Below are 57,671 nucleotides of genomic sequence, written 5' to 3' on the forward strand. Positions count from 1 at the left end.
TCTCCTCAGATGGCAAAAATCTGGCATATCTTACTGAACAGGCCGCTTCTTCACGATAAATCGCCCAACAGAATGTCATTTTTGCAGCATAGTTCACGCCGCAAGGATGTACGCACAAAGCGTTACAGAGTCATCTGGCTGTCTGCACCCTGATGAAATGTTATGATGTGAGGTATTCGTGTGTGAAACCTCCTGTTTCACCCCACAACGTTGAAGGTAACAACATGATTATCGTAACTGGCGGCGCAGGAATGATTGGCAGCAACATCGTCAAAGCGCTGAACGATCGCGGTCACACCGACATTCTGGTGGTGGATAATCTGAAGGATGGCACCAAGTTTGCCAATTTAGTCGACCTGGATATCGTCGATTACATGGACAAAGAAGAGTTCCTGATGAGCGTGATGGCGGGCGATGATTTAGGCCCGATCGAAGCGGTGTTCCATCAGGGCGCCTGCTCCTCCACCACCGAGTGGGATGGCAAGTACATGATGGAGAACAACTATCAGTACTCCAAAGAGCTGCTGCACTTCTGTCTTGAGCGCGAGATCCCGTTCCTCTACGCCTCTTCCGCAGCGACCTACGGCGGACGCAACGAGAATTTCATTGAAGAGCGTCAGTATGAGCAGCCGCTTAATGTTTATGGCTACTCTAAGATGCTGTTCGACCATTACGTCCGTCAGATGCTGCCGGAAGCGAACTCGCCGGTATGCGGCTTCCGCTATTTCAACGTCTATGGACCGCGTGAAGGCCACAAGGGCAGCATGGCAAGCGTGGCCTTCCATCTGAACACGCAGATCAGCAACGATGAAAATCCAAAACTGTTTGAAGGCAGCGACGGCTTTAAACGTGATTTCATCCACGTTGATGATGTTGCGGAAGTGAACCTGTGGTGCTGGGAAAATGGCGTCTCCGGGATTTACAACTGTGGCACAGGCCGCGCCGAGTCCTTCCAGGAAGTGGCTGACGCAGTACTGAAGTTCCACCAGAAAGGTCAGATCGAGTACATCCCGTTCCCGGAAAAACTCAAAGGACGGTACCAGGCCTATACTCAGGCCGATCTCACTAAGCTGCGTGCCGCCGGCTACGACAAGCCATTTAAAACGGTGGCGCAGGGCGTCGCTGACTATATGGTCTGGCTGAACCGTAACGCATAAAGGAAGCTGCTCCGGCGATGAAAATTCTGGTAATCGGCCCGTCGTGGGTCGGCGATATGATGATGTCGCAAAGTCTCTATCGCACCCTCAAGGCCGAACATCCCGATGCGGTGATTGACGTGATGGCACCTGCATGGTGCCGTCCGTTGTTGTCACGCATGCCGGAGGTGAATCAGGCGCTGGCGATGCCACTTGGGCATGGCGCGCTGGAAATCGGTGAGCGTCGCCGGTTGGGCAAAGTGCTGCGCGCCAGTCACTACGACCGTGCTTATGTGCTGCCTAACTCCTTCAAGTCGGCGCTGGTCCCCTTCTTTGCCGGAATAAAACGCCGCGTCGGCTGGCGCGGTGAAATGCGCTATGGCCTGCTGAATGATTTGCGCGTGCTGGATAAAGCCGCGTTTCCGCTGATGGTTGAGCGCTACGTTGCGCTGGGCTACGACACACCTGTTGCGTCGGCGGCGCAGCTGCCACAGCCGCTGTTGTGGCCAAAACTGCAGGTTGAAGAGCAGGAAAAAATTGAAACGGCCGCACAGTTTCAGCTCGCCGCGACCCGTCCGGTCATCGGTTTTTGTCCGGGTGCTGAATTTGGTCCGGCCAAACGCTGGCCGCACTATCACTACGCCACGCTGGCCCGCCAGTTGATTGCTGAAGGCTTTCAGATCGTGCTGTTTGGCTCCGCCAAAGATCGCCCGACCGGCGAAGAGATTATCGCGGCGCTGCCCGAAGAGGCTCGCGGCCACTGCCGTAATCTGGCGGGTGAAACTCAGCTGGAACAGGCGGTGATTTTGCTGGCGCAATGCCGTGCCGTGGTCAGCAACGACTCCGGCCTGATGCATATCGCCGCGGCGCTGGATCGTCCACTGGTGGCGCTCTATGGACCAAGCAGCCCTGACTTTACGCCGCCGCTGGCAAAGCAGGCGCGAATTATTCGCCTGATTACCGGCTATCACAAAGTGCGCAAAGGCGATGCCGAACAGGGCTATCACCAGAGCCTGATCGATATTCAGCCTGAACGTGTACATCAGACGCTGAGCGAACTGCTCGCGCCACAGGAGGTGCCATGCACGTCCTGATTGTTAAAACCTCATCAATGGGCGATGTGCTGCATTCGCTCCCGGCACTGACCGATGCAATGCATGCCATTCCCGGCATCCGTTTCGACTGGGTAGTGGAAGAGAATTTCGCACAGATCCCTGGCTGGCATCCCGCAGTAGATAAGGTGTTACCGGTTGCGATTCGCCGCTGGCGCAAACACTGGTTTGGCAGTCAGCAGCGTGAAGAGCGCGTGCTGTTTAAGCGCGCGTTACAGTCACGTGAGTACGATATCGTGATTGATGCACAGGGCCTGATTAAAAGTGCCGCGCTGGTCACCCGCTTATCGAAAGGGGTGAAACATGGGCAGGACAGCCGCAGCGCGCGTGAGCCGTTCGCCAGCTGGTGGTATGACATCCGCCATGAGGTCAGTAAGCGACAGCACGCGGTTGAGCGGACGCGCGAACTGTTCGCCAAAAGCCTGGGCTATGAAAAACCGCAAAGTCAGGGTGACTACGCGATTGCCGGACACTTTCTGCATCATCTGCCCGCTGACGCACATCATTACCTGGTCTTTCTGCATGCCACAACGCGTGACAACAAGCACTGGCCGGAATCACACTGGCGACAGCTGATTGAGCAGATGCAGCCCAGCGGGTTGCGGGTGAAATTGCCCTGGGGTGCTGAACATGAGCATCAGCGTGCGCAGCGCCTTGCAGAAGGATTTGAGCATGTCGATGTACTGCCTAAGCTGACGCTGGAAGCGATAGCACAACAGCTGGCGGGCGCACGGGCGGTGGTCTCAGTGGATACCGGATTGAGCCATCTGACGGCGGCACTGGATCGCCCCAACCTCACGCTGTATGGTCCGACCGATCCTGGACTGATTGGCGGTTACGGGCAGAACCAACAGGCACTGAGCGCCCCGAATCATAATCTGGCAGAGCTGACTGCTGACACGGTGGCAGAGAAACTGCGAGCCGTTATTACGGAAAACATGCCATGAACTATGTGCTGATCTACCTGCTTCTGCTGCCTTTCCGGGCCATAATGCGGCTGTTTTACCGTCCAACCGGACGCAGCCTGATCATCCAGACGGCAAAGATTGGTGATTTTATTAATATCACCCCGATGCTGCGCGCACTGGGTCAGTCTGAGTTGCTGATCAGCAAAGCGGTGGAGCCGCTGGCGCGTCACGATGACACGGTCAGCCGCTATTTCCTGATTGAAGAGGCGAAGCGCAGCTTTTTTGCCAAACTGAAGCTCGCGTTCACGCTGATGAACCGCTATGACAACGTCTATCTGGTGCAGCCAAACAGCGTGAACCTGTTTTTCGCTGCGCTCTGCAACGCACCGAACAAGCAGTTTCTGCGCACCTATGTGCGTAAGTCCTACCATAAGACCTTCTATCGCAGCGCCAGCGGTATTGTCGACCACACCAAAACGGATTTAACGCTCGACAGCTACCTGAAGCTGATTAATCGTGACTACCGCTACACCGATTTCCCTAAGCATGCGACCTCACCGCTCTGGCAGCCGCCTGCGCCGCCCGCCGCGCTGGTTAATCCGCGCAGCGGTATTAAAATTGGCATCAGTATTTCTGCCGGTAACCGGGCTAAAACCATTCCGGCCAGCATCTGGCAGCAGCTGATGGCGTCGCTGGCTGACCTGCCCTGCACCTTTTATGTGTTTGGCCCACCGGCTGAGCAGCCGTGGCTGGATGAGTTACTGAGCCTGACCGGCCCGAAAGACAATATCGTCAGTCTGATTGGTGAGCTAAAACTGGAAGAGGTTCCGTGGGCCATTGCACAGATGGATTTCTACATCTCCTCTGACTCTGGCAATGCCTATATTGCGGATGCGCAGCAGATACCGGTGATCATGCTTTATGGCCCGTGTGAAGTCCGGGAACAGCGTCCGGTCAATAACGTTTTGTTTATCGGACCGGATAATATTGCTGCGTCGACGTTCGTTTTTGCCACCCGTTTTCAGTTTGATCAGCCTGCTGAAAAATTATTCGGGCTGGATCACGATAAACTGACTAGAATACAAGCATTTATTACTCATAATCTGGAATAGTGAAGCGTAATGGCAATAACCCCTCTTGCTGAGGCCGTTCAGCAAAGTCAGCTGCTGGTTAACACGCTTGCTGACACGGATGAGAATCCGGTTCATGTTGCGTTTGGCATCAACTACGCCTACGCGCGTGGCCTGGGCATTACGTTGTTTTCACTTCTCAGCCATCATCCTGATACCGCTTTCCACGCCCATGTTTTTTCAGACTCGCTTTGCGAAGAGGATGTGGAAAAACTGCGTTCACTGGCCACGGGCCATCGTCTGGCGATCACGCTGCATATCTTTAACCGTGCCTGGGTTGATCAGCTGCCTGCGGTCGGACGCTATCCCAAAAGTATCCACTACCGTTTCCTGATCCCGGAAACCGTGGCGAGCTACAGCGATCGGGTGATCTATATTGATGCTGACACCCTGGTGGTGGGCGACTACTCTCCCCTGTTCACGCTGGATATCACTGATTACACGCTGGCGGCCTGTAATGACACACCGCGAGCGCGACATAACCAGTGCGCAAGGCTGGGGCTGAAGCACCACCACTATTTCAACTCCGGCTTTATGCTGATTAATATTCCACGCTGGCTCGAAAGGCAGACCACCGCGCGCATTACCGACGTGCTGGTAACGCGGGGCGCAGAGTTTGGTTTTCCCGATCAGGATGCGCTGAATATCGTGCTGGAGGATGAGGTCCTGATCCTGCCAGACCGCTATAACCACATTTACGACATCATCGCCAATAAAGTCTGGGATCACTCGGGCGTGCCTGAAGAGACGGTAATGATTCACTACACCGGTAAATGCAAACCCTGGCATGCATGGGCTGGCAGCGATCTTTCCCAGCGCTACTATAGCTATTACCAGCGCTCACCCTGGGCTTCACAACCGCTTGATACGCCAAAGCATTATAAAGAAATGAAGCGATTCGCCCGCGTAAAATGGCATCAGAAACAGTATGCTGAAAGCCTGAGCTGGATGATGAAGTATGTCAGTCTCAAGTTTTTTAAGCAGAGTGAGCAATAGCACACTCAGGTTTATCAGATTGATGCGGGCGCTGTTATTTCAGCGCCTGACTTTCCCGTCACTTATCCCGCCGGCTGTTTGCCACGACCTCTGTAATAACGACGCTGACAGCAAGCCAGCATAATAATCTGTTTACCTGCGCGACCACATTGCGTAAAAAAAGCGCATATAGCGCATTATTATTGTCGGGCGTGGTTTTTAGTAAAGCAGGGATGCAACATCGTTTTATAATTGTGAACTCCCTGATTTCACTCTGCTGATTTGGAAATGATTTATGACGAGGCAACGCCTTTTCGCAGTGAATACAATGCTGGTGCAGATATTGTCATGAGTACTTCTCCTCTGCTGAGTATCATTACCCCGATGTACAATGCGGGCAGCATGTTTGATGAGTTCATGCAGTCACTGCTGGCGCAGACGCTGACTCTGCTTGAGATCATTATCGTCGATGACGGTTCAACCGATGGCTCAGGCGAGCGCGCCGATCAGTATGCACAGCAGCATTCTCACATTCGTGTGATACATCAGGAAAATGGCGGCGTCTCGCGCGCCCGCAACGCCGGACTGGCGATTGCCCGCGGGAAATATGTCACCTTCCCTGATGCGGATGACACCATGCAACCCGATATGTATCAGACGCTGGTGACACTGGCGGAGGCAGATAATCTGGATGCGGCACAGTGCAACGCCGAGTGGTTTTTCAAACACAGCCAGCGGGTAAAGCCGCTGATTCCGCTGGATCGCCTGCGCAGCACGCCGGTACTGAGCGGTGCCGACTGGCTGAATACCGCGCTAAAAACCCATCGTTATATGCATGTGGTCTGGCTGGGCATCTATCGCCGGGAACTGATTGAGCAGCATCAGTTGCAGTTTGAACCCGGCCTGCATCATCAGGATATTCCCTGGACTACCGAGTTTATGCTGCTGGCAAAACGCGTGCGTTATACCGAGGCGGTACTCTATCGCTACTATATGCACGACGCCTCAATCAGCAATCGCAAACGTACCGGCGAGCGCAACGTAGAGTATCAGCGTCACTACATGAAGATTGCGCGACTGCTGGAAGAGCTCAATGACCGCTATCGTGACCGCGTGAAGATCTACCCGTCGTTTCACTATCAGGTGACCCATGAAGCGCTCAGTGTTTGCCACAGTGTAAGACGTGAGCCTGACGCCCGCGCACGCCAGGCAATCATTGCCGAGCTGTTCGCCACCCGGACACACCTGCGCATGTTACGCAACGCCCGGGGAATTAAGCAGTGGTATCAGTTGCTGTTGTGGCTGGCCCGGCTCTATCGCTGGCGTGATAAATAACCTTTGAGGCTGGCTTTATCCTAAAAAGGGTTTGCCCTACAATCGGTTCACTGAATTCTGAGAACTCTTGTTTATGGCCAGCCTGACTCCAGCAAACATCTCTCCAAAAAATATATTACTGATTAAGCTGCGCCATCATGGTGACATGCTGCTCACAACACCCGCCATCAATGCGCTTCATGAGCGTTATCCGCAGGCCAGCATCGACGTGTTGCTCTATCAGGAGACGCGTCCGATGCTGGAAGCGCATCCGGCTATCCGCCATTTGCACGTCATCGATCGTAAATGGAAGCAGGAGGGCACCTGGCGCAAGCTGGGCCATGAGCGTGCATTAATTCGCGCCATACGTGACGCACATTATGATCTGGTGATTAATCTGGCCGATCAGTGGCGGGCTGCCCTGATTACGCGTCTCTCCGCGGCGCCAGTACGTATCGGTTTCGCTTTTAAAAAACGTGATAACGTCCTGTGGCGATGGTGTCACAACCAGCTGGTCTCCACACACAATCACAGCAAGCTGCATACCGTTGAGCAGAATATGTCGGCGCTGGCACCCCTCGGCATCAGCAGCGACGGCGCACGGGTCTCAATGCACTACAGCGACGCTGACCAGCAAATTGTGCTGACCCGACTGGCAGAACACCAGGTCACCGCGCCCTATATTGTGGTGCAGCCGACCTCACGCTGGGGCTTTAAATGCTGGGAAGAGGAGAGTGTTGCCGCCACGCTCGATCAGCTGGCGCAGCCGGGCCGCAAAGTGGTGCTGACCGCCGGGCCGGACAAACAGGAGCTGGCAATGATCAACCGCATTCGGGCACTGTGTGCATCGCCGGATGTGGTTTCGCTGGCCGGTCAGTTTACTCTGCCGCAGCTGGCGGCGCTTATCGATCATGCCCGGCTGTTTATTGGTGTCGACTCTGCACCAATGCACATGGCCGCCGCACTTGAAACGCCCTGTATTGCGCTGTTTGGCCCGACCAAGCTGCAGCACTGGCGGCCATGGGGCGACAATAATCATGTCATCTGGGCGGGGGATTATGGCCCGCTGCCCTCACCCGATTCCATCGACACCAAAACAGACCAGCGTTATCTGTCGGCCATTCCGGTGAAGGATGTGGTCGCGGCAGCGAGGAGCTATCTGAATGAGTAAGTTACGGCTGGCGATTGTCCGGCAGAAATATCGTCCGGATGGCGGTGCCGAGCGTTTTATCTCACGCGCGCTGGAAGCGCTGGGCAGCGAGCAGCTCGATCTCAACATCATTACCCGCAGCTGGCAGGGCACACCCAATCCTGACTGGCATCTGCATATCTGTAATCCTGCAAAGCTGGGCCGGGTATCCCGTGAGCGCGGTTTTGCCCGTGCAGCACGCGCCTGCTGGGAGCGCGAAAAGTTCGATATTGTGCAAAGCCACGAGCGCATCGCGGGCTGTGATATTTTTCGCGCGGGTGATGGTGTTCATCGCGTCTGGCTGGAACAGCGCGCCCGCATCGTCTCATCGTGGCAACGACTGAGTGCTGTGCTCAGCCCTTATCATCGCTATGTCCTGCAGGCGGAAGCGGAGATGTTTAACTCTCCGACGCTGAAAGCGGTGATCTGTAATTCTGAGATGGTAAAGCGCGATATCCTGCGCTGTTTCTCGCTCGACGCCGGAAAAATCCACGTTATTCATAATGCTATCGACGCCAGCCGTTTCCAGCCCGCCACGGAAGCAGCACGTCGCGCCACCCGTCAGCAGCTGGCGCTGCCCGATGCGGCCACCGTACTGATTTATGTCGGCTCCGGCTTCGAACGCAAGGGCTTGAAAGCGGCGATACAGGCGCTGGCTGCCAGCGACCGTTATCTGATTGTGGTGGGTCAGGATAAGCAACTGCAGCGGTATCAGCAGCTGGCAAATCAGCTTAACTGTCTGGACCGCCTGCGCTTTGTCGGCGTACAGCAGGATGTGCAGCCGTTCTATCACGCGGCTGATGGCCTGCTGCTGCCCACCCTCTACGATCCTTTTCCTAATGTGGTACTGGAGGCGATGGCCTGCGGCTTACCGGTGATTACCAGCACTGGCTGCGGTGGCGCAGAATTTATTACCGCTGGTCAGGAAGGCTTCGTCTGTGATGCGTTGGATATCAACGGGTTAAATCAGGCTGTTAATGCATTACCGGCGCTTTCCGTCGATTCACGAATGGGTGACGCGGCGCGGCGCAAAATTGAACCTTATGGTCCACAACGGCTGGCGCAGGCGCTGACTTCGCTTTATCAGCAGGTCCTGAGCAGCAACTGACAATGTGGGATGAGTGCATGCGGGGTTTCTGATAACATGCCGCCATCTGATTTTAATCTGCTTTTAGACGCGAATTTGCTGTAACGGTAACTATGACGACCTTTTACACCGCATTGCTCTACTTAATTCAGCCACTGATTTGGCTGCGCCTGTGGCTGCGCGGTCGTAAAGCGCCTGCCTATCGCAAACGCTGGGCAGAACGCTATGGCTATTGTGTCGGCAAAGTTAAGCCCGACGGCATTGTGCTGCACTCGGTCTCTGTGGGTGAAACCCTGGCCGCGATCCCGCTGGTGCGTGCTCTGCGTCATCGTTACCCGACCCTGCCGATTACCGTCACCACCATGACGCCTACCGGCTCTGAACGCGCGCAATCTGCATTTGGCAAAGATGTGCATCACGTCTATCTGCCTTATGATCTGCCGGGTTCGATTAATCGTTTTCTGGATACGGTCAACCCACGCCTGGTGATCATCATGGAAACCGAGCTGTGGCCGAATATTATCCGCATTCTGCACCAGCGTAATATTCCGCTGGTGATCGCCAATGCCCGCCTCTCGGCCCGATCGGCCAAAGGCTACCGCAAGCTGGGTAAATTCATGCGCCGGCTGTTGCAGAGCATCACGCTTATCGCGGCGCAGAATGCGGAAGATGGCGACCGTTTCCTGAGCCTGGGCCTGAAACGTTCTCAACTAACGATTACCGGCAGCCTGAAGTTTGATATTTCCGTGACGCCAGAACTGGCCGCCAGAGCGGTGACGCTGCGTCGTCAGTGGGCGCCGCGCCGTCCGGTGTGGATCGCCACCAGCACGCACGAAGGTGAAGAGGCCATTGTGCTGGATGCCCATCGCCGCCTGCTGCAGACCTTCCCGGATCTGCTGCTGATTCTGGTGCCCCGCCATCCCGAGCGTTTTAACGATGCCCGTGAACTGACGCAGGAACGCGGCTTCAGTTTTATCCTGCGCAGCAGCGGCGAGATCCCGTCTGGCTCAACGCAGGTGGTCATCGGAGACTCAATGGGCGAACTTATGCTGCTATACGGCATTGCCGATCTGGCCTTTGTCGGCGGCAGCCTGGTTGAACGGGGTGGACACAACCCGCTGGAGCCTGCTGCCCATGCGCTTCCGGTTCTGATGGGACCCCATATCTGGAACTTCAAAGATATCTGCAGCAAGTTGCAGGAAGGCCAGGGGCTGATCACCGTCACCGACGTGATTTCGCTGGAAAAAGAGGTCACCAACCTGTTACAGGATGATGATTACCGCCGTTATTACGGACGTCATGCGGTAGACGTGCTGCACCAGAATCAGGGTGCGCTACAGCGTCTGCTACAGTTACTCGAACCGCATCTGCCACCACGGGCCCACTAATGTCAGCACGCCAACGTCTTTCCGTGGTGATGATCGCCAAAAACGAAGCGGAACTGCTGCCTGACTGCCTGGCCTCGGTCAGCTGGGCCGATGAAATTATCGTGCTGGACTCAGGCAGCCATGACAACAGTGTCGAGATCGCCTCACAGGCTGGGGCGAAGGTCTACCACAATGGTGACTGGCAGGGCTATGGTATCCAGCGCCAGCGCGCGCAGCACTATGCCACCGGCGACATGATTCTGATGATCGATGCGGATGAACGCGTGACACCTGAACTGCGCGCCGCGATTGAGCAGGTGCTGGTCGCGCCACCCAGCCGTACGGTTTATAGCCTGGGCCGCAGTAATCTGTTTCTCGGCCGCTTTATGCGCCATAGCGGCTGGTATCCTGACCGCGTCATGCGACTCTACCCACGCACCTTCCGCTACAATGACAATCTGGTGCATGAATCACTGCAAAGTGACGGCGCGCCGGTGGTGGCATTACCCGGCGATCTGCAGCATCTGACCTGCCGCGATTTAATCGCCTTTCAGCGCAAGCAGCTGGCTTATGCCGAAGCCTGGGCTACGGAACGCCATCGGTGCGGTAAGCGTTGCAGCCTGTTTTCTCTGTTCAGCCATACGCTGGGCGCGTTTATGAAAACCCTGCTGCTGCGTGCCGGTTTTCTCGACGGAAAGCAGGGCTGGATTCTGGCGGTGGTCAATGCGCAATATACCTTCAATAAATATTCAGCCCTCTGGGCGCTGAATCATGCTTCGGCAAAAGGGCGAGTATGATCACGAAAGCCATCTATCCCGGAACGTTCGATCCTGTGACGCTCGGCCATCTCGACATCGTGACGCGGGCAGCGCAGATGTTTGATCAGGTCATTCTGGCCGTTGCCGCCAGCCCCAGTAAAAAACCGATGTTTAGTCTGGATGAGCGCGTGGCGCTGGCTGGTGAAGTGATAGCCCATCTGCCCAACGTTGAGGTGGTCGGATTCAGCGACCTGATGGCGAATTTTGCCCGTGACCAGCAGGCGAATGTGCTGGTTCGTGGCTTGCGTGCGGTGTCAGACTTTGAATATGAAATGCAGCTGGCGCAGATGAATCGTCACCTGCTGCCAACGCTGGAGAGTGTTTTCCTGATGCCGTCCGAAGGCTTCTCGTTTATCTCATCTTCGCTGGTCAAAGAGGTGGCGCGTCACGGCGGCGATGTGACCGCCTTCCTGCCCGCGCCGGTGCATCAGGCATTGCTGGCTAAACTGGCTTAATGCTGGCAGTTCGGGCACCAGTAGGTGCTGCGCTGCCCGTGTCTGCCGCTGACAATCGGCGTACCGCATGCCCGGCAGGGTTCGCCTGCCCGCCCATAAACCTGTAACTGCTGTGCAAAATAGCCGGGTTTACCGTCGGTCTGTAAGAAGTCACGCAGTGTGGTTCCGCCCTGCTCAATGGAGCGTAACAGCACCGCTTTGATGGTATTGACCAGCAGTTCCGCTTCGGCCTGCGACAGACTGCCGGCAGCACGATCGGGAATGATCCCGGCGGTAAACAGTGACTCGCTGGCGTAAATGTTGCCCACGCCCACCACCACTTTGTTATCCATAAGCCACTGCTTGATGAGCGTCCGCTTGCCGCGTGACTTCTCAAACAGGTAAGTGCCGTCAAACTCCTCGCTAAGCGGCTCCGGCCCGAGATGTGCCAGCACGCTGCTGCCCGCCAGATCGCTGCTCCAGAGCCAGGCGCCAAAGCGGCGCGGGTCGGTGTAGCGCAGCACTTTGCCGTTGCTCATGACCAGATCAACATGGTCATGCTTCGCCGCTGGCAGCTCTTCTGACAGCACGCGCAGGCTACCGGACATGCCAAGGTGGATAATGATCCAGCCATGCGGCAGCTCCAGCAGCAGATATTTCGCCCGGCGCTGCACACTGAGCACCGGCTGATCGCTCAGCGCCAGGATCTCCTGCGAAACAGGCCAGCGCAAACGTGAATTACGCACCACGGCGTGAAGGATGGTTTCACCGACCAAATGCGGTTCGATACCGCGACGGCTGGTTTCAACCTCTGGCAACTCTGGCATACCCTCTCCTCAGCGTTTTACACAAACAAAAAACCCGGCCGGAGCCGGGTTTTTAGCAGAACACTAAAATTACTTAATTTTAGCTTCTTTGTAGAGCACATGCTGACGTAAAACCGGATCGAACTTTTTCAGTTCCAGCTTCTCTGGTTTAGTACGTTTGTTCTTCGTGGTGGTATAGAAGTGACCTGTACCAGCAGAGGAAACCAGCTTGATCTTCTCACGAATACCTTTAGCCATGATTCAGTTCCTTAGTACCTTAGTACTTCTCACCACGGGCACGCATATCGGCTAACACCGTATCAATGCCCTTTTTATCAATAATACGCATACCTTTAACAGATACACGCAGAGTAACGAAGCGCTTCTCGCTCTCAACCCAAAAACGGTGTGAGTGCAGGTTCGGAAGGAAACGGCGTTTCGTCGCGTTCATTGCGTGGGAACGGTTGTTACCCGTCACCGGACGCTTTCCAGTTACCTGGCAGACTCGTGACATGTCAATATCTCCAAAAATCAAATCAGCTCGAGCTTTAAAAATTAGGTTTGGGCCGCCTCGTCAGGCTTGCAGCCCGCCAGGCGAATTCCATGGAACCCGCTAAGCTGGCCTAACCGCCAAACCCGAGATTCTCAAAGGTGGCGTAGTATACGCCGCTCAGCCCAAGTGCTCAAGTCCCGAACAGATAAAGATCCCGAATGATCGGGCAAAAAGCCGCCACCTGGCGTGAAATTCCCCCCTGTCAGAGCCATCCCCGCTCGGCAAAGGAGACATATTCGCCATGCCCAATCACCAGATGATCGAGCAGACGGATGTCGAGTAGCTGGCAGGCTTCGCTGACTTTATGGGTCACTTCACGGTCTGCACGGCTCGGCTCCGCCATGCCCGACGGGTGATTATGCGCCAGTATCAGAGCGGCAGCATTGAGCTTCAGCGCTTCCCGGACGATCTCGCGGGGGTGAACTTCCACGCTGTTAATGGAACCAGAGAACATATTTTGTGCCCGCAGCACCCGATGCTGATTATCCAGAAACAGTGCCATAAAGATCTCACGCTCCTGATGGGCTAACAGACTTTGCAGATACTGGCGCGTGATTTGTGGATTTTCCATTGCGCTTTCGCGGGCCAGCTTACTGGCGAAAAAACGCTTCGCCAGTTCGGCAATCGCATGAAGTTGTGCCAGCTTGGCATCGCCGACCCCTTTGATTTCACCGAATGCCGCTTTGTCTGACGTCATGAGCTGATAAAGCGAGCCAAAACCGTCCAGCATCTGTCCGGCCAGCTCCAGGACGTTCTGTCCAGGCGATCCGGTACGGAGAAAAATGGCCAGTAGTTCGGTATCGCTGAGGGCATGCGCACCCAGCTTCCGGAGTTTTTCCCGTGGTCCCTTTATTTTCATATCCGCTCTCCCTGAGATGAGCCTTAGCATGGCCCATCATGAAGAGTGCAGCTATCAGTGAAGCTGCAATCTACGAGACGGCTCGCAAACGCAGTCAGTGAAAAGGCGCATCCACGCTTTTGTGATAAAGTCCGTGCATTCGCCGCCGCGAGCGGCAGAGAGCTTAGTGAGGCCAACATCATGATGGGATTAGCCGGCAAAAAAATTCTTCTTGGCGTGAGCGGCGGTATTGCTGCTTATAAAGCACCTGAGCTGGTGCGCCGCCTGCGCGATCGCGGTGCTGATGTCCGCGTGATGATGACAGAGGGTGCGAAAGCATTTATTACTCCGCTCAGCCTGCAGGCTGTCTCCGGCTATCCGGTATTTGACGATCTGCTTGATCCGGCAGCGGAGGCGGCGATGGGTCATATTGAACTGGCAAAATGGGCCGACCTTATTGTGCTGGCACCGGCCACTGCTGACCTGATTGCCCGTATTACTGCCGGTATGGCAAACGATCTGGTGACGACCGCCGTGTTAGCGACGGCCTCACCCGTGGCAGTGGTGCCCGCTATGAATCAGCAGATGTATCGTGCGGCGGTGACCCAGCATAATCTGCAGAGCCTGCAGGCGCGTGGCGTGCTGATTTGGGGACCGGACAGCGGCAGCCAGGCCTGCGGCGATGTCGGGCCGGGCCGGATGCTCGACCCGCTGGTGATTGTTGACCATGCGGTGCAGTGGGCTACGCCCGTCAACGATCTGCAACATCTCAACATTATGATTACCGCCGGCCCTACCCGTGAGGCGCTGGACCCGGTGCGCTACATCACTAACCACAGCTCCGGCAAAATGGGCTTTGCTATTGCCGACGCCGCCGCCAGACGCGGTGCACAGGTCACGCTGGTCAGCGGCCCGGTCACCCTGTCTGCGCCAGCGGGTGTGCGGCGAATTGATGTGACCAGCGCACTGGAGATGCAGGCCGCCGTCATGAGTGAGATAGATAAACAACATATTTTCATTGCAAGCGCAGCCGTGGCAGACTACCGGGCAGCCGATATTGCGGCCGATAAAATCAAGAAACAGGGCGGCGATGATAACGTCACGCTGAACCTGGTAAAGAATCCCGATATTGTTGCCGGCGTCGCTGCACTTCAGGAAAACCGGCCGTTCGTCGTTGGATTTGCTGCTGAAACACAGAATGTGGAAGAATACGCCCGGCAAAAACGGGTGCGCAAGAATCTGGATCTGATCTGCGCTAACGACGTCGCTAAAGCCGGACAGGGGTTTAATAGCGACACCAATGCTCTTCACCTTTTTTGGCAGGATGGAGAAAAACGCTTACCGCTCAGCGATAAGTCTCTCCTTGGCCAACAATTAATAGACGAGATTGTCAGCCGTTATGATGAAAAAAATAGACGTTAAAATTCTGGATCCGCGCGTCGGCAAAGAGTTTCCACTGCCGACCTACGCGACTTCAGGTTCCGCTGGGTTAGATTTACGCGCCTGCATTGATGATGTTCTCGACATCGCACCAGGCACCACAACGCTGGTTCCGACCGGCCTGGCGATTCATATTGCCGACCCCGACCTGGCCGCTGTGATCCTGCCGCGCTCAGGCCTTGGCCATAAACATGGCATCGTGCTGGGCAACCTGGTGGGGCTGATTGACTCCGACTATCAGGGACAGCTGATGGTCTCGGTCTGGAATCGCGGCCAGGAAAGCTTCTCGCTGCAACCCGGCGATCGCATGGCACAACTGGTCTTTGTACCGGTGGTGCAGGCGGAATTTAACCTGGTCGAAGATTTCGACGCCAGCCTGCGCGGCGAAGGCGGCTTCGGCCACTCCGGTCGCCAGTAACCCGCATTACCGACTTTCACTTACGCCCGTTATTTTTTCCTCATCGCCACAGGACGCGTTCCTGTGGCAGATGCGTAGGTGTTGCCTGTTTTTAGGTGAATTTCAGGGGTCTTTAAGGTCATGGCAGAAAAAAAAGTCGCGAAGCGGAATCGTCGCGAAGAGATTTTGCAGGCGCTGGCGCAGATGCTGGAGTCGGGTGATGGCAGTCAGCGCATTACCACAGCCAAACTGGCAGCCACGGTGGGCGTTTCCGAAGCGGCGCTGTATCGTCACTTCCCGAGTAAAACACGAATGTTCGATAGCCTGATTGAGTTTATCGAAGACAGTCTGATTACCCGCATCAATCTGATCCTCAAGGATGAAAAAGAGACCATGACGCGTCTGCGTCTGATCGTGCAACTGATTCTGGGATTTGGTGAGCGTAATCCGGGACTGACGCGCATTCTGACCGGCCATGCATTGATGTTTGAGCAGGACCGACTGCAGGGACGCATCAATCAGCTGTTTGAGCGGATTGAAGTGCAGCTGCGACAGGTGATGCGGGAACGGAAAATGCGCGAGGGCGAAGCCTTTCAGGCTGATGAGGCGCTGCTGGCAAGTCAGTTGCTGGCATTCTGTGAGGGTTTACTGTCACGGTATGTCCGTTCTGAGTTTCGTTTCAGTCCTACCGCAGACTTTGAGGCTCGCTGGCCGCTGATTGCCGCGCAGCTGGCGTAAAGCGTAAAAGAAGGCGGGCATTGCGCCCGCCTCTGTTAAATCCCGTACGCTTTCTGATAGGCACGTACCTGAGCCAGATGATCGGCCATCTCAGGCTTCTCTTCCAGCCAGGCAATCAGGTCTGCCAGCGTAATAATTGCGGTCACTTTGCAGCCGTAATCACGTTCCACTTCCTGAATCGCCGACATTTCTCCGCGTCCACGCTCCTGACGATCAAGCGAGACCAGCACGCCTGCCAGAGTGGCGTTGTGCGCACCGATAATATCCATCGACTCACGAATCGCGGTGCCTGCGGTGATCACATCGTCCACCAGCATCACTTTGCCCTGCAGCGGACTGCCAACCAGCAGGCCACCTTCGCCGTGATCTTTCGCTTCTTTACGGTTAAAGCAGTAAGGCACATCGCGGTCATGATGATCCGCCAGCGCCACCGCCGTGGTGGTGGCAATCGGAATGCCTTTATAGGCCGGGCCGAACAGCAGATCAAAATCAACAGCGCCATCCACCAGCGCCTGCGCGTAGAAGCGTCCCAGCAGCGCTAAATCCCGTCCGCTGTTAAACAGACCAGCATTAAAGAAATAGGGGCTTTTACGCCCGGACTTCAAAGTGAACTCACCGAACTTCAGCACCTGCTTGTTCAGGGCAAATTCAATAAACTGACGCTGCCAGGCTTTCATTTCTCACTCCTCAAATAAAGAAAAGGCGACTCTGAGGTCGCCTGTTACATCAATTTTCCAGCGCTGCTTTCTGCGCCTGAATTAATTCCTCAATTCCGCCGCGTGCCAGCGCCAGTAGCGTCAGCAACTCTTCATGGCTGAACGGTTCGCCTTCGGCAGTGCCCTGCACCTCGATCATGCGGCCATCTTCCAGCATCACGACGTTCATGTCGGTTTCTGCGGCTGAGTCTTCAACATACTCCAGATCGCACAGCGCTTCGCCTTTGACGATGCCCACTGAAATCGCCGCGACCATGCCCTTCATCGGGTTCGCTTTCAGTTTGCCGCTCGCCACCAGCTTGTTCAGCGCATCAGCCAGCGCCACACAGGCTCCGGTGATTGATGCGGTGCGAGTGCCGCCATCAGCCTGAATTACGTCACAGTCGAGCGTAATGGTAAATTCACCCAGCGCTTTAAGATCAACCGCGGCGCGCAGTGAACGGGCGATCAGACGCTGAATCTCCAGCGTACGTCCGCCCTGCTTGCCTTTTGCAGCTTCACGCGCCATACGGCTGTGGGTCGAACGCGGCAGCATGCCATATTCGGCCGTTACCCAACCCTGGCCCTGGCCTTTGAGGAAACGCGGAACCCCTTCGTCTACCGAGGCAGTGCAAAGCACTTTCGTTTCGCCGAATTCCACCAGAACGGAACCCTCTGCGTGTTTGGTGTAATTGCGGGTCAATGTGACTGGACGCACCTGTTGTGCGCTACGGCCTGCTGGACGCATGGGTATTCTCCGGCTTGCTAATGATTGGCTGCGCATTATACGGACTTCCTTGCCCGCTGTCTCTTGCGCTGGTCTGACGCAGGCATCAGATGAAATTCCCCGCCAGCTGTGGCTAAATGCGCGTTCCTTTCTCTCTGATAAAAAAGACATATGGCCGCCATTCTTCATTTCCTGCTGGCGCTGGTGGTGATTTTTGCCCTTGCGCTGCTGGTCAGTCATGACCGTAAACAGATTCGTCTGCGCTTTATTGTTCAACTGATTGTGGTGGAAGCCGCGCTGGGTTGGTTCTTCCTTCACTCTGCCGGGGGTCTGGCGCTGGTCGGTTCGTTCGCCGGTTTCTTTGAAACGCTGCTGGGTTTTGCCGCACAGGGCACGGAGTTCGTGTTTGGCGGAATGAGCAAACAGGGGCTGGCATTTATCTTCCTTGGCGTGCTCTGCCCGATTGTCTTTATTTCGGCACTGATCGGCATATTGCAGCACTGGCGCATCCTGCCGCTGCTGATCCGTATTTTCGGGACGCTGCTGTCGAAGATTAACGGCATGGGCAAGCTGGAGTCGTTCAACGCCGTCAGCACGCTGATTCTTGGGCAGTCGGAAAACTTCATCGCTTATAAAGGGATTCTGGGTGATATCCCGCCACGCCGGCTCTACACCATGGCGGCGACCGCGATGTCTACCGTTTCGCTGTCGATTGTCGGTGCTTATATGTCGATGATCGAACCGAAGTATGTGGTTGCGGCACTGCTGCTTAACATGTTCAGCACCTTTATTATCCTGTCGATCATCAACCCGATGAAAAGCCAGGATGAGCAGCCTATCGCGCTGGATAAACTGCATGAAGAGCAGAGCTTCTTTGAGATGCTGGGCGAATACATCCTGGCAGGCTTCAAAGTCGCGATGATTATTCTGGCCATGCTGATTGGCTTTATTGCGCTGATTGCTGCCGTCAACGCGCTGTTTGCGGCGGTGTTCGGCTACAGCTTCCAGCAACTGCTCGGCTACCTGTTCTATCCTCTGGCCTGGCTGATTGGCATTCCCAAAGCCGATGCCCTGCAGGCGGCCAGCATCATGGCAACCAAACTGGTGGCGAATGAGTTTGTGGCGATGATTGAACTGCAGAAAGTCGCGGCAGGCATGAGTGCGCGTGGACTGGGTATTCTGTCGGTGTTCCTGGTCTCGTTCGCTAACTTTGCCTCTATCGGCATTGTGGCGGGCGCAATAAAAGGCCTGAATGAGAAACAGGGAAATGTGGTTTCCCGTTTTGGCTGGAAGCTGGTCTATGGCTCCACGCTGGTCAGTCTGCTCTCCGCAGCCTTTGCCGGTCTGTTTATCTGATTATTCAACGGGCGGCAATTCTGCCGCCCGCTTTCGCCTTAGAATCCGACGCAGACGGGTGCATCCACCCGCATAACCGACTCCTGACCAAACCGTTTTTTATAGAGGCTGCGTAACGCCTCAATATCAACGTTGGTGGCGGGGTCGATCCCGTGGATCAGCATCAACGCCTTACTGTTCTCCCGTGCCAGCTGACCGTTCTCGCCCAGCCATTGCCCTTTGGCATCATAGACCGACAGGCCCGCTTTAAACCGTGGCGTGACCTCATTATCCACGAAGTTCATCCAGTCGAGTGAACTCACCCTGCCGCCATCAGGCTTGCTCAGTCCAAACCACAACGTGGTCTGCATCATCATGTCGCCACCCGCACAGATGGGTTGCGGTTTAGTGGGCGGCGAGTGGCGTGCCTGGCAACCTGCCAGCAGCAGAGCCATCACAACAGGAAGGGCAATAACGCGAGACATAGATCAGTCATCCTCACAAAGGGTCAATGGTCATCATAAGTGGCTGTCGCTGAAAGCGGAAATGGTTCGTTATTTTCCTGTGCGACGCTTATGCCTGTTATGCCGTGGCTCGCCTCGCTATACTTCACCCATCTTTCCGCAAATGAGTACCGCTTATGATCCGCAGTATGACCGCTTATGCCCGCAGCGAAGCCAAAGGCGAATGGGGCAGCGCCGCCTGGGAGCTGCGTTCCGTGAACCAGCGTTATCTGGAAACCTACATCCGCCTGCCGGAACAGTTTCGTGGGCTGGAGCCGGTTATCCGCGAGCGCATTCGCCAGCGTCTGACGCGCGGTAAAATTGAGTGCAACCTCCGTTTTGATGCCGATCCCAGCGCACAGGGCGAACTGATGCTCAACGAAACGCTGGCGAAACAGCTGGTGCAGGCTGCCAACTGGGTAAAAATGCAGAGCGACGAAGGCGCGATTAATCCGCTGGATATTCTGCGCTGGCCGGGTGTGATGTCTGCGCAGGAACAGGATCTGGATGCCATCAACACCCAGTTGTTGCAGGCACTGGATGGTGCGCTTGATGACTTTATTGCGGCACGTGAAAGCGAAGGTACCGCCCTGAAAGCGATGATTGAGCAGCGTCTGGAAGGCGTCTCGCAGGAAGTCAGCAAAGTGCGCGCGCAGATGCCTGAGGTGATCAAATGGCAGCGTGAGCGGCTGGTCGCCAAACTGGAAGATGCTGAAGTCCAGCTGGAAAACAATCGCCTTGAGCAGGAACTGGTGATGATGGCGCAGCGTGTTGATGTTTCTGAAGAGCTGGATCGTCTGGATGCGCACGTTAAAGAGACTTACAACATCCTGAAAAAGAAAGAAGCAGTTGGCCGCCGTCTCGACTTTATGATGCAGGAGTTCAATCGTGAGTCGAACACGCTGGCTTCGAAGTCGATCAACGCCGAAATCACGACTTCAGCTATTGAACTGAAGGTGCTGATTGAGCAGATGCGCGAGCAGATTCAGAATATCGAGTAATTTCCACCCACTTTAATGAAATGCCATAAAACCCGTAAGTTACGGGTTTTATTATCTCATCAGGAATCATCCCTTCTCGCAAAACCTCCTGCTATTACAATACCACCTAATGTCCCAATTACCCCTTTGACCATTATTGTTTTGGTACAAGCAGGCAGAAAGGGAAAGCTATCAGATACACAGATTTAAGCCTAGTTAGAGTCTCAGGAACGCTTTGACTGACGCTCTAACGGAAACGGATTGTACCTTTATTACTGGAAAGAGTTTTCAATACCTAAATGGTGCTTTCGCTATAGTTACGGAGGAAAAAGGCGCGTGACTGGATATGAATGCTGAGCCGGTGCTCTCGGAGATTAGTATTTATCGTCCCGCGCTGACTGGTGTGGATATGCATTTGTATAACAGCCCGGCGACCATCCAGCAGCTGATGCAGGAGCGTAAGGAAAAGCATCAAGGAAAACAGCAGAAGGAGAACCGGTCATGATGTACTGCCCGTACTGCAAAAGCCCGGCGCATGTTAAATCGAGCCGCTATATGTCCGAACAGGTTAAGGAACGTTATCATCAGTGCACCAGCCTAGACTGTTCCTGCGCGTTCAAGACCAACGAGAGTACTACGAAAGTGATAACCGTACCGTCGCAGCCGGAAATCTGCAAGATGCCGCCCCCGCCGCCGCCTCAGCGCCAGTCGCAGACCTTAGGTCGCTACGGAGGCGCCTTCAGGCACTAACAGAAAACCTCACACTCTCCCTGCCAACCGGCGGGGATTTTTGTGCGCAAAGCTAAAGATTTCCTGCACGGTGACGAGTATAAATATATAAATAGTGATGCATGCAAAAGATACGGGTCAGAAGCACAAACGGGGCCAGTACTAGCGCGGCCTGAGCCTTTAGATGCAGGTGCATGAAAAGCAACGCATAAAGCGGGCAGGCGTGGCGGGGATAGCATTGTGCGTGAAGAGGATTTATGGATTTCCCACAAATGTTGTACCCAAGAAGATATGGTGGGGTAGATCAAATACTACTTTTCAGATATGGAGTGACTATTGAAATGGAAGTAAAAAGTGTTGAAATAATCACAGAGCAAGATGATAGTCCTGAGGTTGTTATTGGTTTAGTTGGAGCAATTGGCACAAACCTTGATCAAATAAAAGTCACTATCAAGGAGATGTTCGCCACATATTCATATGATGTTATGGATATAAGAATATCATCAGAGATAATAAAAAAATTTAAACCAATGGATAGATCGGAAGAGAACTATGTAAATATAAACAATCTTATGACAGCAGGGAACGAACTCAGAGAAAAGAGTAAAAATAATGCAATTCTTTCTATGGCTGCCTCAGCATTAATAAGTAGTCATAGAGACTTGGAAGTCTCAGGCCTACCTAAACCTAAAAGTAAAAAAGCATATATAATACACTCTCTGAAGCATCCAGCAGAGGTAAACCTTCTCAGAGATATATATACTAATGGGTTTTACTTAATTGGAGTCTATTCTGATGAGGATAGAAGGAAAAGTTACCTAGTAAATCATAAATCAGTTTCTGAGAAAGAAGCAGCAGAATTAATAAAAAGAGATGCACATGAAGGAGATAAGTGGGGGCAACACACTCGGGACACATATGAACTTGCTGACTTTTTTGTAAGCTCTGAAAATAATTATGATAGAGTAACAAATCATCTTTGGCGTTTTTTTGACTTAATTTTTGGAAAGCCAAACATTAGCCCAACTTTCGATGAGTATGCTATGTCTATGGCATATTCTGCATCTTTAAGATCAGCTGACCTGTCTAGACAGGTTGGAGCAGTTTTAACTAAAAATAAAATGATATTAACTACTGGGGCGAACGATATTCCTACCTTTGGCGGTGGTTTATATTGGCCTGAAATGATAGACGATAAGATACAAGACATCGAAGGTGGTAGGGATTATACAATAGGATATGATTCTAACACAGATGAAAAACAGAACATTATAAACGACATCATTGATAAATTTAAAACCGAAATCGATGATACTGATGATAAAACAATCAGAAAAAACAAAAATAAGTTATCAGAATTGATTTTTAGGGCTTTAAACAATAGTAAAATAAAGGATATTACCGAATATGGCAGGGTTGTGCATGCTGAAATGGAAGCTATCCTCTCTTGTGCAAGAAGTGAAATAAATACTCATAAAGCAACACTTTACTGCACAACATTCCCATGCCACAACTGTGCTAAGCATATAGTTGCAAGCGGTATTGAAAAAGTCTTTTACATAGAACCCTACCCTAAAAGTAAAGCATTTTTATTCCATAAGGATTCCATCGAGTCTTCAGAAATAAGCAAGAGTGCTCAAGAAGTCAAAAAGGTTATATTTGAACCTTTTGTCGGTGTTGGTCCAAGATGTTTCTTCAACCTCTTTTCAATAAACTTAGGCACTGGTTACAAAGTAGTACGGAAATATGATGATGGAACGGCCGTAAAATGGGAAAGAAAAAATGGTAGACTTCGTGTACAGATGCTACCCTCGTCCTATATAGAAAAAGAACTTAAAGCGGCAGACAGCCTAAACAAAATAGTTAAGGAGAATTTAAATGTCACACGATAACCACCAAGATTTGTTTGAGTTTCTTACAGAAGCCAGCAAAACCGTTTCTGACTGGCCAGCTTGGAAACAATCGGGTTCAGATGCTACACAGTTCCAGGACTCGAAACAACGCAAAAACCATTACGAGAGTAACTGTTTCGCATTAAAACGAGCCACCTCTTCTTAGAGAATATCTAAACGTGCTACTTTTGTACCACGGATTGTACCAATGCAATAAAAGCTTAAAAATCTTTAAAAAACAAAAGATTATCTAAAAATAAAAAAGCAGATTCAGAATATCGAGTAATTTCCACTCAACAAAGCGCTCGCAGTGGCGCTTTGTTCCCCTCTCAGGCGCTGTCAGCACTTAAAGAGTTAGCTCCTTCCGTCAATTGATCGCTTTTTCAGCGCGGCCAGCATCAGAATCAGGTAAAGATAAATAAATAATCATTTCCAGACTGTTCCTGAAACGGCCTCGCTTACAATTAAAGCTTCTTTCAGGCTTAGATTAATTATTTGAAAAATAATGATTTTATCAGGTTAATGTACTTTTATAGCCGGTATTAACGCTTCTCCATGAAACAGGTCAATCCTGTAGATGCCGGAGTTTCCCTTTCTTTGAAGGCACTTTTTGATAAAATGTTGGTCGAAATCAGTACAGCTGTACCGCCTTAAGACTCATGGAAGTGCTCTTTGTGCGATGCATCCCTCTATCCCATGAAGGTTGTTAATGAAAAACACCGGAAAATTTAGCAGTTCGCTGCTGCATCCGCGTTATTGGTTTACCTGGTTTGGCCTTGGCGTACTCTGGCTGCTGGTCCAGCTCCCCTATCCTGTTCTTATGCGTCTCGGTGCCGGTGCCGGCAAAATCTCTCGCCATTTCCTGCAGCGCCGCGAGCGTATTACCCGTCGTAACATCGAACTCTGCTTTCCGGGCATCAGCGAAGAAAAAACAGAACATATGATTGCTGGCAATTTCGCGTCGCTTGGGATGGCGCTGGCTGAAACCGGTATTGCCTGGTTCTGGTCTGACCGTGCGGTAAGACGTCTGTTTAAAGTGTCGGGAATGGAAAACCTGCATGCCGCGCAGAAAGAAAAGCGAGGCGTGATGCTGATTGGTGTGCATTTCATGTCACTGGAGTTGGGCGGCCGCATCAGCGGACTCTGTCAGCCAATGATGGCGATGTATCGCCCACACAATAACCAGGCGATGGAGTATGTGCAGACCAAAGGGCGGATGCGCTCAAATAAAGCGATGATCGACCGTCGTGATCTACGCGGTATGGTTAATGCCCTGAAACAGGGTGAATCGGTCTGGTTTGCGCCTGACCAGGATTACGGCCCTAAAGGCAGCACCTTTGCGCCGCTGTTTGCGGTGGAAAAAGCCGCCACGACTAACGGGACTTTTGTTCTGTCGCGTCTGGCGAAGCCAGCGATGGTGCCGATTATGCTGATTCGTAATCCAGGAAATGATGGCTACCATTTGATCATCGAACCGATGCTGGAAAATTATCCTCATACGGACGAGGCTGCTGCTGCAGCTTATATGAACAAAGTAATCGAAAATCAGATCCTTCGCGCACCCGAACAGTACCTTTGGCTGCATCGTCGCTTCAAAACCCGGCCACCGGGTGAAAAGTCGCTCTACGTCTGAGTTAACTGATAAAGCAGGCCTCGTGCCTGCTTTGTTGTTTTAATCTTCTGAACGACATCTGCTTTACGTCCACTCTCTCATCCTCGTTTGCTGTGCTCTCATACTGCCTCTGCCGTTATAGCTACCTCTACAGTTTCTGCTGTTCAGCACACCTGTCTGCGTCCGGCAGGCTGGTATCAAAGAGATAATTAAGGAATGATGAATCCTCTTACCTCGTCAATGCCGGACAATCTTATGGATATCAACGATACACAGCAGTGGCAGCGTCCGCTGATTGATGATCGCCTTACGCCCTATATTGAAGTGGATGCAGAGCGCATGGAGCAGAACCTGCAGCATATGCAGCGCAAAGCCAGTGCGGCAGGCGTCGCGTTGCGACCCCATATCAAAACGCATAAAAGCGTCTGGATTGCGCAGCGTCAGATCGCGTCCGGTGCTCAGGGTGTTACCGTCTCTAAGCCCAGCGAAGGCATCAGCTTTATTCAGGGCGGTGTTCGTGATCTGCTATTAGCCTATCCGATTGTGCAACCGCAAAGCGTAGCTGAATTGCTGCGCCACGCCGTGCTTCATCAGGCAAAGCTCACCCTGATTGCGGACAGGCTGCAGGGCGTGGCGGCTATTGCTGATGCCTGCCAGCAGCAACCGGAATGCGACCTGGCGGTAGCGATTAAGGTTGATGTTGGATTACATCGGATAGGTGTCAATCCTGATACAGATGAAGCGGTGCTGATTGCTCAGGCGCTGCAGGACAAAGGGTTACGCTTTGCCGGATTAGTGTCACATGCTGGCCACGCTTATGGTGCCGGTAATGCCGCGGCCATTGCGGATGTCGCCCGGCAGGAAACGGCATTGATGCAGCGAGTACAGGCAAAACTGCAGGCGGCTGGTTTTACCGACTGCCCTCTCTCTGTAGGTTCAACGCCTACGGCGCTGGCAGCAGAGATTGCACCCTGCATTAATGAAATCCGGCCCGGAAACTATGCACTACTGGACCTAACCGCCTGCCGTCTCGGATTAACTCACGTCGATCAGCTGGCAATGAGCGTCATTACCCGTGTCGTGGCGGTGAACGATCATTTCGCGATTGTGGATGCCGGGTCAAAAATGCTGAGTTCGGATAAAGGGCCACACGGCACCAATGCCAGCGGCTTTGGTGTGGCAGCCGACGAAGCGGGTCAGACTTATGAAGTGACAAAATTATCTGAGGAGCACGGTTTTCTGCTTTATCAGGATCGCCGCCCTGAAGTCGGCACGCTGCTGCGTATCTTCCCTAATCACAGTTGTGCCGTGATGGCGCAGTCGGACGGCTTTGTTCTGCGGCACGCTAACGGCCATAGCGAAGATCATGTGGTTTCTGCGCGCGGCAATTTCATCTGAGTCAGTGGCAGACAGCATCATCCGTTGTCTGCCATTTGTACGAAACCCTTTCAACACCACACTTCTGCTGTTACAACGTTTTAACAAGCCTGGCCCCATGCTTTAATGCTTTTTTAGCTTATTCACCGGAGGTTACATGCTCTCCTCTCGCACTCTGAGCCTGACGATTCCACGTCACTGGTTAGATCTTTATGAAACCATCTGGAAACCGGAGTTTTTCCCAAAGTGGGCTTCCGGGCTGACGCACAGCGCGTTAGAACCCGATGGCAATCGCTGGCGTGCTAAAGGCCCCCAGGGCAATGTGAAGATCCGGTTCTCGCCACATAATCCGTTTGGGGTAATGGATCACTGGATTGATAGCGGCTCGGGAAAGGAGATCTACGTACCGATGCGCGTGATAGCAAACGAACAGGGCGCCGAGGTGATGGTAACGGTTTATCGCCAGCCATTTACTTCAGATGAGAAATTTAAGCAGGATATTGAATGGGTTAGCAACGATCTTGAGAAACTCAACCAGCTTCTTACACAATAAATCAATGACTTAGCGCGCCTTTTTCTCTGCATTTATCACTGGCCGTTAATGAAAAAAAATAGAAAAACTTTCGACGATAAAGCATAAAGCGCTTATCTGATTACTCATCATCCTTACGCATTTATCACCAACCCTGCTTAAGCATCACTGCCAGGAAAAATCCTGGCAAAATCCTCTGAAAGGCAGGCGACCCCCTCTGATTTCGGGCCTCCTGGTTTGCCGCACAAACAATTTCTGACTGACCCATACATTAATCATTAACAATCGTTTATTAGCAATCTGCTGGGGATTTAATATTTATCATGCATAAAGTGAAACCATTTATTTCTGTAGTCACGTAATCAGACTTTTCTTATGGTGTTAAATTAAATAAAACAATGTATAAATCATTCCACACACAGCAATACCCATAATGATAAAACAGGAAAAAAGTCATGGACCGCTCAACGTATCCTTTGTTATCAGAAAAAGAATGCGTTGAGATTGCCGCAAGGATGCTGGCAGGAGAATATAAAACTACAACAGGATTTATTCGTGATCTGGCGGAATTCTTATTCGCTGAAGGGAATTCCGCCATGACACGAAACAGCGATTTTACCAGGGATATCTTTTTTATCCAGGCATCATTTGATTGAACCCATAATAACATGGCAAGCCTGTAAAGCGTTTTCAGGACTTCGGCCGGAAAAATTGCACTAACTAACGGTGTTACAGCAACCTCTCCTTGCCGTTACACAACTATTTAATTCTCACAGAGTCGATGGACTCTAACGAGTATATTATGGCAATACGTGAAAGCAGTCTGAATGGCGCAAAATGGTCTCTGCTCTCTTCAATCAAAATTATTGGCATCGGCGTATTACAACTCTCGTTGCTGGCGCAGATTCTGCAGGCGAATGAGCTCAATCTGCTGGCGATCGCCGTGATAGCTTTACTGGCTATCGATACTCTGGCCGATCGGGGCTTCTCAAATACGCTGATCCGCCGCTCGATTCTCTCTATCAATGACCTCTCCACGATCTACTGGGGTAATATGTTGATGGGGGTCGCGGTGTTTGGTCTGTTATTTACTGGCAGCCACCTGCTGACCAGCCTTTTTGATCAACCTGAACTGGCATTAATGCTGCAGATGGTCTCAGTGGTGTTTATTATCATCCCACAGGGTCAGCATTACCGTGCGATATTACAGCGCGAAAAACAATATACCCGTATCGCTTTTGCTGAATCCTCCTCGGTATTAGCCGGACTTGCCGTCACCTTATTTACCGTCTGGCTGACCCCTTCAGTGTTGTGTGCGATCTGGGGTTATCTGGCGATGGCATCCATTCGTATGCTGATTTACTGCTACTATGGTCGTTCATGGTTCCAGCCGGAATACCGTTTTAGCCTGAATGCATTTTCTAAAATTCGTGCAAGAAACAAATAATAAAATAAGTCTGTATGGTGGGCTCTGAGCATCCGAAACGATGCGTTGGCGTGCTGTTAACCAGCACGCCTTTTCTTTTTATTTAGTCTGTCACAATATTTACCTGATCGATTCTTTTCCCGCAGCATCCAGCCCTTTTTTATCTCCTGTATAAACTGGTTTTCGACCAGCGGCTATCTGGCGATCGTCGTCAGTTTACCGCCCGCCCTGGGTCGGAAAACCCCGCGCCGGAACGCGCAAACCCTCTGTACGTTGTTTCCTCTCAACTTTTTCAATCACCTGCCGCAGTCCCTTCGCAAAAAAGTCTTTCTATGATGACGCCAGCGCTGGCTGGTATAAACTGCGCTCATCCCGGACGCCGATCGCCAGAAAATCTTCGGCGCCGTCTCTCAAGCAATGCCGTAGTCTTGCCGCCGTCTTACTGGAGTCTGCTATGTTACTGACCGTTCTCTACATTATTGGTATTACTGCTGAAGCCATGACGGGTGCGCTGGCGGCGGGGCGTCGCAAAATGGATCTGTTCGGTGTCATCATTATCGCGTCCGTGACCGCCATTGGTGGCGGTTCGGTGCGCGACATCCTGCTGGGTCACTATCCGCTGGGCTGGGTGAAACATCCCGAATACATCATGATTGTTGCAGCGGCGGCGGTAGTGACCACTTTCCTGGCACCCCTGATGACGCATCTGCGCAAAGTGTTTCTGGTGCTCGATGCGTTAGGACTGGTGGTCTTTTCTATTATCGGCGCGCAGGTTGCGCTCGATTCAGGACACGCCATGATTATTGCCGCGATAAGTGCGGTCATTACCGGCGTCTTTGGCGGCGTACTGCGTGACATGTTCTGTAATCGCATTCCGCTGGTGTTTCAGAAGGAACTCTACGCCGGTATCGCTTTCGCCTCTGGCTGGATGTATATCCTGCTGCTGAAAACCACACTGGCGCATGAAGCGGTGATTATCATTACCCTGTTGTTCGGATTCTTCGCCCGTTTACTGGCGCTGCGCTTCCGTCTTGGTTTGCCGATTTTCAACTATCCCCATCCCGAGCATTGAGGATGCGGGAATTCCCTGCTGTCTCAGAAAAGCGATCAGCGTCTGCAGGCGGGCATCATGGAACTGCGTAACCAGGCGCTTTGCCAGCGCCGCCCCGACACCCGGTAAAGCTTGCCAGTCCCTGACATCCCGCTGCGTTAAGCTCTCCCACTGCTGATCGGGCAGCGCATTGAGGGCCTTCCGCGGCAGTGAAACACCTAAGGCATCCACCCAGCGACGAAGCGGCTGCTGACGGGTGAGATTAAAACGGTGCCAGAGCTGACCCGCCCGCTCCCGAGAGAGGCCCGTTGCGGCGGCGATCTGTTCCGGTGTTAACGTCAGCCAGCCGAACAGGTGCGTCATACTGCCGGTTTCCAGTAAGTGCAGCCAGGTGCTGCGCTCAACGCCAGGAATATTCAGTACCGTTTTCTGACTGAGCCAGCGTAATTTTGCCAGTAGCTGCTTCTGGCATTCAGCGCTGAAGGTGTAACAACTCAGCGGCGTGTAGCGCGACGCGTCGGGAGGCTGAGGATAGTGCCGCTCTGCCACGCGCCAGATCACCCGCTCCAGCCGGGGAATGCCCTGGCCTGCCAGACTCAGTGTGATGACATCTCCCGCCACGATATCGCTCTCCTGCCAGCGACGCAACGATCCAACATTGACCCGCCTGACCGTCTTATCATCCAGCTGTACCGGCTGCAGATTAAGTACCGCGGCTATCTTCCCGGTTCGGCCGACTGGAAAATCGACGGAGAGCACTTCAGCGCTGACTTCCGGAGGCTGATATTTCCAGGCAACGGCCCATGTTCCCTCTCCAGGCAGCCAGTTTTTGCCCGCAGGTCGCAGGCTCTGATGAACGACGACACCGTCAGTGACAAAGGGCAGCTCAGCATGAAACCAGCGCTCCCGCCACGCTGCAACCTCCTCTTCGTCTTTAACGCTGTGGCTCCATTTTGCGGCAACGCCCAGTCCCCAGCGGCTGAGTTGCTGAAGGCGTTCCGTCATCGTGGCGGGGCCATCTGGCCAGGCCCAGATAAAAATATCGAGCGAATCCAGCAGAGGAACCCGCTGCTTGCTCATCATGGCACCAGCGACCTGTGAGCGCGCATTCCTGCCGCCATCAACCGCCTGCTGATGACCGGTCATCGACAGAAACAGCTCACCCTGCAGCACAATCTCTTCAAGTCCGGTCTCGATCTGCAGCGGAATCGCAGGGATCCAGGCGGCTTTAGCCAGCCACTCTTCACCGCGTAATCCATCACCACGACTCAACAGTGAAACCAGTTTGCCGTGGCGATAAACCAGGGAAACGGCAATGCCATCCACTTTCGGCTGCACCCAGAGATCGTGCCGCCCCTGCATCCAGTAAGCCAGGGCCAGCTTGTCGCGCATCTTTTTTACGCCCGTGTGGGCGACCGGATGCAGGTGCTCACCCTCACCCGGCAGTTGCGGTGCGTAAGCGGGCTGCAGAAGGTTAAAGCAGTGCTGCCAGTGATTCAGTCGCTGCTGCAGACTGTCATAATCGGCATCAGCCACCGGACTCTGCCCCTGACGATAGTAAGCATCATCCCAGTGCTGCAGCTGCTGTTGCAGACGACGGATCTCTTCTGACGCCCGGGTGGGTGTCCAGACGGGACAAAGGGCGCTATGCGCAGGCCATAGGACGATCCACAGAGCAGCCGCAAACAGCGGCCAGCCGAATCCTTTCATGATCTCTCTCCTGACGTTTTGCAGCATTCAATACCGGTGCTTCAGCGTCAGCCAGAGGTGATGTTCAGCTATGGAAGGAATGCCGTCGCAATCAGGGGATAATTACAGTCGTCCGACAGAGATTTGCGCGAAGATGCGCAAAAGTTGGGTGTTGCCGCTGCGCAAACGCTGCGTGGCGGCGGGAAGCTGTGTATACTGTGCAGGAAATCGACTCCGCTTTTAATCAATTCAAGAAAACCATGGCTCAAGGCACGCTCTATATTGTTTCTGCTCCCAGCGGCGCAGGTAAATCCAGCCTGATTCAGGCGCTGTTAAAGACCCAGCCGTTGTATGATACGCAGGTCTCTGTTTCGCACACGACGCGCGGTATGCGTCCGGGTGAAACCCATGGCGAACATTACTTTTTTGTTGAGAAGCATGAATTTGAGCAGATGATCGCGGAAGAGGCTTTCCTCGAACATGCCAAAGTTTTCGACAACTATTACGGTACCTCGCGCCATGCTATTGAGCAGGTGCTGGCAACCGGCGTTGACGTGTTTCTCGACATCGACTGGCAGGGTGCGCAGCAAATTCGCACCAAAATGCCTGGCGCACGCAGCATCTTTGTTTTGCCGCCTTCGAAAGAAGAGCTCGATCGCCGTCTGCGCGGTCGTGGCCAGGACAGCGAAGAGGTGATCACGCGTCGCATGGCTCAGGCGGTAGCGGAAATGAGCCACTACGCCGAGTATGACTATTTAATTGTGAATGATGATTTCGATCTGGCGCTGTCCGATCTGAAAACCATTATTCGCGCAGAACGTCTGCGTATGGCGCGTCAGAAGGCGCGTCACGATGCTTTAATCAGCAAACTGTTGGCAGTCTGAATACAGTTTCAGTATGATGCGCAGTCATTTCTTCATCTGTGGAGTAGCACACCTATGGCACGCGTAACCGTTCAGGACGCAGTAGAAAAAGTTGGTAATCGTTTTGACCTGGTGTTGGTCGCTGCACGTCGTGCACGTCAGATGCAGGTAGGCGGCAAAGATCCACTGGTTCCGGAAGAGAACGATAAACCTACCGTTATCGCCCTGCGCGAAATCGAAGAAGGTTTGGTCACCAATCAGATTTTAGATGTGCGTGATCGTCAGGAACAGCAAGAGCAGGAAGCCGCTGAGTTACAGGCCGTTACCGCTATCGCTGAAGGTCGTCGTTAACAGCCACCTGCAGGTCGCCCTTGTATCTGTTTGAAAGTCTCAATCAACTGATTGAAAAATACTTGCCAGAGGAGCAGATCAAGCGCCTCCAGCAAGCCTACCTTGTCGCACGTGATGCCCACGAGGGACAGACACGCTCCAGCGGTGAGCCTTATATCACCCACCCGGTTGCCGTGGCCTGTATTCTGGCGGAAATGAAGCTCGACCATGAAACTCTCATGGCCGCGCTGCTGCATGACGTGATCGAAGATACGCCTGCCACTTACCAGGACATGGAACAACTGTTCGGTAAAAGCGTGGCGGAACTGGTCGAAGGCGTTTCCAAGCTGGATAAGCTGAAATTCCGCGACAAGAAAGAAGCGCAGGCAGAGAACTTCCGCAAGATGATTATGGCGATGGTGCAGGATATCCGCGTCATTCTCATCAAGCTGGCTGACCGCACCCACAATATGCGCACTCTCGGCGCATTACGCCCGGACAAACGTCGCCGTATCGCGCTGGAAACGTTAGAAATTTACAGTCCGCTGGCGCACCGCCTGGGTATTCATCATCTTAAAACAGAGCTGGAAGAGCTCGGTTTTGAGGCCCTCTATCCGAACCGTTATCGGGTCATTAAAGAGGTGGTGAAAGCCGCGCGCGGTAATCGTAAAGAGATGATCCAGAAGATTCTTTCTGAGATCGACGGCCGTTTGCAGGAAGCGGGCATTCCCTGCCGCGTCAGCGGGCGTGAAAAGCATCTTTACTCGATTTACCGCAAAATGACGCTGAAAGAGCAGCGTTTTCACTCGATCATGGATATCTATGCCTTTCGCGTCATCGTGAAAGATCTGGATACCTGCTATCGCGTTCTGGGCCAGATGCACAGTTTGTATAAACCGCGTCCGGGCCGCGTCAAAGATTATATCGCCATCCCCAAAGCGAACGGCTATCAATCGCTCCATACCTCAATGATTGGTCCGCACGGCGTGCCGGTCGAAGTACAGATTCGCACCGAGGATATGGATCAGATGGCGGAAATGGGGGTCGCTGCGCACTGGGCTTATAAACAGGCGGGCGAAAGTGGCACCACCGCACAGATTCGCGCTCAGCGCTGGCTGCAAAGCCTGCTGGAGCTGCAACAGAGTGCGGGCAGTTCGTTTGAATTTATTGAAAGCGTGAAGTCCGATCTCTTTCCCGATGAGATCTACGTCTTTACACCTGAAGGCCGCATTGTTGAGCTGCCAACCGGTGCGACGCCGGTGGATTTCGCTTATGCGGTCCACACCGATATCGGCCATGCCTGCGTTGGCGCACGCGTTGACCGCCAGCCTTATCCGCTGTCGCAAACCCTGACCAGCGGTCAGACGATTGAAATCATCACCGCGCCAGGCGCCCGTCCTAACGCCGCCTGGCTCAACTTTGTCGTCAGCTCCAAAGCCCGCGCAAAAATTCGTCAGCTGCTGAAAAACCTCAAGCGCGAAGACTCCGTCAATCTGGGTCGCCGCCTGCTCAGCCATGCGCTGGGCGGCAGCCGTAAACTGGCTGAGATTCCGCCTGAGAATATCAGGCAGGAGCTGGATCGTATGAAGCTGACCTCGCTTGACGATCTGCTGGCAGAAATCGGTCTGGGCAATGCGATGAGCGTGGTGGTGGCGAAGAACCTGTTGCAGGCTGACAGCAACGCCATCAGCAGCAACAGCAAGCGCGGTAAACTGCCGATCAAAGGTGCAGATGGCGTGTTGATTACCTTCGCCAAATGCTGCCGTCCGATTCCCGGTGACCCGATTGTTGCCCATGTCAGTCCCGGCAAAGGGCTGGTGGTGCATCATGAATCCTGTCGGAATATTCGCGGCTACCAGAAAGAGCCTGAAAAATTCATGCCGGTCGAGTGGGATAAAGTCACCGAGCAGGAGTTCGTGGCGGAAATCAAAGTCGACATGTTTAACCATCAGGGCGCACTGGCTAACCTGACGGCGGCAATCAACACGGCCGGTTCCAATATTCAGAGCCTGAATACCGAAGAGCGTGATGGCCGCGTTTACAGCGCCTTTATCCGCCTGACCGCACGTGATCGCGTCCATCTGGCGAATATCATGCGTAAAATTCGCGTGATGCCGGATGTGATCAAAGTCCATCGTAACCGTAATTAGGCATGAACGATCAACGATTTGCCCGGATTCAGGCGATGCTGGCACTGCGCCAGCACGATCTCACGGTCTGTATGGAGCAGGTGCATAAACCGCACAATGTTTCCGCAGTGATCCGCACGGCGGACGCCGTCGGCATCCACGAAGTGCATGCCGTCTGGCCGAGCCAGCGGATGCGCACTCAGGCTTCCGCATCTGCCGGAAGCAACAGTTGGGTTAAAGTGGTCACCCATCCCACCATCGGCGATGCTGTAAAAAAGCTCAAACAACAGAAGATGCAGGTTTTAGCGACCCATCTCTCTGCCGATGCCGTGGATTTCCGTGAGATCGATTATACCCTTCCGACCTGCATCCTGATGGGCCAGGAAAAAACCGGCATCACCGAAGAAGCGCTGGCGCTGGCCGATCGGCAGATTGTGATTCCGATGGTGGGTATGGTGCAGTCGCTGAATGTCTCGGTCGCCTGCGCGCTGATCCTGTATGAAGCACAGCGGCAGCGGCAGAACGCGGGTCTGTACCTGCGCGACTACAGCCTGCTGGACGAAGATGAGCAGCAACGTCTGTTGTTCGAAGGCGGATTCCCGGTACTGGCGCGGGTCGCAAAACAGAAAGGTTTACCCTATCCGCGCATCAATGCGCAGGGCGAAGTCGACGCCGATCCCAGCTGGTGGGCAACCATGCAATCGACCGGTAAAAGAAGATGAAAGGCCGTCTGCTGGATGCCATACCGCTCAGTACCCTGACCGGCGTCGGTGCCAGCCAGGCGGCAAAGCTGGCCAAAATTGACCTGCATACCATTCAGGATCTCCTGCTTCATCTCCCGCTACGCTACGAAGATCGTACCCAACTTTATGCCATTGATGATCTGCTGCCCGGTATCTGGGCCACAGTAGAAGGCGAAGTGCTGCACACAGATATCACCTTTGGTCGCCGCCGGATGATGGTGTGCCAGATTAGCGATGGCAGCGGTGTACTGACGATGCGCTTCTTTAATTTCAATGCCGGAATGAAGAACAACTTGTCGCCGGGCCGGCGCGTCACCGCGTATGGTGAAATTAAACGCGGTCAGCGTGGCGCTGAGATTATCCATCCCGAATACCGGATCCAGGGCGAACAGAGCAATGTGACGCTGGAAGAGACCTTAACGCCGGTTTATCCCACCACCGAAGGTATTCGGCAGGCCACGCTGCGTAATCTCACCGATCAGGCACTGACGCTGCTGGAGAGCTGCCCGATTGCCGAACTGCTGCCGCAGGAACTGAGCGGCGGTTTAATCAGCCTGCCAGATGCGCTCCGCACGCTGCATCGTCCCCCACCCGATCTAAAACTCAGCGAGCTGGAGAGTGGTCGTCATCCGGCACAACGCAGATTGATTCTGGAAGAGCTGCTGGCACACAACCTCAGCATGCTGGCGGTACGCGCCGGTGCTCAGCGCTATTACGCTTTACCGATGCTTCCCCGGCACAACCTTAGCGACCAGCTGCTGGCTGCGCTGCCCTTTTCACCGACCAATGCGCAGAAACGCGTGGTGGCGGAGATAGAGAAAGATCTGGCAAATGACTTTCCGATGATGCGGCTGGTGCAGGGTGACGTCGGCTCGGGTAAAACACTGGTCGCCGCCCTCTCTGCGCTGAACGTTATCGCACATGGTAAGCAGGTTGCCCTGATGGCGCCGACCGAACTGCTGGCTGAACAGCACGCCAGTAACTTCCGCCAGTGGTTTGCGCCGCTGGGCATTGAAGTGGGCTGGCTGGCCGGAAAACAGAAAGGCAAAGCCCGCCAGGCACAGCAGGAAGCGATAGCCAGCGGTCAGGTGGCGATGGTGGTGGGCACACATGCCCTGTTTCAGGAGCAGGTGCAGTTCAACGGTCTGGCACTGGTCATTATTGATGAGCAGCACCGGTTCGGCGTCCACCAGCGACTGGCGCTGTGGGAGAAAGGTGAGGAGCAGGGCTTCCACCCGCATCAGCTGATCATGACCGCCACACCGATTCCGCGCACCCTGGCGATGACCGCTTATGCCGATCTCGATACCTCAACCATCGATGAGCTGCCGCCGGGACGTACACCGGTGACCACCGTGGCTATCCCCGATACCCGACGCGATGAGATTGTGGCGCGGGTTGAGCATGCCTGCCGCGAAGGGCGTCAGGCCTACTGGGTCTGCACCCTGATTGAAGAGTCAGAATTGCTGGAAGCACAGGCGGCAGAAGCCAGCTGGGAATCCCTGAAAACGGCGCTGCCCGACTTAAACATCGGGCTGGTGCATGGCCGCATGAAACCCGCAGAAAAACAGGCGGTGATGCAGGCGTTTAAAGCGAATGAACTGCAGCTGCTGGTGGCGACGACCGTGATTGAGGTTGGTGTGGACGTGCCGAATGCCAGCCTGATGATCATCGAAAACCCGGAACGGTTAGGGCTGGCGCAGCTGCATCAGCTGCGGGGCCGTGTGGGTCGTGGTGCCGTGGCATCACACTGTGTACTGCTCTACAAAGCGCCGCTGAGCAAGACAGCGCAGAAGCGTTTACAGGTGCTGCGCGACAGCAATGACGGCTTCGTCATTGCCCAGTTTGATCTGGAGATTCGCGGGCCGGGTGAACTGCTGGGCACGCGTCAGACCGGCAATGCCGAATTTAAAGTGGCCGACCTGCTGCGCGATGCGGCGATGGTGCCCGAAGTTCAGCGTGTGGCGCGCCACATCCACCAGCACTATCCCGAGCAGGCCAGCGCATTAATTGAACGCTGGCTGCCAGAGAACACCCGTTATACCAACGTCTGAACGCCCCCCTCTGATTCGGCTTTTTTATCCCTGCCGGGCAAACGATTGCTTTTAGCCTGCGGATGATTACAATCGCCACATTATTTTTTGGGAAGAACAGAAGATGTCCACTAATCCGCAGCCAGAACAGCCTTCCGCCACGCAAAGCGAACTGATTTATCGTCTTGAAGATCGTCCTCCTCTGCCGCAAACGCTGTTTGCCGCCGGTCAGCATCTGCTGGCGATGTTTGTCGCGGTCATTACCCCCGCGATTCTGATTTGTCAGGCGTTAGGGCTGCCCGCAGAGGATACCCGGCACGTGATCAGCATGTCGCTGTTTGCATCGGGTGTGGCATCACTGCTGCAAATCAAAACATGGGGGCCGGTGGGTTCGGGCCTGCTGTCGATTCAGGGCACCAGCTTCAACTTCGTTACGCCCTTGATTATGGGCGGCATGGCGCTAAAAAATGGCGGCGCTGACGTGCCCACCATGATGGCGGCGCTGTTTGGTACGCTGATGGTCGCCTCCTGTACCGAAATGGTGCTGTCACGCGTATTGCACCTGGCGCGCCGGATCATTACGCCGCTGGTTTCCGGTATCGTGGTGATGATTATCGGCCTGTCGCTGATTCAGGTAGGGCTGACCTCCATTGGCGGCGGTTTCAGCGCGATTAACGATCATACTTTTGGTGCGCCGAAAAATCTGATGCTGGCAGGGGCTGTGCTGCTGGTGATCGTGCTACTTAACCGGCAGAAGAACCCCTACCTGCGCGTTGCCTCCCTGGTCATTGCCATGGCGGTAGGCTATCTGCTGGCCTGGGCGATGGGCATGCTGCCTGCCGCCGGCATCCCCACCGATCAGCCGCTAATCGTGGTGCCGACCCCGCTCTATTACGGGCTGGGCTTCGACTGGAATCTGCTCATCCCGCTGATGCTGGTGTTTATGGTGACCTCTCTGGAGACCATCGGCGATATCACCGCCACCTCGGATGTGTCAGAGCAGCCGGTCAGCGGACCCCTCTATATGAAACGCCTGAAAGGCGGCGTGCTGGCGAATGGCCTCAACTCCTTTGTCTCCGCGCTGTTTAATACTTTCCCGAACTCCTGCTTCGGTCAGAACAATGGCGTGATCCAGTTGACCGGTGTTGCCAGCCGCTACGTCGGCTTTGTTGTCGCGCTGATGCTGATTGTGCTGGGGCTGTTCCCGGCGGTCAGCGGACTGGTGCAGATGATCCCTGAACCGGTACTCGGCGGCGCCACCATTGTGATGTTCGGCACCATCGCCGCTTCGGGTGTCCGCATTGTGTCACGCGAGCCGCTTAACCGCCGCGCCATCATGATTATTGCGCTGTCGCTGGCGGTGGGCCTGGGCGTTTCCCAGCAGCCGCTGATCCTGCAGTTTGCGCCTGACTGGCTCAAAACCCTGCTCTCTTCCGGTATTGCGGCGGGCGGCATTACCGCTATCGTACTCAACCTGATTTTTCCGCCAGAGAAGTAAGGCCAGGGGCAGGCTTCGGCCTGCCTGCTAATTATTCGGATTTACATCCAGGCTGTTGAGCTGTAACGGTAATTCAGGCATAACAACCTCTCACCGGATTTAACTCGGGAAGGATGCTATGAAATTTATTGGAAAGTTTTTCCTCACCTTACTTTTGCTGCTGCTTTTCACCCTGGTCGTGATCTATGTTCTGTTGCAGACACAGTGGGGTGCAGGCTGGTTTAGCCGTTGGGTGAGTGACAAAACCGAATGGCATCTCTCCCTGAGTAAAATTGAACACAATTTCTCCTCTCCCTCTCACATCATTCTGGATGACTTCAGCTTTGGTCACGATGGACAGCCTGCAGTTCTGGTGGCGAAACGGGTCGATCTCGGTCTGGCACTGATTCAGTTCAGCGATCCGCTGCATTTCAGCAGCCTTGAGCTGCGCGACGGAGAAGTGAATCTGGCCAATCTGGCGCCAGGCAGCGCGCTACCGATTCAGGCCGATCGCCTGCAACTCAACAATATGCGTATCGACAGCCCCAACAGCGCGTTACCGCTGTTTGCTCAGCAGGTTAATGGCGGCATTCTGCCGTGGAAACCCACTGCCCTTGATATGCTGGGCCGCGATGCCCGCTTCCAGATGAGCGCAGGCAGCATGACGCTGAATAATGTGCCGGGTGAAAACGTACTGATCCAGGGCAGTGTCTCCCAGGGTCGGATGCGCTTTGACAATATTGGTGCCGACCTGGCGCGTGGCTCTATGACCGGCAACGGTGAGCGCGATGCCCAGGGCAACTGGAAAATTAATCAGCTGCGCCTGAACGACATCCGTCTGCAGACCACCAGCAGCCTGAAAGATTTCCTGCATAGCCTGCAGGTTGTCCCCTCCATTGCCATTACGCGACTCGACATGACCGATGCCCGCCTGCAGGGGCCTGACTGGGCGGTAACGGATCTGGATCTGACGCTGAGAAACGTTAACTGGCAGGGTGATGACTGGCAGAGTAACGATGGTTCGCTGGCGCTGAATGCCAGCAATTTTATCAACGGTGGATTCGAACTAAATGACCCCATCGTTAACCTGGACTTCTCACCGCAGGGCGTGGCGCTGACGCAGTTCAGTTCACGCTGGGCGAATGGGGTGATTCGGGCTGACGGTGACTGGTCGCGTAGCGATAAACGCCTGACACTGAAAAACCTGGCGGTGGCCGGACTGGAATATACCCTGCCGCAGGACTGGCGCGACCGCTGGCAGGCGACACTGCCCGCGTGGCTGGATAGCGTAGCGGTGACGCGCTTCACCTCTAATCGCAACCTGATAATCGACATCAATCCGGCTTTTCCCTTCCAGCTGACCTCACTGGATGGATCCGGTGAAAACCTGCTGCTGGCGCAGCAGCACCAGTGGGGGATCTGGTCGGGTAAGCTCAGCCTGAACGCGGCAGAATCAACCTTTAATCGCACCGACCTGCGTCATCCGTCGATTGCGCTGAGCGCTGACCAGCAGCAGATTCAGGTTACGGAGCTGAGTGCGTTCAGTAATAAGGGTCTGCTCGAAGGAACGGCCACCGTAGGCCAGCAGCCAGCCCGTCCGCTGACGCTGCAACTGACAGGTCGTGCTGTGCCGGTGAATGTGTTGCAGAACTGGGGATGGCCCGCGTTGCCGTTAACCGGTGACAGTAATATGCAGCTGCAGCTGAACGGTGCATTAACAGCAAATCAGCCGCTGCGCCCGACGGTTAATGGCAGTTTGTCGGTGACAACCGACAGTCAGCAACTGCAGCAGACCATGCAGGCTGGCGAGGTACGTTAACAACAGATCAGGGCCGCTGAAGCGGCCCTGATGATTAGTTGATACGCGCGCCGGAACCCCCTTCTTCCAGCGGCCCGTCAGGATCGGCGGGCAGGACGATATAGACCCCTTCAAACACAGCGCCACACTCATCATTGCCAAACAGCTCAACTTCGAGCTGCACACGCGCTTTACGTCCGCGAGCCAGGCGGTCGAGATCGCCGCTTAATGAGCCCAGGTCGGCAATCGCGCCAGGCCGTCCGCTGATGGGGTGGCTGTAGCGAATGTGCGCATCCGCCAGAATAATGGTGCCACCCAGATGACGCTCGCGCAGCAGCAACCAAATCAACCCCCAGCCGGTCAGCGTTGCCAGCGAAAACAGGCTGCCAGCGAACAGCGTCTGGTGTGGATTCTGGTTGCCCGCTTCCGGCATGGTGGTGATAAATTTTTGCCCGGTAAACTGCAGAATACGGACGCCCATCTTTTCGCTGAGCGGGATATGATCATACCAGGCCTGTTGCAGCTGACCGCACCAGTCGGCGCGATGCAGGATATCGTCAAGCGTGACGACCGGTTTGATCATCAGAAAGTGACGAACCGGCGTCGTCTGCGGCGCGGTAATCTCGCCCTGATTGATGTAGCCGAGTTTAGCGAAGAAAGCGACAGCATCTTCGCGGGCGCTGCAGGTTACCCGCTTTGCCCCTTCCTGACGCGCCACGGATTCCAGCGTCATCGCCACCAGAGTACCCAGTCCCTTGCCCTGAACCGAAGGATGAACGGCCATGAAGCGGATAGCAGCCTCATTGTCGGCATTAATATAGAGACGGCCGATGGCGACCGGATTGCCCTGCTCATCAACCACCATCTGATGATGCGCCAGTGCATCCCAGGCGTCACGTTCCGACCCCTGCGGCTGACGCAGAGGTTTACGCAACATCTCCCAGCGGAACTGATAATAGATATCCAGCTCTTCCGCCGTCTGTGGCACGCGAAGGTGATACATGTAATGTTTCTCCCGCTCGGATGTGTGGCCAGTTCCCTGCCGCTCAGCTGACGTTCTCACACCTGTAACCAGAACGTCACAGGACCATCATTCACCAGCGAGACCTGCATATCCGCAGCAAAACGGCCATTAGCCGTGGTGATGCCCTGCTTGCGACAGCAGTCGCTGAAATATTCATACAGCCGCTCGGCTTCAGCGGGCTCGGCGCCACCCGAAAAGGAAGGACGCATCCCTTTTTGGGTATCTGCGGCCAGCGTAAACTGTGACACCACCAGCACGCTTCCGCCCGCCTGGCGAACACTCAGGTTCATTTTGCCCTGCTCATCACTAAAGATGCGATAGCCCAATACGCGTTCTGCGAGACGTTCCGCACGCGCGTTGTCATCGCCCTTTTCCACGCCCAGCAAAACCAGTAAACCGGCATCGATTTCACCGACCACTTCCTGATTGACGCTGACGCTGGCGCACTGTACGCGTTGAATCAATGCAATCATGTTTCCTCGCGTTGCTCCTCTTTGTGTTGCTGCTTTAACTGCCGATAGTCGGCTAACGCAACGGTGATTTCAGCGCCTAACAACACAATACACCAGGTCCAGTAGACCCAGAGAAACAGAATGGGGATCACGGCCAGTACGCCGTAGATCAGCTGATAAGAGGGGAACATAGTAACATAGAGCGCAAAGCCCTTTTTGCCCAGCTCAAACAGCGCACCGGCAACCAGCGCGCCAATCAGCGCATCGCGCGGCGGCACTCGCTGGGTAGGAACGATGCTGTAGAGCAACCAGAAGGCGAGCCACGACAGCAGGAGCGGGAAAATACGCAGCATCTGATCGACCAGGCTGGTGACGCCTGTCGCGTTAATCCAGCGCAGCGACAGCAGATAGGAGCTGATCGCCAGACTGGCACCGGCCAGTAACGGGCCTAGTGTCAGGATCATCCAGTAGACCGCAAAGGAATAGACCATCGGCCGCTTCTTGTTGCTGCGCCAGATGGTGTTTAACGCGGTATCGACGGAATGCATCAGCAGTAAGGCGGTAACGATCAGGCCGACCGCTCCGACCGCCGTCATCCGGTTTACGTTAGCCACAAACTGCTCAAGATAGCGTTGCAGCGTGTTACCTGCAGCCGGCATCAGATTGGTAAAGACAAAGTGCTTCAACTGCACGCTGATATCTGAAAAGACCGGAAACGCCGCAAACAGGGCAAACACCACCGCAATCAGCGGCACCAGCGCCAGCAATGAGACATAAGCCAGATTACCGGCCTGGGTCGTCATGCCATCCTCATCAATGCGTTTCCACAACAGTTTGAGCCACAACCAGAATGCATGCAGCCCGGGACGAAATTTACGTGACATCATGAATTACTGTTGACCTGCAAACCAGTTGGGTACCGTTTTACTGTCAGTAACCAGTACACTTTCAATACCCAGGGCGCGGGCCGCCTCAATGTTTTGTGTATTATCGTCAAAAAATACCGCCTGATCGGCAGCCACACCTTCTGCGTCCAGCACATGCTGGTATATCCGGGCTTCCGGTTTACGCATGCCCAGCTCCTGGGAGAGATAGAGCTTGTCGGCTGCCTGCTGCACGTCCGGATACTGTGTTGGCCAGAATTCGCAATGCAGTTTGTTGGTGTTAGAGAGGATCACCACCCGATGACCTTCCAGCCGCAGCCGGTTCATCAGCGCCAGGATTTCCGGACGTACGTCAACGAATACCGCCTGCCAGCCAGCGGCAAACTGTTCATAGCTCAGCGCGATTTCCAGCTTTTCACACAGCGCCAGCGCGAAATCTTCATCGCTGATCTCGCCACGTTCGTGTTGTTCAAACGCCTCATCCATCTGGAAATGGCTTTGCAGCGAGGCCAGCGGCACACGACTAAGGTCACTCCAGACACCCAGCACGCGGTTAAAGTCGATATCGATAATCACATTGCCTAAATCAAAGATATACAGCATGGTGTGTCTCCTTCTGTTCCCTGGAGTATTCACTCTAGCGGCAAAAGGGCAGGCTGAACAGGCACTCGCGGAGAGAAAAGCGTAAACGGCAGCGGGCAGGTAAAAAGCGCGACATATCCCACAAATATTCGCTGGCCCGGCTGAAGAGGCAGGAATTTCAGGCAAAAAAAAAGCCCCGCAGGCGGGGCTCTTTATCAGTTAAAGGCGCAATTATGCGTCTTTAGGACCACGTGATGCACGTTTACGGTCGTTTTCAGTCAGGTGACGTTTACGGATACGCACTGACTGTGGTGTAACTTCTACCAGTTCGTCATCATCGATGAACTCGATCGCCTGCTCAAGGGTCATCTTGATTGGCGGAACCAGCGTCGTGGCTTCATCAGTACCTGAAGCACGCATGTTGGTCAGTTTCTTACCGGTCAGGCAGTTAACTGTCAGGTCGTTAGAACGGCTGTGAATACCGATGATCTGGCCTTCATAGACTTCTGCACCGTGACCCAGGAACAGCTTACCGCGGTCCTGCAGGCTGAACAGTGCAAACGCAACTGCTTTACCCTGACCGTTGGAGATCAGTACGCCGTTCTGACGCTGGCCCACTTCGCCCGCACGAATGTCATCGTAGTGGCTGAAGGTAGAGTAGAGCAGACCGGTACCGGAAGTCATAGTCATGAATTCGTTACGGAAGCCGATCAGGCCACGGCTTGGGATCACGTAGTCGAGACGTACGCGGCCTTTGCCATCCGGATCCATGTTTTTCAGATCGCCCTTACGCTCACCCATGGCTTGCATGACTGAACCCTGGTTGTTCTCTTCGATATCCAGCGTAACGTTCTCGAATGGCTCCTGTTTACGGCCATCGATTTCGCGGAAGATAACTTTCGGACGGGATACTGCCAGTTCGAAACCTTCACGACGCATGTTTTCGATCAGAACTGACAGGTGAAGCTCACCACGACCTGATACGCGGAACGCGTCAGCATCTTCGGTTTCTTCAACGCGCAGTGCCACGTTGTGAACCAGTTCTTTGTTCAGACGCTCAAGGATCTGACGTGACGTCACGTACTTACCTTCTTTACCGCAGAACGGTGAGGTGTTGACGTTAAAGAACATGGTTACGGTTGGCTCATCAACGCTCAGTGCTGGCAGCGCCTGCACGTTCTGTGGATCACAGATGGTGTCAGAGATGTTCAGCTCGCCCAGACCGGTGATAGCAATGATATCGCCCGCTTCTGCCAGGTCGCTGTCGATACGCTCAAGACCCAGGTGAGTCAGGACTTTACCGACTTTACCGTTACGGGTTTTGCCTTCGCTATCGATGATAGTGACTTGCTGGTTAGGCTTAACTTTACCGCGCTTGATACGGCCGATGCCGATCACGCCCAGGTAGTTGTTGTAGTCCAGCTGAGAGATTTGCATCTGCAGTGGGGCGTCAGCCTCAACCTGCGGAGGCGCAACGTGGTCGACGATCGCCTGATACAGCGGGGTCATATCGTCAGCCATGTCGGTGTGCTCAAGACCAGCAATACCATTCAGCGCAGAGGCGAAAATGATAGGGAAGTCGAGCTGCTCATCAGTAGCATCCAGGTTAACGAACAGGTCAAAGACCTGATCAACAACCCAATCCGGACGCGCACCAGGGCGGTCTACTTTGTTGATAACCACAATCGGCTTCAGACCATGCGCGAACGCTTTTTTGGTCACGAAGCGGGTTTGCGGCATAGGGCCATCCATCGCATCTACAACCAGCAGCACCGAGTCCACCATGGACATGACGCGCTCAACTTCACCACCGAAGTCGGCGTGTCCTGGGGTATCAACAATGTTGATACGGTAGTCATTCCACTTAATGGCGGTGTTTTTTGCGAGGATGGTAATCCCACGCTCTTTCTCCAAATCATTGGAGTCCATCACGCGCTCTGTTGCTTCGGTACGGGCATCAAAAGTACCGGATTGTTGCAGCAGTTTGTCAACCAGGGTGGTCTTTCCATGGTCAACGTGCGCGATGATGGCGATGTTACGCAAATTTTCGATCACAGCTTTGCCTCAGGCATTAGAAATAGCGCGTTATTGTACACTGATTAAGCGGAAGACTGAACACGATCACACTTTTCACTGAAAGTTTATTGCATGGAGGCCAATTTGCCCTGTTACCGGTGCAGAAAATGCACTAAGTTGGTCTGATGCACCAAAATAGTGCCATCAGACGACCGTTAAGCACCACACTGGTGCGATAAAACGATCGTGGTGCAGCCGCTTTATGACAAAAAGGTGCACCACAAGGCGATTTAAGCAACATCAAAAAAGTTGGCACAGAATTCGCTTTATCTAAATCAAGCGTAAACGCCAGACAGATGTCGGTTGAAGAGCGTGCCGGAAGAGGTTGGTCAGGGAGTTGTTTTCCCGCAACGTATTCCGGAAACGACGTTTCCTCGCCATGTAGATAATGAAAGACCATTTCCAGGAGAGTTGAGTATGTCCGCTGAACACGTTCTCTCGATGATGAACGAGCATGAAGTTAAGTTTGTTGACCTGCGTTTTACCGATACCAAAGGTAAAGAACAGCACGTTACGATCCCTGCTCACCAGGTTAACGCTGACTTCTTCGAAGAAGGCAAAATGTTCGATGGTTCGTCTATCGGCGGCTGGAAAGGCATTAACGAATCAGACATGGTGCTGATGCCTGACGCCACCACGGCGGTCATGGATCCTTTCTTCGAAGATTCTACGCTGATCATCCGTTGTGACATCCTCGAGCCAGGCACCATGCAGGGCTACGACCGCGATCCACGCTCTATCGCTAAGCGCGCTGAAGATTTCCTGCGCTCTTCCGGCATCGCTGATACCGTACTGTTTGGACCAGAACCAGAATTCTTCCTGTTCGATGACATCCGTTTCGGCTCATCGACGTCCGGTTCACACGTTGCTATCGACGATATCGAAGCGGCATGGAACACCGGTAAAGAGTACGAAGGCGGTAACAAAGGTCACCGTCCAGGTCTGAAAGGCGGCTACTTCCCGGTTCCACCGGTTGACTCATCACAGGACATCCGTTCTGCCATGTGTCTGACCATGGAGCAGATGGGCCTGGTTGTTGAAGCGCATCACCACGAAGTGGCGACCGCGGGTCAGAACGAAGTGGCAACCCGCTTCAATACCATGACCAAAAAAGCGGACGAAATTCAGATTTACAAATATGTGGTTCACAACGTTGCGCACGCTTACGGCAAAACCGCGACCTTTATGCCGAAGCCTATGTTTGGCGACAACGGTTCAGGCATGCACTGCCATATGTCACTCTCCAAAGGTGGCCAGAACCTGTTTGCCGGCGATAAGTACGGCGGCCTGTCTGAAATGGCGCTGTTCTACATCGGCGGTATCATCAAGCACGCTAAAGCGATCAACGCCCTGGCGAACCCGACCACCAACTCTTACAAGCGTCTGGTCCCGGGTTACGAAGCACCGGTTATGCTGGCTTACTCTGCCCGTAACCGTTCAGCCTCAATCCGTATCCCGGTTGTTGCCAGCCCGAAAGCGCGTCGTATCGAAGCGCGCTTCCCGGATCCAGCGGCTAACCCATACCTGGCGTTCACCGCACTGCTGATGGCTGGCCTGGATGGCATCATCAACAAAATCCATCCTGGCGATGCGATGGACAAAAACCTGTATGACCTGCCACCGGAAGAAGAAGCTGAGATTCCAAAAGTTGCAGGCTCTCTGGAAGAAGCGCTGAATGCACTGAACGAAGACCGCGAGTTCCTGACCCGCGGCGGTGTATTCACTGACGAATCGATCGATGCTTACATCGAACTGCGTAAAGCAGAGATGGATCGCGTTCGCATGACGCCACACCCGGTTGAGTTCGAGCTCTACTACAGCGTTTAACTGGTCAGACGTTTTTTGTTGCCGTGGAAACTTTTAGCCCATCTTCGGATGGGCTTTTTTCTCCGCGAATTCACCGTTCATTCGCCCTCTTTTCGGCTTAAAGACTAAAATGCACCTCTTTAGTGCAGAGGAACGTTGTATGGCAACTGGCTCTCTGCCCGATGCAGGGCAGATTCTCAACGCGTTAATCAACAGTATTTTGTTGGTGGATAACGATCTGGTTATTCATTACGCCAACCCGGCGGCGCAGCAATTACTGGCGCAAAGCTCACGCAAATTGTTCGGCACGCCGTTACCGGAATTAACCGGCTACTTTTCGCTGAATATCGAGGTGATGCGCGAGAGTCTTGAGGCTGGCCAGGGATTTACTGACAGTGAGGTCACGCTGGTGGTAGATGGTCGCGCGCACATTATGTCGCTGACCGCCCAGCGGTTACCCGATGGCTTAATCCTGATGGAAATGGCGCCGATGGATAATCAGCGTCGTCTCAGTCAGGAGCAGTTACAGCACGCCCAGCAGGTGGCCGCTCGCGATCTGGTTCGCGGCCTGGCCCATGAGATTAAAAATCCGCTGGGAGGATTGCGCGGCGCGGCACAGCTTTTATCCCGCGCCCTGCCCGATCCCTCGCTGAATGAATATACCAAAGTGATTATTGAACAGGCCGACCGGTTGCGGAATCTGGTTGATCGTCTGCTGGGGCCGCAGCAGCCGGGCATGCACATCACGCAGAGCATTCATCAGGTGGCCGAACGGGTGGTTAATCTGGTGTCGATGGAGCTGCCGGAGAATGTCTCGCTGGTACGGGATTATGATCCCAGCCTGCCGGAACTGCCGCACGATCCCGATCAGATTGAACAGGTGCTGCTTAACGTGGTGCGCAATGCGCTTCAGGCGCTGGGCGACGATGGCGGCACCATTATTATCCGCACCCGCACGGCTTTCCAGCTGACGCTGCACGGCACGCGTTATCGGCTGGTGGCACGTATTGATATTGAAGATGATGGCCCCGGCATTCCGGCCCAGCTGCAGGATACGCTGTTTTATCCGATGGTCAGCGGACGCGAAGGCGGTACCGGTTTAGGCCTCTCCATCGCCCGTAGCCTGATTGATCAACATTCAGGAAAAATAGAATTTAACAGTTGGCCGGGACACACCGAATTCTCGGTTTACCTGCCTATTCGCCAGTGAGGTTTCTATGCAACGAGGGATAGTCTGGATCGTCGATGACGATAGCTCCATCCGCTGGGTGCTTGAACGCGCGCTCACTGGAGCCGGTTTGAGCTGTGCGACTTTTGACAGCGCAAGCGAGGTGCTGGATGCCCTCTCAACCAAGACCCCGGACGTTTTACTGTCAGACATTCGCATGCCCGGTATGGATGGCCTGGCGCTGCTGAAACAGATTAAGCAGCGTCATCCGATGCTTCCGGTCATCATAATGACGGCGCATTCTGATCTGGACGCTGCCGTCAGCGCCTATCAGCAGGGTGCCTTTGATTACCTGCCTAAGCCGTTCGATATCGATGAAGCGGTTGCGCTGGTCGAGCGTGCTATCAGCCACTATCAGGAGCAGCAGCAGCCACGTAATCAGCCGGTCAGCGGACCCACCACCGATATCATCGGTGAAGCGCCCGCGATGCAGGATGTGTTCCGCATCATCGGACGATTATCGCGCTCGTCGATCAGTGTGCTGATCAACGGCGAGTCCGGTACCGGTAAAGAGCTGGTGGCCCATGCGCTGCATCGCCACAGCCCGCGCACCAAAGCGCCCTTTATCGCGCTCAACATGGCGGCGATCCCCAAAGATTTAATTGAATCAGAACTGTTTGGTCACGAAAAAGGCGCCTTTACCGGGGCGAACCAGATCCGTCAGGGCCGTTTTGAGCAGGCGGATGGCGGCACGCTGTTTCTGGATGAGATCGGTGATATGCCACTGGATGTGCAGACCCGTCTGCTGCGCGTGCTGGCCGATGGCCAGTTCTATCGCGTTGGTGGCTATGCGCCGGTCAAAGTGGATGTGCGTATTATCGCGGCGACCCACCAGAATCTGGAATTACGCGTACAGGAAGGCAAGTTCCGTGAGGATCTGTTTCACCGCCTGAACGTGATTCGTGTGCATCTGCCACCGCTGCGTGAGCGTCGTGAGGATATCCCGCGTCTGGCGCGTTATTTCCTGCAGGTGGCGGCGCGTGAGCTGGGTGTGGAAGCGAAGATTCTGCATCCGGAAACCGAGACAGCGTTAACCCGACTGCACTGGTCAGGTAACGTGCGTCAGCTGGAGAACACCTGTCGCTGGCTGACCGTGATGGCTGCGGGTCAGGAAGTCCTGATTCAGGACCTGCCCGGAGAACTGTTTGAATCCAGTACGCCGGAGAATCCGGTGCAGTCGCTGCCTGACAGCTGGGCAACGCTGCTGGCACAGTGGGCCGATCGCGCTCTGCGTTCCGGTCATCAGAATCTGCTGTCAGAAGCCCAGCCGGAGATGGAGCGCACGCTGCTCACCACTGCGCTGCGTCATACGCAGGGCCACAAACAGGAAGCGGCACGTTTGCTGGGCTGGGGACGAAACACGCTGACGCGCAAGCTCAAAGAGCTGGGCATGGAATAAGCGGTTCAGTACGGGCTGGTGAAGTCTGCCAGCCCGTTTCTTCAGATAACGCGGGAGAACTGCTGCTGACGCGCTTTCTGACGCAGATAGCGATCAAAGCACATGCAGATATTGCGGATCAGTAACCGGCCAATTCCCGTCACCTCCAGCCCCGTAGCGGTTAGTTCCACCAGCCCATCAGCTATCAACGGTTTCAGCAGCGCCAGATCCTCAGCAAAATAGTCGCTGAAGCGAATGCCCCATTGCGCTTCTGTCGCGGCAAAATTCAGCGAGAAGTTACAAATCAGCGTTTTTATCACGTCCCGACGCAGGCAATCATCGTCGGTTAAGGCGATGCCACGCCACAGGCCATTTCCCTGCTGTTCCACACAATTGTACCAGGTATTAAGGTCTTTCTGGTTCTGCGCATAACTGTCGCCAATCATGCTGATGGCAGAGACGCCAAGCCCCAGCAAATCGCTGTCGCCCTGCGTCGTGTATCCCTGGAAATTGCGATGCAGCTGGCCTTTGCGCTGCGCGATAGCCAGTTCATCCTGCGGCTTCGCAAAGTGATCCATTCCAATGAACTGGTAGCCCTGCTGAGTCAGAGTTGCGATGGTCTGCTGTAAAATATCCAGCTTTTGCTGAGCCGATGGCAGTTCACCCTCTTTGATTTTACGCTGTGCCGCGAACATCGCCGGCAAATGCGCATAGTTAAAGACGCTAAGACGATCCGGGCTCAGCGCCAGTACCCGCTCCAGCGTCCAGGCGAAGCTGGCGGGCGTCTGCAGGGGTAAACCATAGATCAGGTCAATGCTGGTCGAGCTGAACCCCTGTTCACGGGCACGCGCCATCAGCCCGAAAATCACCTCTTCATCCTGTACCCGGTTAACCCGCTCCTGCACCGATTTGTTGAAGTCCTGCACCCCCATGCTCAGACGATTGAATCCCAGCGATCGCAGGTGATCAATCACATCCAGCGCAATTTCCCGGGGATCCACTTCGATCGACATTTCGGCATCATCGGCCACGCTGAAATGCTGCTTCAGTAAAGCCACCAGCCGGGAAATCTGCGCATTGTCGAGGAAGGTTGGCGTGCCGCCGCCCCAGTGAAGCTGCGTGACCTGACGCTGACGAAACAGCGGCGCACGCTGAATAATCTCCTGCTCAAGCACATCCAGATAGCGGTCCGCTTTGTGACGCTGACGCGTCACTATCTTATTGCAGCCGCAGAAGTAGCAGAGACGATGGCAGAAGGGAATATGGACATAGAGCGACAGCGGACGATCGGGGTAACGCGCCACGGCACGCTGGAAGTCGTTTTCCGCGTACTGCTCGCTGAACTCCAGCGCAGTGGGATAGGAGGTGTAACGCGGGCCGGCATAATTGTACTTTTCAATTAACGCCTGATCCCACTCAATCTGCTGCGATGGCATGCTCACTCCTTCCGGTGACGTCGTCTGAGAGAAGGTCGCGAAGAAGAGTAGATAAAAGGTGAGCGGGATGAAACCCGACGTAAACGTTGCTTCAGACGCGACAGGCGTCGTAGTTTAAACAATAACCACAGCAGATAACATGTCGCCAGCAGCGCGAAAATTGATCCAGGCCAAAACATTGTCGTTTACCTGTTAAGCGCGGCATGCGGGTAACGCATGCCGATCAAATTTGCTTAGTTGCCTTTCAGCAGACGGTACATATCTTCTTCAGCCTGCTCATCTTCGGCATCATCCATCACAATGCCTAACTGCTCCATCAGTTCGTCGATACGATCCAGCGAGGCATCCAGCCAGCCCTGATCTTCAGCCGACAGCGTTTCGCCATTTTCCAGCCGATCCAGCAGCGCATCCAGACGTTCGTCATTTTCCAGCTTCGCCAGCTCTTCTTCTGGTGTCAGACGCACTTTCTTCTCTGCTGCCGGTTTTTCTGCGCTTTTCTTTGGTTTAACGGCGGCGGTTTTTCCTTCAGCGATCAGGGCCACCGGTTTTTTACTCCCGATGCGCGGATCTTTCACGCTGTCCGCCTGACGTCCGCCATTGTTTTCGGACGCAGCCGGATTAGCACGGCTGCCAGATGCATGTCCGCGATGCTTTTTATCACGTTTGCGATCGCGTGCTTCATGGTTGATATCGTCACGCGATTTGCGTTTGGCTTTGACGGCAGGTTTGCCGTTAGCAGCTCGTGCAGGTTGCTTCATAGTATTCGGTCCCGGCTTTTTTTATTCAGTATAGAATTGCGGCGAAATCTAGCAGAAAGTAGACAAAGAAAAAAGGCGACAGCTCAAGCTGTCGCCTTATTTCATACCTTCATAAGAAGGAATCATGTTTTAAATCCTTTTCGGCTCGTAACATCCCGGTTAATCCCGCGCCTGCTCAACTCCTGAGCTATTCCTTATCCCTGTCTGGCCGCATCCCTGACCCTGTTCCATTCCATCGCTCATAACCCTCCTGGTATCCCTGAGCGCATCATCCTGATGTGTGCTGCCGTGCACTGCACACTAATGTAGACCAACTGGTAAAAGCCTCAAGTCAGTGTCAAAAATAGTTAGTTCAAAAAAAGAACGTTTTAAGATAAGGGTTTGAATTACATATTTTTTTATTTTTAGTAATTAAAGTAAAAAGCGAAATAACCCGCACCGTGAATGGCAAATCTCTTACAAAGTTTGTTACCGAGATGCGATTGAGCACTTTCGCGTCATAACGCGTATAATCGCCCGCATTGCCTTAATGCGTTTTCTGGAGTGTCACCTTGTCTGAATTGAATTACCACGTTACCCACTTTGTCATGAGCGCGCCGGATATCCGCCATCTGCCTGCCGATACCGGAATTGAGGTGGCTTTCGCTGGCCGCTCGAACGCGGGAAAATCGAGTGCGCTGAATACGTTAACCAATCAGAAGGGTCTGGCGCGTACCAGTAAAACGCCGGGACGTACGCAGCTGATTAACCTGTTTGAAGTGAAAGAAGGTAAGCGTCTGGTCGACCTGCCCGGTTACGGTTATGCCGAAGTCCCGGAAGAGATGAAGCTGAAGTGGCAGCGCGCGTTAGGTGAATACCTGCAAAAACGTCAGGCGCTGAAAGGACTGGTTATCCTGATGGATATCCGTCATCCGCTGAAAGATCTCGACCGGCAGATGATTCAGTGGTCAGTGGAAAGTGGCATTCCGGTGCTGTTGCTTCTCACTAAAGCAGACAAACTGGCCTCAGGTGCCCGTAAAGCGCAGCTCAATGTCGTGCGTGAAGCCGCACTCGAATTTGTTGGTGATGTGCAGGTAGAGCTCTTCTCATCGCTGAAGAAAATCGGCGTGGATAAGGTTCGTCAGAAGCTGGACAGCTGGTTTAATACGCTTGAACCGGCGGTTGAAGATCAGGACGCGGAAGAGTGAGTGGCAACCCTGTGCCGGTGACGCTGACGGTACAAAAAGCCCAATAAAAAACGCCCCAGTCACAGAATGACTGGGGCGGCTAAATTCAGCCAAATCCGATTACGTGAAGTAAAAGGTCTGAAAGATAGAACATCTTACCTCTGTACCCTACGCGACGAACTTTACCTGATTTTCTGTGCGTGACAAAGGCTTTTTTGTTGCTTACTTACATCAAACCAGACTTTTTTTACCATGCACGTCACAAAAATAGCGTTGTGATGTAGTTTAATGACGAAAAAAGTGTTTAGACGATAAGCAGTTAGAAAAGCGTTTTCTCTCAGTGCCAGCGTTGACCACGCTAAACCGGTCAACTAAACGATTTTCTTATACCTGATTCAGGGCCGATTCTGTTCTTCAGAACCGACCACACGCATCGAATCAGTGGGCTTCATCCCAGTTGTCACCCACACCGACTTCAACCAGTAAAGGTACGTCGAGCTGCACGCTACCTTCCATCAGCGCACGGATTTTCTGGCTCGCCTCTTCAACCGCCCCGGCTTTGACTTCGAACACCAGTTCATCGTGAACCTGCATGATCATTCTGACGGCATTGTCGTTTTGCTGTTCCAGCCAGTTATCGACGGCAATCATTGCCCGCTTGATGATATCCGCTGCCGTTCCCTGCATCGGCGCATTGATCGCGGCACGTTCTGCGGCTTTCCGGCGAATGGCGTTACCGGATTTAATATCGGGCAGCCACAGCCGACGGCCTTCCAGCGTTTCGACATAGCCTTTACTCGCCGCCAGCTGGCGTGTGTTCTCCATATAGCGCAGGACGCCCGGATAGCGTTCAAAGTAGAGATCCATATACTTTTTCGCTTCACCCGCACCGATATTCAGCTGACGCGACAGGCCAAAGGCGCTCATACCATAAATCAGACCAAAGTTAATCGCTTTGGCGCTGCGACGCTGTTCGCCGCTGACCTTATCCAGCGCCACGCCAAACACTTCGGATGCCGTCGCGCGGTGAATATCTTCGCCCTGGGCAAAAGCGTCCAGCAATCCTTTGTCCTGAGAGAGATGCGCCATGATACGCAGTTCGATTTGTGAATAGTCTGCCGCCACAATGCGATGGCCTTTGGCCGCTACAAATGCCTGACGGATTCGGCGTCCTTCATCATTACGCACCGGAATGTTTTGCAGATTCGGATCGGCAGAGGATAAACGTCCGGTTGCGGTGACGGCCTGATGATAAGAGGTATGTACCCTGCCACTGATCGGATTGATCATCAGCGGTAATTTATCCGTATAGGTAGACTTAAGTTTGGATAAGCCGCGATGCTCCAGAATCACTTTGGGCAACGGATAATCAAGTGCCAGCTCGGCTAACACCTCTTCGCTGGTTGAGGGCGCGCCGCCTGGTGTTTTCTTCGTGGGTTTGATGCCCTGTTTTTCAAACAGGATCACCTGAAGCTGCTTGGTGGATGAGAGGTTGAAGGGTTCCCCCGCCAGCTCATGCGCTTTCAACTCAAGCTCAGCCAGTCGGGCCGTCAGCTCTTTCGAATGCTGCGCCAGAATAGACTGATCGATCAGCACACCGTTGCGCTCTATGCGCGAAATCACCGTCAGTAACGGCATCTCAATCTGTTCAAAGACTTTTTTCGGGCCCGCTTCTTTCTCCAGCTCTGGCCACATCTTCAGATGCAGCTGCAGGGTCACATCTGCATCTTCGGCAGCGTAATGAGATGCCTGCTCTAACGCGATTTGATTGAACGTCAGCTGATTTTTGCCTTTACCGGCGATCTCCTGGAAGGTCACGGTTTTATGGTTAAGCCAGCGAGCGGCCAGGCTATCCATGTCATGTTTGCCCACCACGCTGTTGAGGATATAGGACTCAAGCATGGTGTCGAATTTGATACCAGCCAGTTCAATGTCGTAGTTTTTCAGCACGCCGCGATCGTATTTCAGGTTCTGGCCAACTTTCCATGCGCTCTCATCTTCCAGCAAGGGCTTGAGCTGTGCCAGAACGGTAGCGCGATCCAGTTGATCAGGCGCATCAAGATAGTCATGGGCAACCGGCAGATAGGCGGCTTCACCGGGCGCCACCGCGAAGCTGATGCCGACGATATTAGCGCTCAGGGTATCCAGCGCGTCGGTCTCCAGATCAAACGCAAAGACTTCGCTGTTTTTCAGCTTCTCCAGCCAGCTATCAAAGAGATCCTGATCCAGAATGGTGACATAACCCTCGGTCGGTAACACGCTGCTGGTTTCAGCCACCGGGGCCGGTTCATCGGCCTGCGCTTTTTGCGCCTGCGTAGTGCTCTTTTTACCCTGCAGCCATTTACCGTCCTGCAGGTCACTCAGCCAGCGTTTGAACTCGTAACGACTGAACAGGGCCTGCAATGCCTCTGTATCGGGTTCAGTGACTGTGAGCTCTTCACAGGGCAGCGCCAGCTCAACGTCTGTCTTAATGGTCGCCAGCTGATAAGAGAGAAACGCCACATCACGATTCTGCTCAAGTTTGGTCGCCATGGTTTTGGCACCACGAAAGCCGAGATCGGCCACTTTGTCCAGATTGTCATAGATCGTCTGCATGCTGCCCAGCCCCTGCAGCAACGCCTGTGCCGTTTTCTCACCGACGCCTGGCACGCCAGGAATGTTATCAGAGCTATCACCCATCATGGCAAGGAAATCGATGATCAATGCGGGTGGAACACCATATTTCTGCTCAACCTCTTCTGGTCCCAGAATGGTGTTGCTCATAGTGTTAATCAGCGTGATGGCGGGCGTGACCAGCTGCGCCATATCTTTGTCGCCGGTGCTGATCAGCACTGAGAGACCCTTTTTCTCCGCTTCCAGCGCCAGCGTACCGATGACATCATCAGCCTCGACGCCGCTCACAGCCAGCAACGGCAGCCCCATCGCCCGCACCATCTCATGCAGTGGTTCAATTTGTGCACGGAGCTCGTCAGGCATCGGGGGACGATGAGATTTGTAATGCTCAAACAGCTCGTCCCTGAAGGTTTTGCCTTTGGCATCGAACACCACAGCAACGTGACTCGGATTGTATTGCGCCAGCAGGCTTTTCAGCATGTTGAGCACGCCGTACATGGCACCAGTGGGTTCACCTGCACTATTGGTCAGCGGCGGAAACGCGTGATACGCGCGATAAAGATAGGATGAGCCATCGACCAGAATCAGGGGATTTTCTGCTATTTGCGCCATAAGTCTGTGTAGTCTTCGTTGCTATGAGTTGGGCTATAAGGATGCCACAACCAGGCAGAAATGGTGAACTAAGGCGTGCCACGTCTGGAGTTTTTCACGCTTTTGGGGACAGGATCGCAACGATCGTTCTGTGGATAACTTTGTGCGTAAAAATTATAACGCGCTGTTTTTCAGGAAAATAAATAATCGACACTTGAATAAAAACCATAAATTTCATTGGCTTATTTAATTTCCGTGACCCGATCGCTATTTTTAATAGCGCGATCCCTTGTGTGGATATTAAATTTATGCCCTGGAGATGGACAAAAATTGGCCCGTTGTTCAAAGGCATAAAAAAAACGCCAGCAGAGCTGGCGTTTAACGGGGGTGTGAGGCTGATTACTTCTGGCTTACCAGGAATTTAACCACGTTCGCATAGTCTGCGACGAAATTATCCATAGAGCTGGTATCAAGACCGCCGTTGTTAACCATGTATTTGCCATTCACGAAAATAGCAGGCACACCACGCAGATCAACATCAGCAGCGGCTTTTTGCTGCTGCGCAACCAGCGCTTTTACGGCGAAGCTGTTCCAGGCTGCATCATAGTCCGCCGCAGAGATACCGGCCGCTTTGACAAAGGTCTCTTTCAGACTGGCAGGATCGGTGATGGTCTGCGTTTTCTGAATGCCATCGAAGATAGGTGCTGTCACTTTATCTTCAACGCCCAGCGCCATCGCGACAGCCCAGGCATGGGTCACGACCGGCCCCAGTTCTCCACCGAGAAAATCGACGTGGTATTTCACCATCTTAGTGTCAGCAGGCAGATTCTTTTTCACCGCGTCATTGACGTGATAAATACGTTCAAACTGATAGCAGTGCGGGCAGAAGAAGGAGAAGAACTCCATCACCTGAGGTTCGCCGGCCACAGGTTTAGGCAGACTCACATATTGTTTACCTTCAGTGAACTGGGCAGCAGATGCGCTGAATGCCAGCACTAAACCCATCAGTGCAAACCAAATTTTTTTCATCGTGAAAAATTCTCCTGACTACGTCATTAATATTGCGGTGTCAGCTGCAGAGGAGGTTCCTGCAACAGCTTCTCCTGCTCGGTAAAGAGTGAAATTTGCCTGCGCCAGAAATCTTCATCTGTCATCCAGGGGAAAGCGCGCGGAAAAGCGGGATCCTGCCAGCGTCGGACAACCCAGGCCAGATAATAAACCATGCGCATGGCGCGTAAAGGTTCAATCAGTGACAATTCATTAATATCAAAATCACTGAACTCACTGTACGCCTCCAGCAGTATATCCCATTGAATACGCTGTTCCTGACGATCGCCGCTGATCAGCATCCAGAGATCCTGCACGGCCGGGCCATTACGGGCATCATCCAGATCGACAAACAGCGGTCCGTCACGCCACAGGATATTACCCGGATGGCAGTCGCCATGTAATCGTAGCGGCTGCCACGTGGTGTGCCACTGTTGTTGCAGCGTGTTTCCCAGCTTATCGATAGC

At 53.8% G+C, this 57,671-nt stretch carries 54 protein-coding genes (1 of these 54 only partly in view); 36 read left to right on the plus strand and 18 right to left on the minus strand.

The window, feature by feature from the left end:
• Positions 1-224 precede the first annotated feature (224 nt).
• The 11 genes from rfaD to coaD all read left to right on the plus strand — a co-directional run bounded on the left by rfaD (position 225) and on the right by coaD (position 11,491).
• A complete protein-coding gene (gene rfaD, locus LC417_RS21170; RefSeq protein ID WP_010258257.1) occupies positions 225-1,157 on the plus strand; it encodes an ADP-glyceromanno-heptose 6-epimerase in 933 nt (310 codons plus the stop codon).
• Positions 1,158-1,174: 17 nt separating this feature from the next.
• A complete protein-coding gene (gene rfaF, locus LC417_RS21175) occupies positions 1,175-2,230 on the plus strand; it encodes an ADP-heptose--LPS heptosyltransferase RfaF (RefSeq protein ID WP_010258260.1) in 1,056 nt (351 codons plus the stop codon).
• Entirely contained in the window at positions 2,218-3,195 is a 978-nt protein-coding gene (rfaC, locus tag LC417_RS21180) for a lipopolysaccharide heptosyltransferase RfaC (protein ID WP_010258262.1), read from the plus strand. The genes rfaF and rfaC overlap by 13 nt, the downstream gene beginning before the upstream one ends.
• Entirely contained in the window at positions 3,192-4,268 is a 1,077-nt protein-coding gene (locus LC417_RS21185; protein ID WP_223566326.1) for a glycosyltransferase family 9 protein, read from the plus strand. The genes rfaC and LC417_RS21185 overlap by 4 nt, the downstream gene beginning before the upstream one ends.
• 9 nt (positions 4,269-4,277) lie before the next feature.
• The gene (locus tag LC417_RS21190; protein ID WP_223566327.1) at positions 4,278-5,282 is read left to right on the plus strand and encodes a glycosyltransferase family 8 protein; all 1,005 of its coding nucleotides are present in this window, start codon (positions 4,278-4,280) and stop codon (positions 5,280-5,282) included.
• A gap of 327 nt (positions 5,283-5,609) precedes the next feature.
• Complete coding sequence (locus LC417_RS21195; protein ID WP_191914759.1) at positions 5,610-6,596, plus strand: glycosyltransferase; 987 nt, start codon at positions 5,610-5,612, stop codon at positions 6,594-6,596.
• A gap of 73 nt (positions 6,597-6,669) precedes the next feature.
• The gene (gene rfaQ, locus LC417_RS21200) at positions 6,670-7,746 is read left to right on the plus strand and encodes a putative lipopolysaccharide heptosyltransferase III (RefSeq protein WP_010258272.1); all 1,077 of its coding nucleotides are present in this window, start codon (positions 6,670-6,672) and stop codon (positions 7,744-7,746) included.
• Entirely contained in the window at positions 7,739-8,872 is a 1,134-nt protein-coding gene (locus tag LC417_RS21205; protein WP_010258274.1) for a glycosyltransferase family 4 protein, read from the plus strand. The genes rfaQ and LC417_RS21205 overlap by 8 nt, the downstream gene beginning before the upstream one ends.
• A gap of 92 nt (positions 8,873-8,964) precedes the next feature.
• The gene (gene waaA, locus LC417_RS21210; RefSeq protein ID WP_010258275.1) at positions 8,965-10,239 is read left to right on the plus strand and encodes a lipid IV(A) 3-deoxy-D-manno-octulosonic acid transferase; all 1,275 of its coding nucleotides are present in this window, start codon (positions 8,965-8,967) and stop codon (positions 10,237-10,239) included.
• Positions 10,239-11,015 carry a glycosyltransferase family 2 protein gene (locus LC417_RS21215; protein WP_223566328.1) on the plus strand — a complete coding sequence of 259 codons (777 nt, stop codon included), beginning with the start codon at positions 10,239-10,241 and terminating at the stop codon, positions 11,013-11,015. Before waaA ends, LC417_RS21215 begins: the two co-directional genes overlap by 1 nt.
• Complete coding sequence (coaD, locus tag LC417_RS21220) at positions 11,012-11,491, plus strand: pantetheine-phosphate adenylyltransferase (RefSeq protein ID WP_010258279.1); 480 nt, start codon at positions 11,012-11,014, stop codon at positions 11,489-11,491. The genes LC417_RS21215 and coaD overlap by 4 nt, the downstream gene beginning before the upstream one ends.
• On the opposite strand, the gene mutM is transcribed toward coaD, so the two are convergent.
• The 4 genes from mutM to radC all read right to left on the minus strand — a co-directional run bounded on the left by mutM (position 11,488) and on the right by radC (position 13,688).
• Positions 11,488-12,297, minus strand: coding sequence for a bifunctional DNA-formamidopyrimidine glycosylase/DNA-(apurinic or apyrimidinic site) lyase (gene mutM, locus LC417_RS21225; RefSeq protein ID WP_010258280.1), 810 nt, complete (start codon positions 12,295-12,297; stop codon positions 11,488-11,490). The two genes, coaD and mutM, sit on opposite strands and share 4 nt — an antisense overlap.
• A gap of 69 nt (positions 12,298-12,366) precedes the next feature.
• A complete protein-coding gene (rpmG, locus tag LC417_RS21230; RefSeq protein ID WP_223566329.1) occupies positions 12,367-12,534 on the minus strand; it encodes a 50S ribosomal protein L33 in 168 nt (55 codons plus the stop codon).
• A gap of 19 nt (positions 12,535-12,553) precedes the next feature.
• Positions 12,554-12,790, minus strand: coding sequence for a 50S ribosomal protein L28 (gene rpmB / locus LC417_RS21235; RefSeq protein ID WP_006121249.1), 237 nt, complete (start codon positions 12,788-12,790; stop codon positions 12,554-12,556).
• 241 nt (positions 12,791-13,031) lie between these two features.
• Complete coding sequence (gene radC / locus LC417_RS21240; protein WP_010258361.1) at positions 13,032-13,688, minus strand: DNA repair protein RadC; 657 nt, start codon at positions 13,686-13,688, stop codon at positions 13,032-13,034.
• A gap of 180 nt (positions 13,689-13,868) precedes the next feature.
• On the opposite strand from radC, the gene coaBC reads away from it, so the two are divergent.
• From coaBC to slmA, 3 genes are all read left to right on the plus strand, one after another.
• Positions 13,869-15,089, plus strand: coding sequence for a bifunctional phosphopantothenoylcysteine decarboxylase/phosphopantothenate--cysteine ligase CoaBC (gene coaBC / locus LC417_RS21245; protein ID WP_022624904.1), 1,221 nt, complete (start codon positions 13,869-13,871; stop codon positions 15,087-15,089).
• Complete coding sequence (dut, locus tag LC417_RS21250; RefSeq protein WP_022624903.1) at positions 15,067-15,525, plus strand: dUTP diphosphatase; 459 nt, start codon at positions 15,067-15,069, stop codon at positions 15,523-15,525. Before coaBC ends, dut begins: the two co-directional genes overlap by 23 nt.
• A 120-nt stretch (positions 15,526-15,645) precedes the next feature.
• Positions 15,646-16,242, plus strand: a complete 597-nt coding sequence (gene slmA, locus LC417_RS21255) for a nucleoid occlusion factor SlmA (RefSeq protein WP_010258372.1) — start codon at positions 15,646-15,648, stop codon at positions 16,240-16,242.
• Between the two features lie 35 nt (positions 16,243-16,277).
• On the opposite strand, the gene pyrE is transcribed toward slmA, so the two are convergent.
• Positions 16,278-16,919 (minus strand): orotate phosphoribosyltransferase, encoded by a 642-nt coding sequence (gene pyrE, locus LC417_RS21260; RefSeq protein ID WP_031591887.1) that lies wholly within the window; start codon positions 16,917-16,919, stop codon positions 16,278-16,280.
• 49 nt (positions 16,920-16,968) lie between these two features.
• Entirely contained in the window at positions 16,969-17,685 is a 717-nt protein-coding gene (gene rph, locus LC417_RS21265) for a ribonuclease PH (protein ID WP_010258378.1), read from the minus strand.
• 150 nt (positions 17,686-17,835) lie between these two features.
• On the opposite strand from rph, the gene LC417_RS21270 reads away from it, so the two are divergent.
• Positions 17,836-19,020, plus strand: coding sequence for a NupC/NupG family nucleoside CNT transporter (locus LC417_RS21270; protein ID WP_010672098.1), 1,185 nt, complete (start codon positions 17,836-17,838; stop codon positions 19,018-19,020).
• A 38-nt stretch (positions 19,021-19,058) separates the two neighbouring features.
• Here LC417_RS21270 and LC417_RS21275 read toward each other — a convergent pair whose 3' ends face one another.
• Positions 19,059-19,484, minus strand: coding sequence for a DUF3574 domain-containing protein (locus LC417_RS21275; protein ID WP_010672099.1), 426 nt, complete (start codon positions 19,482-19,484; stop codon positions 19,059-19,061).
• Positions 19,485-19,639: 155 nt separating this feature from the next.
• On the opposite strand from LC417_RS21275, the gene LC417_RS21280 reads away from it, so the two are divergent.
• From LC417_RS21280 to LC417_RS21325, 10 genes are all read left to right on the plus strand, one after another.
• Positions 19,640-20,503 (plus strand): YicC/YloC family endoribonuclease, encoded by an 864-nt coding sequence (locus tag LC417_RS21280; protein ID WP_033766535.1) that lies wholly within the window; start codon positions 19,640-19,642, stop codon positions 20,501-20,503.
• 325 nt (positions 20,504-20,828) lie between these two features.
• Positions 20,829-20,987, plus strand: coding sequence for a hypothetical protein (locus LC417_RS21285; RefSeq protein ID WP_154210881.1), 159 nt, complete (start codon positions 20,829-20,831; stop codon positions 20,985-20,987).
• Complete coding sequence (locus tag LC417_RS21290) at positions 20,984-21,232, plus strand: ogr/Delta-like zinc finger family protein (RefSeq protein WP_022624900.1); 249 nt, start codon at positions 20,984-20,986, stop codon at positions 21,230-21,232. The genes LC417_RS21285 and LC417_RS21290 overlap by 4 nt, the downstream gene beginning before the upstream one ends.
• A gap of 236 nt (positions 21,233-21,468) precedes the next feature.
• Complete coding sequence (locus tag LC417_RS21295; RefSeq protein ID WP_022624899.1) at positions 21,469-23,103, plus strand: anti-phage dCTP deaminase; 1,635 nt, start codon at positions 21,469-21,471, stop codon at positions 23,101-23,103.
• Between the two features lie 709 nt (positions 23,104-23,812).
• The gene (gene lpxP, locus LC417_RS21300) at positions 23,813-24,736 is read left to right on the plus strand and encodes a kdo(2)-lipid IV(A) palmitoleoyltransferase (protein WP_022624898.1); all 924 of its coding nucleotides are present in this window, start codon (positions 23,813-23,815) and stop codon (positions 24,734-24,736) included.
• A gap of 234 nt (positions 24,737-24,970) precedes the next feature.
• On the plus strand, positions 24,971-26,113 hold the full coding sequence (locus LC417_RS21305) for an alanine racemase (protein ID WP_223566335.1): 1,143 nt from the start codon (positions 24,971-24,973) through the stop codon (positions 26,111-26,113).
• 136 nt (positions 26,114-26,249) lie between these two features.
• The gene (locus tag LC417_RS21310; protein WP_010258391.1) at positions 26,250-26,645 is read left to right on the plus strand and encodes a hypothetical protein; all 396 of its coding nucleotides are present in this window, start codon (positions 26,250-26,252) and stop codon (positions 26,643-26,645) included.
• Between the two features lie 434 nt (positions 26,646-27,079).
• Positions 27,080-27,280 (plus strand): hypothetical protein, encoded by a 201-nt coding sequence (locus LC417_RS21315; RefSeq protein ID WP_010258393.1) that lies wholly within the window; start codon positions 27,080-27,082, stop codon positions 27,278-27,280.
• A gap of 146 nt (positions 27,281-27,426) precedes the next feature.
• Positions 27,427-28,071, plus strand: a complete 645-nt coding sequence (locus tag LC417_RS21320; RefSeq protein WP_223566330.1) for an oligosaccharide flippase family protein — start codon at positions 27,427-27,429, stop codon at positions 28,069-28,071.
• A gap of 433 nt (positions 28,072-28,504) precedes the next feature.
• Complete coding sequence (locus LC417_RS21325) at positions 28,505-29,122, plus strand: trimeric intracellular cation channel family protein (protein ID WP_010258398.1); 618 nt, start codon at positions 28,505-28,507, stop codon at positions 29,120-29,122.
• On the opposite strand, the gene ligB is transcribed toward LC417_RS21325, so the two are convergent.
• Positions 29,060-30,811, minus strand: coding sequence for an NAD-dependent DNA ligase LigB (gene ligB, locus LC417_RS21330; RefSeq protein WP_223566331.1), 1,752 nt, complete (start codon positions 30,809-30,811; stop codon positions 29,060-29,062). The two genes, LC417_RS21325 and ligB, sit on opposite strands and share 63 nt — an antisense overlap.
• Before the next feature lie 239 nt (positions 30,812-31,050).
• Between ligB and gmk the strand changes: the two genes are divergently transcribed.
• From gmk to LC417_RS21365, 7 genes are all read left to right on the plus strand, one after another.
• Positions 31,051-31,674: a guanylate kinase gene (gene gmk / locus LC417_RS21335; protein WP_010258405.1), complete on the plus strand. Its 624-nt coding sequence runs from the start codon at positions 31,051-31,053 to the stop codon at positions 31,672-31,674.
• Positions 31,675-31,728: 54 nt separating this feature from the next.
• Complete coding sequence (gene rpoZ / locus LC417_RS21340) at positions 31,729-32,004, plus strand: DNA-directed RNA polymerase subunit omega (RefSeq protein ID WP_003851346.1); 276 nt, start codon at positions 31,729-31,731, stop codon at positions 32,002-32,004.
• 20 nt (positions 32,005-32,024) lie between these two features.
• The gene (spoT, locus tag LC417_RS21345) at positions 32,025-34,133 is read left to right on the plus strand and encodes a bifunctional GTP diphosphokinase/guanosine-3',5'-bis pyrophosphate 3'-pyrophosphohydrolase (RefSeq protein WP_010258411.1); all 2,109 of its coding nucleotides are present in this window, start codon (positions 32,025-32,027) and stop codon (positions 34,131-34,133) included.
• 2 nt (positions 34,134-34,135) lie between these two features.
• Positions 34,136-34,834: a tRNA (guanosine(18)-2'-O)-methyltransferase TrmH gene (gene trmH / locus LC417_RS21350; protein ID WP_010258414.1), complete on the plus strand. Its 699-nt coding sequence runs from the start codon at positions 34,136-34,138 to the stop codon at positions 34,832-34,834.
• Entirely contained in the window at positions 34,831-36,909 is a 2,079-nt protein-coding gene (gene recG, locus LC417_RS21355; RefSeq protein WP_010258417.1) for an ATP-dependent DNA helicase RecG, read from the plus strand. Before trmH ends, recG begins: the two co-directional genes overlap by 4 nt.
• A 103-nt stretch (positions 36,910-37,012) precedes the next feature.
• Positions 37,013-38,386 (plus strand): NCS2 family protein, encoded by a 1,374-nt coding sequence (locus LC417_RS21360; RefSeq protein ID WP_010258420.1) that lies wholly within the window; start codon positions 37,013-37,015, stop codon positions 38,384-38,386.
• Between the two features lie 118 nt (positions 38,387-38,504).
• Entirely contained in the window at positions 38,505-40,184 is a 1,680-nt protein-coding gene (locus LC417_RS21365) for an AsmA family protein (protein WP_223566332.1), read from the plus strand.
• Between the two features lie 34 nt (positions 40,185-40,218).
• On the opposite strand, the gene fabY is transcribed toward LC417_RS21365, so the two are convergent.
• The 5 genes from fabY to typA form a co-directional block, all read right to left on the minus strand.
• Entirely contained in the window at positions 40,219-41,166 is a 948-nt protein-coding gene (gene fabY / locus LC417_RS21370; protein WP_010258423.1) for a fatty acid biosynthesis protein FabY, read from the minus strand.
• 56 nt (positions 41,167-41,222) lie between these two features.
• On the minus strand, positions 41,223-41,660 hold the full coding sequence (dtd, locus tag LC417_RS21375; RefSeq protein ID WP_157354321.1) for a D-aminoacyl-tRNA deacylase: 438 nt from the start codon (positions 41,658-41,660) through the stop codon (positions 41,223-41,225).
• The gene (locus LC417_RS21380) at positions 41,657-42,526 is read right to left on the minus strand and encodes a virulence factor BrkB family protein (protein WP_010672108.1); all 870 of its coding nucleotides are present in this window, start codon (positions 42,524-42,526) and stop codon (positions 41,657-41,659) included. The genes dtd and LC417_RS21380 overlap by 4 nt, the downstream gene beginning before the upstream one ends.
• Positions 42,527-42,529: 3 nt before the next feature.
• Complete coding sequence (gene yihX, locus LC417_RS21385; RefSeq protein WP_163640563.1) at positions 42,530-43,126, minus strand: glucose-1-phosphatase; 597 nt, start codon at positions 43,124-43,126, stop codon at positions 42,530-42,532.
• 210 nt (positions 43,127-43,336) lie between these two features.
• The gene (gene typA / locus LC417_RS21390; protein WP_010258429.1) at positions 43,337-45,160 is read right to left on the minus strand and encodes a ribosome-dependent GTPase TypA; all 1,824 of its coding nucleotides are present in this window, start codon (positions 45,158-45,160) and stop codon (positions 43,337-43,339) included.
• A gap of 438 nt (positions 45,161-45,598) precedes the next feature.
• Between typA and glnA the strand changes: the two genes are divergently transcribed.
• The 3 genes from glnA to glnG all read left to right on the plus strand — a co-directional run bounded on the left by glnA (position 45,599) and on the right by glnG (position 49,614).
• The gene (gene glnA / locus LC417_RS21395; RefSeq protein ID WP_010258434.1) at positions 45,599-47,008 is read left to right on the plus strand and encodes a glutamate--ammonia ligase; all 1,410 of its coding nucleotides are present in this window, start codon (positions 45,599-45,601) and stop codon (positions 47,006-47,008) included.
• Positions 47,009-47,147: 139 nt separating this feature from the next.
• Positions 47,148-48,197 carry a nitrogen regulation protein NR(II) gene (gene glnL / locus LC417_RS21400; protein ID WP_008926971.1) on the plus strand — a complete coding sequence of 350 codons (1,050 nt, stop codon included), beginning with the start codon at positions 47,148-47,150 and terminating at the stop codon, positions 48,195-48,197.
• Between the two features lie 7 nt (positions 48,198-48,204).
• Entirely contained in the window at positions 48,205-49,614 is a 1,410-nt protein-coding gene (gene glnG, locus LC417_RS21405; RefSeq protein WP_010258440.1) for a nitrogen regulation protein NR(I), read from the plus strand.
• A 41-nt stretch (positions 49,615-49,655) separates the two neighbouring features.
• On the opposite strand, the gene hemN is transcribed toward glnG, so the two are convergent.
• Both hemN and yihI read right to left on the minus strand, forming a co-directional pair.
• Positions 49,656-51,029: an oxygen-independent coproporphyrinogen III oxidase gene (hemN, locus tag LC417_RS21410; RefSeq protein WP_223566333.1), complete on the minus strand. Its 1,374-nt coding sequence runs from the start codon at positions 51,027-51,029 to the stop codon at positions 49,656-49,658.
• Between the two features lie 233 nt (positions 51,030-51,262).
• Complete coding sequence (gene yihI, locus LC417_RS21415; protein WP_010258445.1) at positions 51,263-51,787, minus strand: Der GTPase-activating protein YihI; 525 nt, start codon at positions 51,785-51,787, stop codon at positions 51,263-51,265.
• A gap of 551 nt (positions 51,788-52,338) precedes the next feature.
• Between yihI and yihA the strand changes: the two genes are divergently transcribed.
• Positions 52,339-52,974, plus strand: coding sequence for a ribosome biogenesis GTP-binding protein YihA/YsxC (gene yihA / locus LC417_RS21420; RefSeq protein WP_010258448.1), 636 nt, complete (start codon positions 52,339-52,341; stop codon positions 52,972-52,974).
• Positions 52,975-53,391: 417 nt separating this feature from the next.
• On the opposite strand, the gene polA is transcribed toward yihA, so the two are convergent.
• The 3 genes from polA to LC417_RS21435 all read right to left on the minus strand — a co-directional run.
• Positions 53,392-56,178: a DNA polymerase I gene (polA, locus tag LC417_RS21425; RefSeq protein WP_033773173.1), complete on the minus strand. Its 2,787-nt coding sequence runs from the start codon at positions 56,176-56,178 to the stop codon at positions 53,392-53,394.
• Positions 56,179-56,556: 378 nt separating this feature from the next.
• Positions 56,557-57,186 (minus strand): thiol:disulfide interchange protein DsbA, encoded by a 630-nt coding sequence (dsbA, locus tag LC417_RS21430; RefSeq protein WP_010258458.1) that lies wholly within the window; start codon positions 57,184-57,186, stop codon positions 56,557-56,559.
• A 26-nt stretch (positions 57,187-57,212) separates the two neighbouring features.
• Positions 57,213-57,671 carry the 3' end of a serine/threonine protein kinase gene (locus LC417_RS21435; protein ID WP_010258460.1) on the minus strand. 528 nt of this gene lie beyond the right edge of the window, so 459 of the gene's 987 nt are visible here — the last part of the coding sequence; its start codon lies beyond the right edge, outside the window; it ends in the stop codon at positions 57,213-57,215.

It is taken from the genome of Pantoea sp. OVA07A, from assembly GCF_019969975.1.
Lineage (GTDB): Bacteria > Pseudomonadota > Gammaproteobacteria > Enterobacterales > Enterobacteriaceae > Pantoea > Pantoea agglomerans.

Excerpts from the sequence above, each read along its gene's own strand:
- dut (WP_022624903.1), top strand. The coding sequence starts at position 15,067 with ATGATGAAAAAAATAGACGTTAAAATTCTGGATCCGCGCGTCGGCAAA.
- LC417_RS21295 (WP_022624899.1), top strand. The coding sequence starts at position 21,469 with ATGGATTTCCCACAAATGTTGTACCCAAGAAGATATGGTGGGGTAGAT.
- LC417_RS21325 (WP_010258398.1), top strand. The coding sequence starts at position 28,505 with ATGTTACTGACCGTTCTCTACATTATTGGTATTACTGCTGAAGCCATG.
- yihX (WP_163640563.1), bottom strand. The coding sequence starts at position 43,126 with ATGCTGTATATCTTTGATTTAGGCAATGTGATTATCGATATCGACTTT.
- slmA (WP_010258372.1), top strand. The coding sequence starts at position 15,646 with ATGGCAGAAAAAAAAGTCGCGAAGCGGAATCGTCGCGAAGAGATTTTG.
- LC417_RS21190 (WP_223566327.1), top strand. The coding sequence starts at position 4,278 with ATGGCAATAACCCCTCTTGCTGAGGCCGTTCAGCAAAGTCAGCTGCTG.
- gmk (WP_010258405.1), top strand. The coding sequence starts at position 31,051 with ATGGCTCAAGGCACGCTCTATATTGTTTCTGCTCCCAGCGGCGCAGGT.
- coaD (WP_010258279.1), top strand. The coding sequence starts at position 11,012 with ATGATCACGAAAGCCATCTATCCCGGAACGTTCGATCCTGTGACGCTC.
- LC417_RS21195 (WP_191914759.1), top strand. The coding sequence starts at position 5,610 with ATGAGTACTTCTCCTCTGCTGAGTATCATTACCCCGATGTACAATGCG.
- rfaQ (WP_010258272.1), top strand. The coding sequence starts at position 6,670 with ATGGCCAGCCTGACTCCAGCAAACATCTCTCCAAAAAATATATTACTG.
- polA (WP_033773173.1), bottom strand. The coding sequence starts at position 56,178 with ATGGCGCAAATAGCAGAAAATCCCCTGATTCTGGTCGATGGCTCATCC.
- radC (WP_010258361.1), bottom strand. The coding sequence starts at position 13,688 with ATGAAAATAAAGGGACCACGGGAAAAACTCCGGAAGCTGGGTGCGCAT.
- LC417_RS21305 (WP_223566335.1), top strand. The coding sequence starts at position 24,971 with ATGGATATCAACGATACACAGCAGTGGCAGCGTCCGCTGATTGATGAT.
- rfaF (WP_010258260.1), top strand. The coding sequence starts at position 1,175 with ATGAAAATTCTGGTAATCGGCCCGTCGTGGGTCGGCGATATGATGATG.
- LC417_RS21280 (WP_033766535.1), top strand. The coding sequence starts at position 19,640 with ATGATCCGCAGTATGACCGCTTATGCCCGCAGCGAAGCCAAAGGCGAA.
- LC417_RS21380 (WP_010672108.1), bottom strand. The coding sequence starts at position 42,526 with ATGATGTCACGTAAATTTCGTCCCGGGCTGCATGCATTCTGGTTGTGG.
- LC417_RS21365 (WP_223566332.1), top strand. The coding sequence starts at position 38,505 with ATGAAATTTATTGGAAAGTTTTTCCTCACCTTACTTTTGCTGCTGCTT.
- rfaD (WP_010258257.1), top strand. The coding sequence starts at position 225 with ATGATTATCGTAACTGGCGGCGCAGGAATGATTGGCAGCAACATCGTC.
- rph (WP_010258378.1), bottom strand. The coding sequence starts at position 17,685 with ATGCGTCCAGCAGGCCGTAGCGCACAACAGGTGCGTCCAGTCACATTG.
- LC417_RS21275 (WP_010672099.1), bottom strand. The coding sequence starts at position 19,484 with ATGTCTCGCGTTATTGCCCTTCCTGTTGTGATGGCTCTGCTGCTGGCA.
- LC417_RS21270 (WP_010672098.1), top strand. The coding sequence starts at position 17,836 with ATGGCCGCCATTCTTCATTTCCTGCTGGCGCTGGTGGTGATTTTTGCC.
- rpmB (WP_006121249.1), bottom strand. The coding sequence starts at position 12,790 with ATGTCACGAGTCTGCCAGGTAACTGGAAAGCGTCCGGTGACGGGTAAC.
- hemN (WP_223566333.1), bottom strand. The coding sequence starts at position 51,029 with ATGCCATCGCAGCAGATTGAGTGGGATCAGGCGTTAATTGAAAAGTAC.
- LC417_RS21360 (WP_010258420.1), top strand. The coding sequence starts at position 37,013 with ATGTCCACTAATCCGCAGCCAGAACAGCCTTCCGCCACGCAAAGCGAA.
- recG (WP_010258417.1), top strand. The coding sequence starts at position 34,831 with ATGAAAGGCCGTCTGCTGGATGCCATACCGCTCAGTACCCTGACCGGC.
- glnL (WP_008926971.1), top strand. The coding sequence starts at position 47,148 with ATGGCAACTGGCTCTCTGCCCGATGCAGGGCAGATTCTCAACGCGTTA.
- LC417_RS21205 (WP_010258274.1), top strand. The coding sequence starts at position 7,739 with ATGAGTAAGTTACGGCTGGCGATTGTCCGGCAGAAATATCGTCCGGAT.
- glnA (WP_010258434.1), top strand. The coding sequence starts at position 45,599 with ATGTCCGCTGAACACGTTCTCTCGATGATGAACGAGCATGAAGTTAAG.
- yihI (WP_010258445.1), bottom strand. The coding sequence starts at position 51,787 with ATGAAGCAACCTGCACGAGCTGCTAACGGCAAACCTGCCGTCAAAGCC.
- rpoZ (WP_003851346.1), top strand. The coding sequence starts at position 31,729 with ATGGCACGCGTAACCGTTCAGGACGCAGTAGAAAAAGTTGGTAATCGT.
- pyrE (WP_031591887.1), bottom strand. The coding sequence starts at position 16,919 with ATGAAAGCCTGGCAGCGTCAGTTTATTGAATTTGCCCTGAACAAGCAG.
- rpmG (WP_223566329.1), bottom strand. The coding sequence starts at position 12,534 with ATGGCTAAAGGTATTCGTGAGAAGATCAAGCTGGTTTCCTCTGCTGGT.
- ligB (WP_223566331.1), bottom strand. The coding sequence starts at position 30,811 with ATGAAAGGATTCGGCTGGCCGCTGTTTGCGGCTGCTCTGTGGATCGTC.
- LC417_RS21215 (WP_223566328.1), top strand. The coding sequence starts at position 10,239 with ATGTCAGCACGCCAACGTCTTTCCGTGGTGATGATCGCCAAAAACGAA.
- LC417_RS21290 (WP_022624900.1), top strand. The coding sequence starts at position 20,984 with ATGATGTACTGCCCGTACTGCAAAAGCCCGGCGCATGTTAAATCGAGC.
- trmH (WP_010258414.1), top strand. The coding sequence starts at position 34,136 with ATGAACGATCAACGATTTGCCCGGATTCAGGCGATGCTGGCACTGCGC.
- mutM (WP_010258280.1), bottom strand. The coding sequence starts at position 12,297 with ATGCCAGAGTTGCCAGAGGTTGAAACCAGCCGTCGCGGTATCGAACCG.
- glnG (WP_010258440.1), top strand. The coding sequence starts at position 48,205 with ATGCAACGAGGGATAGTCTGGATCGTCGATGACGATAGCTCCATCCGC.
- LC417_RS21185 (WP_223566326.1), top strand. The coding sequence starts at position 3,192 with ATGAACTATGTGCTGATCTACCTGCTTCTGCTGCCTTTCCGGGCCATA.
- rfaC (WP_010258262.1), top strand. The coding sequence starts at position 2,218 with ATGCACGTCCTGATTGTTAAAACCTCATCAATGGGCGATGTGCTGCAT.
- coaBC (WP_022624904.1), top strand. The coding sequence starts at position 13,869 with ATGATGGGATTAGCCGGCAAAAAAATTCTTCTTGGCGTGAGCGGCGGT.
- lpxP (WP_022624898.1), top strand. The coding sequence starts at position 23,813 with ATGAAAAACACCGGAAAATTTAGCAGTTCGCTGCTGCATCCGCGTTAT.
- dtd (WP_157354321.1), bottom strand. The coding sequence starts at position 41,660 with ATGATTGCATTGATTCAACGCGTACAGTGCGCCAGCGTCAGCGTCAAT.
- LC417_RS21320 (WP_223566330.1), top strand. The coding sequence starts at position 27,427 with ATGGCAATACGTGAAAGCAGTCTGAATGGCGCAAAATGGTCTCTGCTC.
- fabY (WP_010258423.1), bottom strand. The coding sequence starts at position 41,166 with ATGTATCACCTTCGCGTGCCACAGACGGCGGAAGAGCTGGATATCTAT.
- LC417_RS21310 (WP_010258391.1), top strand. The coding sequence starts at position 26,250 with ATGCTCTCCTCTCGCACTCTGAGCCTGACGATTCCACGTCACTGGTTA.
- dsbA (WP_010258458.1), bottom strand. The coding sequence starts at position 57,186 with ATGAAAAAAATTTGGTTTGCACTGATGGGTTTAGTGCTGGCATTCAGC.
- LC417_RS21285 (WP_154210881.1), top strand. The coding sequence starts at position 20,829 with ATGAATGCTGAGCCGGTGCTCTCGGAGATTAGTATTTATCGTCCCGCG.
- waaA (WP_010258275.1), top strand. The coding sequence starts at position 8,965 with ATGACGACCTTTTACACCGCATTGCTCTACTTAATTCAGCCACTGATT.
- LC417_RS21315 (WP_010258393.1), top strand. The coding sequence starts at position 27,080 with ATGGACCGCTCAACGTATCCTTTGTTATCAGAAAAAGAATGCGTTGAG.